The sequence below is a fragment of the Halalkalicoccus paucihalophilus genome, assembly GCF_001593955.1.
Lineage (GTDB): Archaea > Halobacteriota > Halobacteria > Halobacteriales > Halalkalicoccaceae > Halalkalicoccus > Halalkalicoccus paucihalophilus.
Map to the genome: position 1 here is coordinate 1 of NZ_LTAZ01000010.1, position 57,407 is coordinate 57,407.

The 57,407-nt window shown below is 57.6% G+C and carries 51 protein-coding genes and 5 pseudogenes (1 of these 56 running past the window's edge); 24 read left to right on the forward strand and 32 right to left on the reverse strand.

From position 1 onward, the window contains the following. The first annotated feature begins 283 nt into the window (after window positions 1-283). Entirely contained in the window at window positions 284-694 is a 411-nt protein-coding gene (locus HAPAU_RS13970) for a TRAM domain-containing protein (RefSeq protein WP_066383926.1), read from the forward strand. Between the two features lie 243 nt (window positions 695-937). On the opposite strand, the gene HAPAU_RS22325 is transcribed toward HAPAU_RS13970, so the two are convergent. Both HAPAU_RS22325 and HAPAU_RS21000 read right to left on the reverse strand, forming a co-directional pair. Beyond that, window positions 938-1,219 carry a helix-turn-helix domain-containing protein gene (locus HAPAU_RS22325; protein WP_245634126.1) on the reverse strand — a complete coding sequence of 94 codons (282 nt, stop codon included), beginning with the start codon at window positions 1,217-1,219 and terminating at the stop codon, window positions 938-940. Window positions 1,220-1,270: 51 nt separating this feature from the next. Next, on the reverse strand, window positions 1,271-2,287 hold the full coding sequence (locus tag HAPAU_RS21000) for a DUF7260 family protein (protein WP_157078477.1): 1,017 nt from the start codon (window positions 2,285-2,287) through the stop codon (window positions 1,271-1,273). 285 nt (window positions 2,288-2,572) lie between these two features. On the opposite strand from HAPAU_RS21000, the pseudogene HAPAU_RS19765 reads away from it, so the two are divergent. Further along, window positions 2,573-3,288 (forward strand): annotated as a pseudogene (locus HAPAU_RS19765) (IS6 family transposase). A gap of 388 nt (window positions 3,289-3,676) precedes the next feature. On the opposite strand, the gene HAPAU_RS13985 reads toward HAPAU_RS19765, so the two are convergent. Next, window positions 3,677-4,447: an IclR family transcriptional regulator gene (locus HAPAU_RS13985; protein ID WP_066383941.1), complete on the reverse strand. Its 771-nt coding sequence runs from the start codon at window positions 4,445-4,447 to the stop codon at window positions 3,677-3,679. 1,155 nt (window positions 4,448-5,602) lie between these two features. Between HAPAU_RS13985 and HAPAU_RS21005 the strand changes: the two genes are divergently transcribed. Next, window positions 5,603-5,740: a hypothetical protein gene (locus tag HAPAU_RS21005; RefSeq protein WP_157078478.1), complete on the forward strand. Its 138-nt coding sequence runs from the start codon at window positions 5,603-5,605 to the stop codon at window positions 5,738-5,740. 193 nt (window positions 5,741-5,933) lie between these two features. Here the strand turns inward: HAPAU_RS21005 and HAPAU_RS14000 are convergent, their stop codons facing one another. After that, on the reverse strand, window positions 5,934-7,940 hold the full coding sequence (locus HAPAU_RS14000) for a TRAP transporter permease (protein ID WP_066383948.1): 2,007 nt from the start codon (window positions 7,938-7,940) through the stop codon (window positions 5,934-5,936). Window positions 7,941-7,967: 27 nt separating this feature from the next. Next, window positions 7,968-9,116: a TAXI family TRAP transporter solute-binding subunit gene (locus HAPAU_RS14005; RefSeq protein WP_368085891.1), complete on the reverse strand. Its 1,149-nt coding sequence runs from the start codon at window positions 9,114-9,116 to the stop codon at window positions 7,968-7,970. A 227-nt stretch (window positions 9,117-9,343) separates the two neighbouring features. On the opposite strand from HAPAU_RS14005, the gene HAPAU_RS14010 reads away from it, so the two are divergent. Beyond that, a complete protein-coding gene (locus tag HAPAU_RS14010; protein ID WP_066383952.1) occupies window positions 9,344-10,525 on the forward strand; it encodes a CaiB/BaiF CoA transferase family protein in 1,182 nt (393 codons plus the stop codon). 67 nt (window positions 10,526-10,592) lie between these two features. Here the strand turns inward: HAPAU_RS14010 and HAPAU_RS14015 are convergent, their stop codons facing one another. After that, window positions 10,593-11,030 (reverse strand): universal stress protein, encoded by a 438-nt coding sequence (locus HAPAU_RS14015; RefSeq protein ID WP_066383953.1) that lies wholly within the window; start codon window positions 11,028-11,030, stop codon window positions 10,593-10,595. A 77-nt stretch (window positions 11,031-11,107) separates the two neighbouring features. Then, entirely contained in the window at window positions 11,108-12,115 is a 1,008-nt protein-coding gene (locus HAPAU_RS14020; RefSeq protein ID WP_066383955.1) for a 3-hydroxyacyl-CoA dehydrogenase family protein, read from the reverse strand. A 61-nt stretch (window positions 12,116-12,176) separates the two neighbouring features. On the opposite strand from HAPAU_RS14020, the gene HAPAU_RS14025 reads away from it, so the two are divergent. Beyond that, on the forward strand, window positions 12,177-13,022 hold the full coding sequence (locus HAPAU_RS14025) for a BKACE family enzyme (protein ID WP_066383957.1): 846 nt from the start codon (window positions 12,177-12,179) through the stop codon (window positions 13,020-13,022). 48 nt (window positions 13,023-13,070) lie between these two features. Here HAPAU_RS14025 and HAPAU_RS14030 read toward each other — a convergent pair whose 3' ends face one another. Beyond that, on the reverse strand, window positions 13,071-13,253 hold the full coding sequence (locus tag HAPAU_RS14030) for a hypothetical protein (protein WP_066383960.1): 183 nt from the start codon (window positions 13,251-13,253) through the stop codon (window positions 13,071-13,073). A gap of 89 nt (window positions 13,254-13,342) precedes the next feature. On the opposite strand from HAPAU_RS14030, the gene HAPAU_RS14035 reads away from it, so the two are divergent. Together HAPAU_RS14035 and HAPAU_RS14040 are read left to right on the forward strand one after the other, a co-directional pair. Then, window positions 13,343-14,752 carry an FAD-binding oxidoreductase gene (locus HAPAU_RS14035; RefSeq protein ID WP_066383961.1) on the forward strand — a complete coding sequence of 470 codons (1,410 nt, stop codon included), beginning with the start codon at window positions 13,343-13,345 and terminating at the stop codon, window positions 14,750-14,752. Window positions 14,753-14,827: 75 nt separating this feature from the next. Beyond that, complete coding sequence (locus HAPAU_RS14040) at window positions 14,828-16,060, forward strand: mandelate racemase/muconate lactonizing enzyme family protein (RefSeq protein WP_066383968.1); 1,233 nt, start codon at window positions 14,828-14,830, stop codon at window positions 16,058-16,060. A gap of 138 nt (window positions 16,061-16,198) precedes the next feature. Here the strand turns inward: HAPAU_RS14040 and HAPAU_RS14045 are convergent, their stop codons facing one another. Beyond that, a complete protein-coding gene (locus tag HAPAU_RS14045; protein WP_066384052.1) occupies window positions 16,199-16,924 on the reverse strand; it encodes a cyclase family protein in 726 nt (241 codons plus the stop codon). Window positions 16,925-16,965: 41 nt separating this feature from the next. Beyond that, a complete protein-coding gene (locus HAPAU_RS14050; RefSeq protein WP_066383971.1) occupies window positions 16,966-18,102 on the reverse strand; it encodes an acyl-CoA dehydrogenase family protein in 1,137 nt (378 codons plus the stop codon). 139 nt (window positions 18,103-18,241) lie between these two features. Here HAPAU_RS14050 and HAPAU_RS14055 point away from each other — a divergent pair, with 139 nt between their 5' ends. Then, window positions 18,242-19,801, forward strand: a complete 1,560-nt coding sequence (locus HAPAU_RS14055) for a class I adenylate-forming enzyme family protein (protein WP_066383974.1) — start codon at window positions 18,242-18,244, stop codon at window positions 19,799-19,801. 9 nt (window positions 19,802-19,810) lie between these two features. On the opposite strand, the gene HAPAU_RS14060 is transcribed toward HAPAU_RS14055, so the two are convergent. Both HAPAU_RS14060 and HAPAU_RS22015 read right to left on the reverse strand, forming a co-directional pair. Beyond that, window positions 19,811-20,554 carry an SDR family NAD(P)-dependent oxidoreductase gene (locus HAPAU_RS14060; protein ID WP_066383976.1) on the reverse strand — a complete coding sequence of 248 codons (744 nt, stop codon included), beginning with the start codon at window positions 20,552-20,554 and terminating at the stop codon, window positions 19,811-19,813. Between the two features lie 204 nt (window positions 20,555-20,758). Continuing rightward, entirely contained in the window at window positions 20,759-20,899 is a 141-nt protein-coding gene (locus tag HAPAU_RS22015; RefSeq protein ID WP_211263582.1) for a hypothetical protein, read from the reverse strand. Between the two features lie 348 nt (window positions 20,900-21,247). Between HAPAU_RS22015 and HAPAU_RS14065 the strand changes: the two genes are divergently transcribed. Next, window positions 21,248-22,258, forward strand: a complete 1,011-nt coding sequence (locus HAPAU_RS14065) for an ornithine cyclodeaminase family protein (protein WP_066383977.1) — start codon at window positions 21,248-21,250, stop codon at window positions 22,256-22,258. A gap of 51 nt (window positions 22,259-22,309) precedes the next feature. Here the strand turns inward: HAPAU_RS14065 and HAPAU_RS14070 are convergent, their stop codons facing one another. The 3 genes from HAPAU_RS14070 to HAPAU_RS14080 form a co-directional block, all read right to left on the reverse strand. Then, on the reverse strand, window positions 22,310-22,720 hold the full coding sequence (locus HAPAU_RS14070; RefSeq protein WP_066383982.1) for a Zn-ribbon domain-containing OB-fold protein: 411 nt from the start codon (window positions 22,718-22,720) through the stop codon (window positions 22,310-22,312). Further along, window positions 22,717-23,892, reverse strand: a complete 1,176-nt coding sequence (locus HAPAU_RS14075; protein WP_066383984.1) for a thiolase domain-containing protein — start codon at window positions 23,890-23,892, stop codon at window positions 22,717-22,719. The genes HAPAU_RS14070 and HAPAU_RS14075 overlap by 4 nt, the downstream gene beginning before the upstream one ends. 163 nt (window positions 23,893-24,055) lie before the next feature. Next, window positions 24,056-25,252 carry a 3-hydroxyacyl-CoA dehydrogenase gene (locus HAPAU_RS14080; protein ID WP_066383986.1) on the reverse strand — a complete coding sequence of 399 codons (1,197 nt, stop codon included), beginning with the start codon at window positions 25,250-25,252 and terminating at the stop codon, window positions 24,056-24,058. Window positions 25,253-25,494: 242 nt separating this feature from the next. On the opposite strand from HAPAU_RS14080, the gene HAPAU_RS14085 reads away from it, so the two are divergent. Further along, complete coding sequence (locus HAPAU_RS14085; protein ID WP_281177890.1) at window positions 25,495-26,145, forward strand: enoyl-CoA hydratase/isomerase family protein; 651 nt, start codon at window positions 25,495-25,497, stop codon at window positions 26,143-26,145. A 15-nt stretch (window positions 26,146-26,160) separates the two neighbouring features. On the opposite strand, the gene HAPAU_RS14090 is transcribed toward HAPAU_RS14085, so the two are convergent. Further along, window positions 26,161-27,297: an acyl-CoA dehydrogenase family protein gene (locus HAPAU_RS14090; RefSeq protein WP_066383987.1), complete on the reverse strand. Its 1,137-nt coding sequence runs from the start codon at window positions 27,295-27,297 to the stop codon at window positions 26,161-26,163. A 170-nt stretch (window positions 27,298-27,467) separates the two neighbouring features. Here HAPAU_RS14090 and HAPAU_RS14095 point away from each other — a divergent pair, with 170 nt between their 5' ends. Then, entirely contained in the window at window positions 27,468-28,364 is an 897-nt protein-coding gene (locus HAPAU_RS14095; protein ID WP_066384055.1) for a CoA transferase subunit A, read from the forward strand. 70 nt (window positions 28,365-28,434) lie between these two features. Then, a complete protein-coding gene (locus tag HAPAU_RS14100) occupies window positions 28,435-29,199 on the forward strand; it encodes a CoA-transferase subunit beta (RefSeq protein WP_066383989.1) in 765 nt (254 codons plus the stop codon). Window positions 29,200-29,223: 24 nt separating this feature from the next. On the opposite strand, the gene HAPAU_RS14105 is transcribed toward HAPAU_RS14100, so the two are convergent. The 3 genes from HAPAU_RS14105 to HAPAU_RS14115 all read right to left on the reverse strand — a co-directional run bounded on the left by HAPAU_RS14105 (window position 29,224) and on the right by HAPAU_RS14115 (window position 30,890). Further along, a complete protein-coding gene (locus tag HAPAU_RS14105; protein ID WP_211263584.1) occupies window positions 29,224-30,270 on the reverse strand; it encodes a zinc-dependent alcohol dehydrogenase in 1,047 nt (348 codons plus the stop codon). Window positions 30,271-30,333: 63 nt separating this feature from the next. Next, window positions 30,334-30,495, reverse strand: coding sequence for a hypothetical protein (locus tag HAPAU_RS21750; RefSeq protein WP_169802660.1), 162 nt, complete (start codon window positions 30,493-30,495; stop codon window positions 30,334-30,336). Between the two features lie 20 nt (window positions 30,496-30,515). Beyond that, the gene (locus HAPAU_RS14115) at window positions 30,516-30,890 is read right to left on the reverse strand and encodes a VOC family protein (protein WP_066383994.1); all 375 of its coding nucleotides are present in this window, start codon (window positions 30,888-30,890) and stop codon (window positions 30,516-30,518) included. A 175-nt stretch (window positions 30,891-31,065) separates the two neighbouring features. Here HAPAU_RS14115 and HAPAU_RS14120 point away from each other — a divergent pair, with 175 nt between their 5' ends. Then, window positions 31,066-32,709, forward strand: a complete 1,644-nt coding sequence (locus HAPAU_RS14120) for a thiamine pyrophosphate-binding protein (protein WP_066383996.1) — start codon at window positions 31,066-31,068, stop codon at window positions 32,707-32,709. A 152-nt stretch (window positions 32,710-32,861) separates the two neighbouring features. Here HAPAU_RS14120 and HAPAU_RS14125 read toward each other — a convergent pair whose 3' ends face one another. Further along, on the reverse strand, window positions 32,862-33,653 hold the full coding sequence (locus tag HAPAU_RS14125) for an HpcH/HpaI aldolase family protein (protein WP_066384002.1): 792 nt from the start codon (window positions 33,651-33,653) through the stop codon (window positions 32,862-32,864). A gap of 174 nt (window positions 33,654-33,827) precedes the next feature. Between HAPAU_RS14125 and HAPAU_RS14130 the strand changes: the two genes are divergently transcribed. Then, window positions 33,828-35,015 (forward strand): CaiB/BaiF CoA transferase family protein, encoded by a 1,188-nt coding sequence (locus tag HAPAU_RS14130; protein ID WP_211263585.1) that lies wholly within the window; start codon window positions 33,828-33,830, stop codon window positions 35,013-35,015. 22 nt (window positions 35,016-35,037) lie between these two features. Here HAPAU_RS14130 and HAPAU_RS22020 read toward each other — a convergent pair whose 3' ends face one another. Further along, window positions 35,038-35,277 carry a hypothetical protein gene (locus tag HAPAU_RS22020; protein WP_211263586.1) on the reverse strand — a complete coding sequence of 80 codons (240 nt, stop codon included), beginning with the start codon at window positions 35,275-35,277 and terminating at the stop codon, window positions 35,038-35,040. 466 nt (window positions 35,278-35,743) lie between these two features. Between HAPAU_RS22020 and HAPAU_RS14140 the strand changes: the two genes are divergently transcribed. Continuing rightward, the gene (locus HAPAU_RS14140; protein ID WP_066384007.1) at window positions 35,744-36,916 is read left to right on the forward strand and encodes an MFS transporter; all 1,173 of its coding nucleotides are present in this window, start codon (window positions 35,744-35,746) and stop codon (window positions 36,914-36,916) included. Window positions 36,917-38,069: 1,153 nt separating this feature from the next. Then, the gene (locus HAPAU_RS22330; RefSeq protein ID WP_066384011.1) at window positions 38,070-38,276 is read left to right on the forward strand and encodes a hypothetical protein; all 207 of its coding nucleotides are present in this window, start codon (window positions 38,070-38,072) and stop codon (window positions 38,274-38,276) included. Window positions 38,277-38,403: 127 nt separating this feature from the next. Here HAPAU_RS22330 and ggt read toward each other — a convergent pair whose 3' ends face one another. From ggt to HAPAU_RS14170, 4 genes are all read right to left on the reverse strand, one after another. Further along, window positions 38,404-40,041 carry a gamma-glutamyltransferase gene (ggt, locus tag HAPAU_RS14155; RefSeq protein ID WP_066384013.1) on the reverse strand — a complete coding sequence of 546 codons (1,638 nt, stop codon included), beginning with the start codon at window positions 40,039-40,041 and terminating at the stop codon, window positions 38,404-38,406. A 109-nt stretch (window positions 40,042-40,150) separates the two neighbouring features. Beyond that, on the reverse strand, window positions 40,151-41,587 hold the full coding sequence (locus HAPAU_RS14160; protein WP_066384014.1) for a M20/M25/M40 family metallo-hydrolase: 1,437 nt from the start codon (window positions 41,585-41,587) through the stop codon (window positions 40,151-40,153). Between the two features lie 176 nt (window positions 41,588-41,763). After that, window positions 41,764-42,171 carry a Zn-ribbon domain-containing OB-fold protein gene (locus tag HAPAU_RS14165; RefSeq protein ID WP_066384017.1) on the reverse strand — a complete coding sequence of 136 codons (408 nt, stop codon included), beginning with the start codon at window positions 42,169-42,171 and terminating at the stop codon, window positions 41,764-41,766. Between the two features lie 2 nt (window positions 42,172-42,173). Continuing rightward, on the reverse strand, window positions 42,174-43,355 hold the full coding sequence (locus tag HAPAU_RS14170) for a thiolase family protein (protein WP_066384019.1): 1,182 nt from the start codon (window positions 43,353-43,355) through the stop codon (window positions 42,174-42,176). Window positions 43,356-44,173: 818 nt separating this feature from the next. On the opposite strand from HAPAU_RS14170, the gene HAPAU_RS14175 reads away from it, so the two are divergent. Next, a complete protein-coding gene (locus HAPAU_RS14175; protein ID WP_066384022.1) occupies window positions 44,174-45,310 on the forward strand; it encodes a nitric oxide synthase oxygenase in 1,137 nt (378 codons plus the stop codon). 111 nt (window positions 45,311-45,421) lie between these two features. Here HAPAU_RS14175 and HAPAU_RS14180 read toward each other — a convergent pair whose 3' ends face one another. Next, a complete protein-coding gene (locus tag HAPAU_RS14180) occupies window positions 45,422-45,739 on the reverse strand; it encodes a hypothetical protein (RefSeq protein WP_245634128.1) in 318 nt (105 codons plus the stop codon). 111 nt (window positions 45,740-45,850) lie between these two features. Between HAPAU_RS14180 and HAPAU_RS21010 the strand changes: the two genes are divergently transcribed. Next, window positions 45,851-46,285 (forward strand): hypothetical protein, encoded by a 435-nt coding sequence (locus HAPAU_RS21010; protein ID WP_157078479.1) that lies wholly within the window; start codon window positions 45,851-45,853, stop codon window positions 46,283-46,285. A gap of 1,311 nt (window positions 46,286-47,596) precedes the next feature. Here HAPAU_RS21010 and HAPAU_RS14195 read toward each other — a convergent pair. After that, the gene (locus tag HAPAU_RS14195) at window positions 47,597-47,887 is read right to left on the reverse strand and encodes a PadR family transcriptional regulator (RefSeq protein ID WP_066384031.1); all 291 of its coding nucleotides are present in this window, start codon (window positions 47,885-47,887) and stop codon (window positions 47,597-47,599) included. Window positions 47,888-48,014: 127 nt separating this feature from the next. Here HAPAU_RS14195 and HAPAU_RS22910 point away from each other — a divergent pair. Further along, window positions 48,015-48,681 (forward strand): annotated as a pseudogene (locus HAPAU_RS22910) (RNA-guided endonuclease InsQ/TnpB family protein); the annotation flags it as partial. A 544-nt stretch (window positions 48,682-49,225) separates the two neighbouring features. Here HAPAU_RS22910 and HAPAU_RS14205 read toward each other — a convergent pair. After that, entirely contained in the window at window positions 49,226-51,046 is a 1,821-nt protein-coding gene (locus HAPAU_RS14205) for an SLC13 family permease (RefSeq protein WP_368085892.1), read from the reverse strand. A gap of 948 nt (window positions 51,047-51,994) precedes the next feature. Here HAPAU_RS14205 and HAPAU_RS23280 point away from each other — a divergent pair. From HAPAU_RS23280 to HAPAU_RS14225, 4 genes and pseudogenes are all read left to right on the forward strand, one after another. Further along, window positions 51,995-52,090: pseudogene (locus HAPAU_RS23280) on the forward strand (DUF7344 domain-containing protein); the annotation flags it as partial. A 25-nt stretch (window positions 52,091-52,115) separates the two neighbouring features. Further along, window positions 52,116-52,409, forward strand: coding sequence for a hypothetical protein (locus tag HAPAU_RS21760; RefSeq protein ID WP_169802659.1), 294 nt, complete (start codon window positions 52,116-52,118; stop codon window positions 52,407-52,409). A 721-nt stretch (window positions 52,410-53,130) separates the two neighbouring features. Then, a complete protein-coding gene (locus HAPAU_RS14220; protein ID WP_008415464.1) occupies window positions 53,131-53,364 on the forward strand; it encodes an antitoxin VapB family protein in 234 nt (77 codons plus the stop codon). Beyond that, complete coding sequence (locus tag HAPAU_RS14225; RefSeq protein WP_066384038.1) at window positions 53,354-53,743, forward strand: PIN domain-containing protein; 390 nt, start codon at window positions 53,354-53,356, stop codon at window positions 53,741-53,743. The genes HAPAU_RS14220 and HAPAU_RS14225 overlap by 11 nt, the downstream gene beginning before the upstream one ends. A 164-nt stretch (window positions 53,744-53,907) precedes the next feature. Here the strand turns inward: HAPAU_RS14225 and HAPAU_RS22915 are convergent. Together HAPAU_RS22915 and HAPAU_RS22920 are read right to left on the reverse strand one after the other, a co-directional pair. After that, a pseudogene (locus HAPAU_RS22915) lies at window positions 53,908-54,474 on the reverse strand (glycerophosphodiester phosphodiesterase). Window positions 54,475-55,493: 1,019 nt separating this feature from the next. Continuing rightward, a pseudogene (locus HAPAU_RS22920) lies at window positions 55,494-55,781 on the reverse strand (metal-dependent hydrolase); the annotation flags it as partial. Window positions 55,782-56,036: 255 nt separating this feature from the next. Between HAPAU_RS22920 and gvpJ the strand changes: the two are divergent. Next, window positions 56,037-56,249, forward strand: a complete 213-nt coding sequence (gene gvpJ / locus HAPAU_RS21020; RefSeq protein ID WP_157078482.1) for a gas vesicle protein GvpJ — start codon at window positions 56,037-56,039, stop codon at window positions 56,247-56,249. A gap of 199 nt (window positions 56,250-56,448) precedes the next feature. Here gvpJ and HAPAU_RS19805 read toward each other — a convergent pair whose 3' ends face one another. After that, window positions 56,449-56,772, reverse strand: coding sequence for a hypothetical protein (locus HAPAU_RS19805; RefSeq protein WP_084383740.1), 324 nt, complete (start codon window positions 56,770-56,772; stop codon window positions 56,449-56,451). Window positions 56,773-57,291: 519 nt separating this feature from the next. Continuing rightward, window positions 57,292-57,407: the 3' end of a hypothetical protein gene (locus tag HAPAU_RS14235; protein ID WP_066384045.1), read on the reverse strand. The gene runs 280 nt beyond the window's last position; the window shows 116 of its 396 coding nt (coding positions 281-396); the start codon falls outside the window, past its right edge; its stop codon occupies window positions 57,292-57,294.

The window sequence follows — 57,407 nt, forward strand, 5'->3', positions numbered from 1 at the left end:
GGTTCGATTGGTGGCGTTTCTGCCGGCGAGGACGGTGACACCGGGTGTAAATTCGACTGAGGTAGAGTCGATGCCGCCGATGTGTTCGACGTCGACGGCAGCAGTCGTCTCTTGGAGTGAGGGCATTAGTGGCGTTCTCTCCGAGTTTGCGTCTAATAAGTATTCAGCCGGCATTAATCACTGTAGAGTGAATTGTGAGGAGTCTGTACTAGGGTGAGGTCATCTTCTGTTACCGGTAGACTCATACTAGTGATAGTGTCTGTAGTACAAACGAGAGGCTTCAATGGAACTATCAGATGATGTATTGTGTCTATTTAGTGTAGAGATTACCCAACGAGACGGCTCATCCGTTATCGAGATTCCCGAGCGTGAACTCACGCATGGAGCTCTCGAGTCCGGCGTTCCGTACCGTGTCGCCGTTATCTCGTCTAGCACCGATTCTACTCCGAACCGGGATGGCGACCAGTCGGCTCAACCTGACGAGGCCAACCCACCGGTCGAGGAAGGTGAGCACCGGACGGTCGATATCAGTGATATCGGTGACCAAGGCGATGGCATCGCTCGCGTCGAACGTGGCTACATCGTGATCGTCCCGGACACGGAACTGAACGAGCGCGTCGAAATCGAGATCACTGACGTGACACAAACCGTCGCCTTTGGCGAGGTTATCGAGCGCGAAGAGTACTATCAGTAGCTAGTGCCTCGGTTGTTCCGGATCTTGAGTTCACCTATCGGATCATGTTCTCTATAGAGACACCAGTCAATGTTTGCACTGTCGCTATTACAGTGTGTTTAACGAGCCTACGAAAATGCGTTATTTTCGAGTTGAGCGTTCGTCCACGAGTGTATAACCCTCGTCGGTCAGCATATAGATGATTGCGGGAATACCAGTGTCGTACTCACCAACATACTCGGTGTCAAGTGGTTCGATCCACTCCTAGGACTTGGGAATTGACAGCTGGTAGTATTTGCTTCCCTTCGGAATCTTGGCACAATCACGGATCTCACCTGAGGACAGCTCATCATGTACTGCAAGACACTCGAGAATTCGATAGCGATCGTCCTCCAGGGCAGTCTGTAGTTCATCGTCCGTAGTTGGTTTCTCCATGCGTTCGTACTGAGGTACGGTCGATAAGAGAACTAATAGTATTGCGCTCCAGCCGTTGGTGATCTGCAGGAGGGCAGATTTCCTCATCACACCGATGTCTCCGTACTCCACAGTAGTTCCAAATTCCTCCGTCACCCCATTGTCAAGCAAGATACGGGCTAGTTACAGACGCAGAACGAGCTCATCTTCGACTCGACGACGCTCCGTCGTGCAGCGCTCAAGGACTGTCGTTGCATCTACCAGCACAGGATAAGTGACGCCTATGGAATAATACAAATATTCTTGTAGGTCGACGGTTTCGTTCGTATGTGGTTCAGCTGTATGGCCGTCCGTTCGCTGCGTTTGGCGTTCCTCGATGAGTTGTTCACACGTCTCAAGACACGTAGTGAGTTGCTGGTGAGTTTCGTGGAGGTCCTCAACTGATTGGTGATGGCGGGGTTGTTCAGTGGCCTGTTCATACTGCTTACCAGTGGTCGTCAGCGTCTGCTCTGCGTCGGTGAGTGTCGTCGCTTCGTCATCCAGTCGGTTACTGAATCGTACGCGGCGGACGCTGGCTGCTGTGGCTGCCTGTCCGACGGCCTGTTGTAACGAGGGGGTGAGTTGAGAGTGTGTTGTAATTGCGGTAGTGAGATCTTCTCCAAACTCGATTGCCATATTCTGTACAAGTGGCTCATTATATTCCTCACCGTAATGCGGGATACTCAGGACCGTGTCTCGATAGGCCTGCTGAATAGCATCGATCCCCTCCGTTGTCGATGGTGGCGAGGGGTGTGGATCAAGAGAACGGATAAGTTTGTGGTCAGAAGAGAGAGTCGCTGAGGATGGGGATGGTGGCTCAAGTGCACTAACCCGATTGCCAAGGTGTTTGAAGGCATCCCGCTCAGCGCGTGTGCGCTCTTGTTCTGTCTGCACGATGGCTTTGGCCCGAGGAATCCATGTAATCAGCGACGAAGCAAGGCTACTGGTTGCAACGTTCCTTGTTTGAAGTAGCTCGCCGGGCTGGAGTGGAGAGAGCGTGGTCGGTGAGCCCACAAACGCAAGGACTGCAGAAAAGTCTAATAGCGGGATCCATCCTCCCAGTGCTGGATCAGTGATAGAGATGGGCGATCCAATGGCGAGGATACCGATAGAAATAGTGCTCAGTATGGCGATTGAATACGATACGGGTGCCGTTCTCATGCAGCAGACTATGCGACACTGGGAAATAACTCTCCTGCCGGAAGACGGCAATATGTACAGACATATCGCTGATCACACGATTAATTATAGGACGTTACCCGAACTAAATATTGACTCTACTCTGAGATCGGCTGATCGACAGTGGTTGCACCATACCTCTCCAATAGCTTAATTAGTAATACTGTACTATAGTAGCACGGATCAGCGTTTAGTATAGCGTGTTACAAATTAGTTCAGACGGCCCTGTCTATATAAGGAATGAGCAGGCTGAAGAGCTAGTGATTTATGCTACTCTCGAACCTGCTCGCAGAGAGTTTAGACATTACGACGCTCGAATGTTGTCAGCGGGAGTGGACGGCGACGTTGACGAGACGTGAAGCGTCTCGTTCGCACACCAGATCACGAAGCGTTCTGGGACTGCCCGTCAAGGCGTTCGCCGTCCGACTCCACGCTGCAGGACTTTCACTTAGAGAGATAGAGTGATTCTCCGTCTTCTCGGCGTCGAATGCTCGTTTCAAGCGATTTTTCAGTGGGTACATCGGTTGACTGACAGCGTTTCGGACCCGCCGATGGCGCAACCGAGGCGGGTCGCGGTCAATGAGACCGCTACCGCTGTCAAAATCAATGGTAAGCAGTCTTGATAGTACGCTGCAATAGACCTCGACACAAAGGTGATCCTTGACGTTGTACTGTTCAAACATCATAGGACTGATCCGGCGGCTGCGTTTTTTGCAGAAATCCGAGAGAATCACGACTGTTCAGAGATTGTGTTTCTGGCCAATGCCTTCGGCTATTGGACTGCTTCCTCTCGATTAAGGTGAACAGTCGGGTCGATTATACTGAGCAAAACTTGATCGAAAAGTGGTTTCACACGTTCAAAATGAGGATTGACCATTTCCATAATTCATGGGTGGGCAGTCGGCTGAGCGTCCGCCCGTGTCTTGCAGTGTTCGTTCATTACTATAATTCTCAACGACCTCCATCAATCGCTTGACGATTGAACGCCAGCGCAAGAGGGTTAACTAGATAGGGCCCCGGATGTCAATACTTTTGATGGGCCGTCGGCTCTCGAGTTTCACTGAACGCGTCGATTACGTGAAAACAGGCGCAAAACCTCGCCCTTCAGGGCGGGGATACGCGCCGTAATTCTCGTTAATCTTCCGCCGTCAAGGCAAATCGAGCTAATCGTCGGAATACACCGGCGGTTGCGTGTTCGGATAGATCAGGTAGACGAGCGCAATTTAGTAGTTGCTGTCGCGCGTCGCCGCCATACACTGACGCTGGACGGAGTCCGGCGTGTGGCACTCGATGTCAAGTTCGAATCCTTCTGCGACGTGGACGATCTTCATCACGCCATCGAACCGCACACGAGACCGCTGAACGGCACAGTCACTGATACGTGAGGTTGAGTTCGATTTCGTTGACTGCCCCCAATAACAGATTCGGGATCTCCTCTTGGAAGTACGAGCCTGTGAATCGTTTGGCCGGTCCTGCGACTGAGACGGCACCGTGGACGCCGTCGTCGAGGACGATCGCCGTCCCAACGGCACGGATTTGTTTGTGCGACTCACGGTCGTTGAACGAGATCCCCTTCTCACGAATCGTCCCTAGTTCCCGTTTGAGATCGTCTCGAGCAGTAATCGTGTGGTCAGACGCGGCTGCGAGTTCTCGGTGGTCGAGGATGGCGTCCAGTTCGTCCTCTGGCAACTGTGCGAGAATCGCCTTCCCCGCAGCGAGCATATGTAGCGGCCGACGCTTGCCGACCCAAGAGTCGGTCGGGACGCCTCGATTACCGAAGAGTCGATCAAGGTAGACGGCCATGTCGTTCTCTTTCGTGACGAGATTGACCGTTTCATCGGTATCGTTGACCAGTTGTTCCAACACCGGCTTCGATGCGGTCAGCAATTCGTCGTAGTATCGCTTCGCCTGTGTTCCCGTATCCATGAACCGCAGTCCGAGGCGATAGCCGTTCGCTTCCTTGACGACGTATCCGTAATCCTGTAACGTCGAGAGATGTTCTGAAGCGGTGCTGTTCGCGATACCGACAAAGTCGGCGATTTCTGATAACCGGACACATTCGTGTTCGGCAAGAGTTTCGACGATGGCGAAAGTCGTATCGATCGCCTTAATGCGCCGCCCGTTACCGCTTTTGTATACCATAGCTTATAATTCGTTCAATATTTATATATACTCTTTGGTGTCAGAGATGACGCTAATTGGTTGATTTCTCACACCTCCGGAGCTGTAAAGGGTGTTTATAATATTTACATCATCGGTAAACTGCCTATTCGGTAATACCGAACGGGCATCGTGATAATTCTAGGTGGATCCACTTGCTCGTTAGGATTGATGGTATCGCTTGAGTGACCGTTAAGAGGCGAATACGGCCTCTAAGTAAGTTGTCTACGGGCGACAGAACTACACAATAACGTGCTTCCAGCACGTGTATGAAACAATCACTTATTCGTGTTCCTCTACAATTATTCTATTAGTGCTATCGTAAATGTTTGCTCGTTTGCAAACCGTTGCGATCTAGTTGACAGCAATCTGGTGGTGAAAATATACGCATCGACCATTCTACTGCGTTTACAACAATATGGATGTAAAATACAGGGCACGGCACTCTCAGTCGCAGTCGTTTCGACCGATCACCGTCGCGTAGACAGAATCTGTATTTCGGTATTATCGAAATCAAAAACAGAAATAATGATAGTGAAACATAAGATAGCAGGCTACTCAGTGCTGGCACTGTCATTACGTACCACGGGAAATTAAGGACCCTTCGAAAAGCCCGTCCACTGGTCACCGCACGTATCTTCCGCGACGAACGGCGCGATAGTCGCGCGGAGCAGCAGTTCTCAACGGCTACTGACCGATCACATTTGGAACGCGGGATCGCTTGATCTCAGTGTCGTCATATCCATATTGCTGTAAGAGGTCCTCGGCGCTCGCTCTAAGTGCTTCCGGCGGCGTCTTGAGGTAAGTCCGCAACGACAAGAATTGAACTGGGTGGTCGCTCACGGTCGCGCGGGAGCTAGATGCGTCATACCATATAAGTAACACCAGCACGTCTCGCTCGTTCAAGGTCTCGACCGACGGCATGAGCAGCAGACTGGGCTTTCACCCCGCCGTGTCGGGCATCCGTGCCGGAACAGTCGATACCGCGCTCGTCATCGCGTTCCAAGGAAACTGCAACGAGCGGTTCTTCCCGCCCAGTACGATCTGCCCACACTGCCACTCGATCGCCGTCGACTGGGCGGAGAGAACGGAACGCTCTTCTCGTTACCCGAATCCACGTCACGGCGGCGTACGACGATGTACTCGTCGTCGGCGTCGTCAAACTGGGATAAGGGTCCACAACTGCTCGCATTGATTGACGAGCCGTACGCGGCCCTCGAGATCGGCGATCAAATTGGTATCGAGCCGATTGAGTACGACACCCGCTACGACTGAGGCTAGCTTGAGGAGCACCCGTTCTTCGAGGCGAGCCTCCTCGGGGAGCGATCGACTGTCTCTCTCGGTTCGAAAGCGAATCACGGTGACCGTCGCGGCGGTCGAATCGGCTGATAGCATCCGAGAAGTCATCGTCTCGCTTGTGCTAGTCGCGCTTCTCTGTCGGCGGGCCGAACTAAAACGGTGTCTGGCGCTAGTCCTTTGTGGTCCTGATGGAATCCGTCGCAGATCGTTCGCTGACTCGCTCACGGATCGGTTTCTGGAGCTGGAGTGCCATCAGTACAAGGATGCCTGTGACACAGCCGACACGGATCGTGATGTCTGGATAGACCATCGCGAGCACACCGAGTACGAGGTAGATCATCTTAGCGGGGTATATGACGAAGGCGCTTTCGTGGAAGAACCTCCCATAGTAGTTGAGCCCGTGTGAGATCCCTAGTGCGCCGAGCAGCGCGATGATTCCCGACAAGAACGTCTGGGTTCCAAAGCCACCGACGACGAGTTCGGGGTTATAGATGAACGCGAACGGGAGGACGTAGATCGGTGTGGAGATCTTCAGGGCTTCGTGGGCCGTTCGCCAGAAGTTGCTTTCCGCGATCCCCGTCGCGACGACGACCGCGATCGCAATTGGCGGCGTCAGTCCCGACAGAATCGCGGCGTACAGCACGAAGAAGTGCGCTGCAAGGTCGGGGACGAAGAACTGCTGGATCAGCGCCGGCGCGATCAGCGCTGCGACGATGACGTACGCGGCGACCGTCGGCATTCCCATCCCCAGGACGATCGAGATAACCATCGCGAGGATGACCGCAGTCAACATGACGCCACCAGAGAGGTCGAGCAGGGCCAGCGAGAGAATCCCCGGAATGCCCGACGCGGTGAAGACGTCGACGACGCCGTTGATCGCAGCGATGATGATCGCGATCGGTGCGAGGATCATCGCGCCTTCTCTGAAGCCGGTTGCCGCATCACCGAGGAGACTGACACACTCGGCCTGGAGATCGCCGCCTTCCATTGCCGTCTGGACCAGCGGGAACCCGAAACCGGTGATGAACATCGCGATGATAGTGTACAGTGCGGCCGTGAGCACCGTGTACTGGAGGACGCCGAGAACGTAGATCAGGAGGGCGAACGGAATGCCGAACCGGAGACACTGGATAATGAACTCCTTCTGGGACATCTGCTCTTCGAACTGGCTCTCAACGTCGATCTTGGTCGTCTGTTCGCTGAGCTGTCCGATGCCCTTGTAGTGGACGGCAAAGGTGATGGATCCGTAAAAGATCATAGCGGGAATGATACCTGCGATGATCACATCAACGTACGTGATACCGAGCAGCGACGCCATGACGAACGCCGCAGCCCCCATGATCGGGGGCATGATTTGCCCGCCGGTCGAGGCAACGGATTCGATTCCGCCTGCTGTCTCCCCCTTCATTCCCGTCTCCTTCATGAGCGGAATCGTGAACGACCCAGTGATCGCCGTGTTCGCCGCCTGACTACCGGTGATCGAACCGATGATGATGCTCGAGGTCACCGCGGAGAGAGCGACACCTGACCGGACGTAGTTGGCCGACCGGAGTCCGATCCGCATGATGAGGTCGAACGCCCCGAAGCCGCGCATCAGCCCCGCGTACAACAGGAACAGAGCGACCCACGTCGCGATAATTCTAGAGATCGAACCATAGACCCCCTGGAAATCGAGCACCATGATGCTCATCATGCGGCTAACGCTGAACCCGCCGTGGCGCAAGATGCCCGGAACGTAGTTACCGTAGAGTCCGTACAGTATCACGCCGACGATCACGGCCAGGAACGAAAGCCCGTAAGCCCGGTACGACAGGTAGAGGATCACCAAGAAGAACGCGGCAGCTATGGCGTACTCGCGCGGCAGCGCCGTTCCGACGCGGACCCGCAACAGCTCGTTGTAGAACATGATCATGTACGCTGTCGTGACAGCGGTAATCACTGTCGAGAGGGAGAGTCCGACTAACCCCAGTTTGTCCTCGTCCTCGTACGCTTCGATAAGTTCGTTTCCGAGATAGACGAGCATGATCGATCCGAGAAACGTGATCGTAAAGAGAATTCGCTGAACCCCTTGGGTGAACGCGTAGTACAGAATCCAGGCCCAGGCGAGGATCGCTGCTGCCGTAACTACGTCGTTAGCGATCTGTAATCGGTCTTTGTCGGCTGTTGAATAAACCATATGTAGCAATGACGGGTTGAACGGGCGTTATTCGTCGCCGCGAGTCCAGCTGTCGTCCCAGACGTCGTTCTCTTCGTACCAGTCCGCGGCACCCGGGTGAATTGGAATCTCGTCCGTGTGCGTCAGTGCGAACGTGAAGTTCGACGGGTCGGACCAGTCAAGGATCGTCGGATTCGCTTCTTGCATCGACTCGTAGTTGTTGTGACAAATATCCATCAAGTCGTAGACGGCGTCCGGCGAGATGTCCGGGCTGAAGTAGTACGGGTAGGTCTCCGTCCATGTGTGCTTCGGGAAGTTACCGCCCTGCACGTCCTGTTCCCAGCCGCCAATCTCGTCGACCTCTTCGTACCCCGCACCGGCGAAGTCCTCTGCCGCTTGTACATACTCGTCCGTCATCTCGATCGCTCGAACGGAAACCCGCGAGTCGATCTCTGCCGCCCACGAGGGGAGCTGCGTGTAGTTTGAGGTGTACACGACGAACGCCTCGACTCGCCCTTCTTCGAGCGCGCTGGCGGCTTGAGTTGTCTCGACGTTGACAACGTTCTCCGAGAGCCCTTCCCAGAGGCCGGCTTCGCTGTACATCTCCTCCGTCATCGCGCGCAGTCCCCAGCTAGCAGGGAGCGCGTAGACATTCCTACCCGCGAGGTCGTCCGTCGTCTCGATGTCGCTGTCTTCGAGGGCCATCCAGTAGAGGTTGAGCGATAGGTGACCGAACCCTAACTGCGGAAAATCGGAGACGGGATCGCCTTCAAACGGCCCCGTCTCGGTGAGCGCCTGATTCATGATGTAGTTTCCCGCGGAGTACGAGTTGATCTCACCGTCCGCGTACAAACGGATCGACTGCGGGTCACCGCCCGCGTCCTGCGTAATAAAATTCAGGTAATCAGATTGTTGACTGACTACCCGTTGAATTGCTTGCGAGTTACCGTATGTGGACGATCCGGAGGACGACGAGCCGACGGTCATATCTACCTGTTCCTGTCCGTTACCACCCCCTCCAAGACAACCTGCGAGGGTGACAGCTCCGATCCCAGCTGTTCCCTTTAGCATAGATCTGCGTGTCTGTCTATCGTTATCAAACATCATCAACACAGAATAGCTCATACTATTTAAACATACTGTGATATCCTGAACCCGATTCGTCGTATTCAAGGCGCTCGAAGCGTAAATTATCATCCGCTTCGCCTACGGATCCACCTCGCCGAGACAACCAAGCGCGCCCTGACCAATGGCCTCCACTACGTCACCGGTCCGCGAAAGGACACGGGGCCACGATCGCGTTCTGAAACCGCTCAAGCGGCCGTTGTAGTCCCGATCGCTCGCTCCGTATTCTGTCGTGGCGCCTGTGGTCGTCGACCCCCTGCATAAACTATATCCTTCCGCTGATCCACGGCATTAGGGGTATGCAACCATTAGAGGGCGTTACCGTCATTGATGCGACGCAAGCGCTCGTCGGTCCGTTCACGGGACAGACGCTCGGCGATCTCGGTGCAGACGTAATCAAAATCGAACGGCCGGGCCACGGAGACCTGACGCGGACGTACTCGCCGCAGTACGGCAAGGAACTCTCCGCGTACTTTGTGAGTACGAACCGGAACAAGCGCAGCATTACTCTGGATCTCACAAAGACAGAGGGACAAACGATCCTTCACGATTTAGTAGCGGAGGCGGACGTGTTCGTCCAGAACTTCTCGCCCGGAAAGACGGACGCGTTTGGTGCCGAGTATGAGACTCTCTCCGCGGTGACCGACGACCTCGTCTACTGCGATATCTCAGGCTACGGCCCGGATAGTCCATACGCCGATCGCAAGTCCTTCGACATCATCCTACAGGGTGAGTCCGGGATGATGAGCATCACCGGAACCGAAGATCAGCCGGCCCGTATCGGGGTCTCGATATGTGATTTAGCAGGTGCGATGACGGCAATATACTCCATTCTCACCGCACTCTATCACCGCGAGCGGACCGGTGAGGGGCAATACATCGACATCTCGTTATTGGACGCGAGTTTCCAGTTTCTGGGGTACCACGTTTCGAACTACTTCGCGACGGGTGAGAATCCGGGACGCATGGGTACCCGTCACCCCAGTCTCATGCCCTATCAGGCGTTCGAAACCGCCGACTCACACATCGTCATCGGCGTCGTAAGCGAACACATTTGGCCGAAGCTGTGCCGAGCGATCGACCAAAAAGAGTGGATCGACGACGAGCGCTACGCGACGTTTTCTGATCGCATCGAGAACAGAGACAAACTCGACTCCGTCCTCAACGACATGTTCTCGAAACGCACGACCGATGAGTGGATGACGATCCTCCAGAAAGAGGATGTCCCCTGCACGCCGGTACAAGACGTCGAAACGTTGGTCGACGATCCGCATATCAAGACGCGCGGCATGATTGCCGAGATGGAGCACCCAGAGCTCGGGACGCTCAAGTCACCGGCCAACCCGGTCAACTTCTCTTCGCTCGAGACCGACATGAACGGTCCGCCTCCTCGTCTCGGGGAACATACTGACGAGGTACTCACGGAGCTCGGTTTCGACGAGTCCGAGCGCGAGCGGCTACGGTCGGACGGAATCGTCTAGCGTTAGTTGACGACCTCTGGTGCGAGGGAAGGAGAGACCGGCTGATCATCCCAGTCAACTGTGGCATCTAGACGATCGTGACGGACCGGTCGAAGTTGAGAATAACGTCCTGCGTGACGCTTCCGAACACCGCCTTTCCGACCGGAGACCGCTTCCGACCGGGGACGATGATGGTATCAGCGTCGATTGAGTCGGCGTATTCGACGATCTCGTCTGCAGGATCACCATGGCGACGCTCTAGGTCGACCGATACGCCGGCAGCTACGAGCAAATTTCGAGCGGTTACCATCGATTCCGGAAATTCGTCCTCGTCGTAGAGGTCTTTTGATTTGACGTTCCCACCCTCATCGATTGCTTTGAACTCCTTGAAGACGTTCACCACCGATACCGAGATATTTCCGGGATCGACGTCGAGCCCCGATTCGCTGATTAGTCCTGTTACGAACTCGGCGGCGTTCTTTGCTCGCGCCTCGTCTTCGTCAACTGGAATGACGATCTGATACATGGTTTCCTTTTGGGGTCTGGATTCCAGCTATATAACCATACTCGCAACTTCCGTACGTAATGATGGCTGAATCCACCTCACGTATCGGATTCGAACTCGTTCGGTGACTCGGGCGGTCCGCTCGCTGCTTGATAGACTTCGAGTTGATCGAGAAGCCGTTGATCCCGTTTGGACAGTATCCGCTTGAGATCAGCCTCGGACCAGTCGTAGACGCCGCGATCGGTCTTCACTCCGAGCCGCCCCTCAGCGACGAGATCGGAAAGCACCGACGGCGGCGTCGTCTGCTGGTCGATCTCTTCGAGCAGTTCCGAGAGGACCGTGCGATGGACGTCGAGACCGGAATGATCCCCCTTCTCGAAAACGCCGAGAGTCGGAAGGCGAAAACCGAACGTGCCCTTCACCGCACGATCGATGTCCTCTGCGCTTGCGACGCCCGCGCCGAGCAGCGCCCACGCCTCGCGGGCCATCGCCGACTGAATCCGATTAGCGATGAATCCGGGGATGTCCCGTTCGACGATAACGGGATCCTTTCCGATTGCCTCGAGAAACGCCGTGGCGACGTCGACGGTCTCGTCCGTGGTATGATCGCCGTAGACGACTTCCACGACCGGAACGATATGAGCCGGGTGGAACCAGTGCATGCCACAGAACCGCTCCGGGTAAGTGAGCGAGGCGGCGAGTTCGGTAATCAACAGCGAGGAGGTGTTCGTCGCCAGCGTTGCGGACGGCCATGCGTGGCGTTCGATCCGTTCGTAGACGGCCGCTTTCGTCTCGCGGTCCTCGGTGACTGCTTCGATAATCAGTGGCGCGTCCGCCACGGCCGTCTCGAAATCGGTCACATACGTCACGCGCTCGCGAATCTCGGAGACATCGGTTGCGTCCGCAACCCTGCGGTCGGTAAGGGTCCGAACAGTCGATCGCACCTCCGCCTCCGCGTCGCTCAGTGCCTCGTCGTCGATGTCAAACAGCGTCACGGATTGCCCACCGACGGCACTGGCGACAGCGATATTACGTCCCATCGTACCGGCGCCGATGATCGCAGGACGGCAGACAGACTCGCTGTCATCGAAAGAGTGTCTTTCCATGCTCAACCGTTTCGGGGGCGTCCATTAATGCTTTCGTGGTGGCCCGTCTGGAAGGTGGTAGATGAGTTACCAGAACTACCTTGAGGGCGGGAAATTGATCCTGACGGTCCCGACAACGGGCGGCGTCCAAGGAAAGGAAGCGAACCCGAATCTCCCGGAACAGCCCGAGGAGATTGCCGAAACGGCCCATGAGTGCGAGCAACTCGGCGCGGCTATCGTCCACCTCCACGGGCGTGACAAACACGGCGAGCGAGACGCCAGTCGTCTCCAGGCGGTCAACGAGGCTGTCCGAGATCGCTGCGACAATATCATCATCCAGAACACGACCGGCGGGACGGGGATTCCACTTGAGCAGCGAGCGACCGGAATCCGGACCGATCCGCTCCCCGAGATGGCGTCGCTCGATATGGGACCGATGAATCGGTATCAGCATATCACCTCCGAGAACACGCGCCACATGATTGACTCGCTGGCCGAGGAGATGCAGGAGAAGAACATAAAGCCGGAGATGGAGGTGTTCAACAACGGCCACCTCAACGAAGTACACCGGCTCATCAAGAAGGGGCTACTGGACGAACCGTACTACATCAATCTCATCTTCGGACCGGGAACGCTCACGCCGCCGACGCCGGAGAATATGGTCAATATGGTGAACAACCTCCCGGAGAACTCGATTTTCAACGTGCTCGCGATCGGCCCGCACCAGCTCCCGCTGACGACGATGGGAATCGTGATGGGCGGTCACGTCCGTATCGGGATGGAAGACAACCTCTATTACCGCCGCGGAGAACCTGCCGAAAGCAACGCGCAACTCGTCGAACGAACGGTGCGCATCGCCAGCCAACTCGATCGGGACCTCGCGACCCCTGCGGAAGCGCGCAAGCTCCTCGGGATGTCGTCACAGTAATTGTGGGTTCCGTTCGGTGAACGGCGGACGCGTCGATGGTACGGTGACTCAATTGGATTCGGTATCGCGGTAAAACTCGCAGTCGCGCTCGTGGTCCAGTTCGTGGCGGTCGTTGCACACGTCTGCTCGCATCGGCGAGACGAATTCCTCGACGACGCCGCAATAGGCGCGTTCGGTATCGAACTCCAGTTCACCGTCGGATCGTCGGTACGAAAGGTACGGACAGGTCATGATTCCACCCAGACGCCCGATCTACGAATAGCTACTGGTGGTATGAGGACCGGAGAGATTTTATGCCAGTTCCCGTACCATGCGGTATCATGCAACGGAATCCCGATTCGAGCTATGACTGCGCGTTTTTGGACGAAGCAATCACCGACGGACGGGTAGCGCACACCGAGAGTGTGCGCGAACAGTACGCGACCGACGAGAGCCCACACACCGGCCGCATGCCGGACGCTGTCGTCTGGCCGGCGTCGACCGACGAGGTCGCAGCCGTCCTCGCGGAAGCCAACGATCGCGACGTCCCCGTGACGCCGCGGTCGGGCGGCTCGGGTCTCGAAGGGAACGCGATCCCATCCGCCGGCGGTGTCGTTCTCAGCACGGCCGAGATCGGACACGTCGAGGTGTCACCGGACGATTTGCAGGCGAGCGTCGGCGCAGGCGTCGTTTACGACGAATTAAACGACAGACTAGCCTCAAACGGGTTGCGGTTCGCGCCCGGTATCTCGAGCGGCGAGGTGGCAACGATCGGGGGCATGGTCGCGACGAACGCGAGCGGCTTCAACGCGGTTCGTTACGGGGAAACGCGCGACCAGGTTCGTCGACTCGAGGTCGTCACCGCCGACGGACGCATCGTAGAGTGCGGCAGAGACGTCGTTAAGACATCCGCGGGGTACAGTCTGAAGGACCTCTTCGTCGGCAGCGAGGGAACCCTCGGCGTTGTCACCGAAGTGACGGTCGAGCTGGTCGGCATCCCCAAGTATCGACGGGCGGCGCTGGTGACATTCCCGTCGCGTGCCGCCGCATCGCGGGCCGTCGCGGACGCCATCGGATCGGCACTGGTCCCCGGGGCGATCGAGTTCATCGACACGACGGCGATGAAGATGCTGAACGCTTATCACGACGATATCTCTTTCGAGGAACAGCCGACCCTGATCATAGAATTACACGCGAACAACGACGGAATCGAGGAGGATCTCGAGTTCGCGAAAGCGATCTGTGAGGATCACGAGATGCTTTCGTGGGAGGCGGCGGCAGAGGAGAATATAGACAATATCTGGCAGGCTCGACGCGACAAGTACTCAGCGACGCAGGCCTACCGACAAGGATGGGAGGTCGCGCTCGTCGGCGATGTTGTCGTCCCGATCTCACAATATCCTGAAATCGTCGAGGAAGTCTCCCGGGCCAGCGAGGAACTCGATCTGCTGACCTCCTGCGTCGGTCACGCGGGTGACGGAAACCTTCACTTCACCTCGCTCGTCGATCCCGAGGATGAGGAGATGGTCGCACGAGCGCACGAACTGAACGAACGCGTCGTCAGAAAAGCAATCGCGCTCGGTGGCAGCGCGACCGGCGAACACGGGGTCGGCATCGGGAAGCGGAAGTTCATGGACGAAGAACACGGCTTGGCGATCGACCTCATGCGTTCGATAAAGGACACGTTCGACCCGAACGGGATCTTGAATCCCGGAAAGGTCCTCCCCGAACTGCCGACCGACGAACACTGACGTATACCGCAAATGATCCCTCGGTTAATGCCCCATAGATTAATATGATCGACCGGGAATGTGTTTTGTGGTACCATGTATGCAGACTTCGCGTCACGGTTAGCCTCGAGTATCTGGCCCGACTTCGGTCAAACGCCCAATCGCTCGACTGAGACACCCGAGATCACCGGTCTATCGACGATCGTCGTCGACGGAAACTTCCCGTGGACGATCGTTCGTCTTGAGACCGATGTCGGCGTCGTCGGCATCGGCGAATCCTATCCCTCGCCGGGCGTCCACGAAGTGATTACCGACTACTTCGAACCCGTACTCGTCGGTGAGAACCCGCTGGACGTCGAGCGATTATACTATCTCATGCGCGAGAGTCTCTCGGGCCGCGGTTCGCAGCAGGGGATTGGCACAATCGCGATCAGCGGAATCGAACTCGGACTCTGGGACGCCGCCGGGAAGATTCTCGAACAGCCAGTGTACCAACTGCTGGGCGGCAAGATGCGCGAGGAGATTCGGATGTACGCGGACTGCCACGCCGGTGAAGGAATGGTCGAGTCAGCCCTTAACGAACAGCCGAAGGAAACGTATGAGGCGAAAGCCTACGCCAGGGCGGCGCGGGCGGCGGTCGACGACGGCTACGAGATTATCAAATTCGATCTCGACGTGCCGTCGGGCCGCGATATTGACACGCTCGCGCGCCACTTTGATGGCCCTGAGATCGAACACAAGCGCGGACTGGTCGAAGCCGTGACGGACGAAGTCGGCGACGAAGCGGAAGTCGCGGTTGACCTCCACTGGAATTTCAGCATCGAGGCAACCGAAAAGATGTGTGCAGCCCTTGAGCCGTACGACCTCGCGTGGATCGAAGACCCGCTACCACCGGAAAACGCGGACGCGCTGGCGACGCTTAACCGGAGTGTCGAGCAGCCGCTGCTCACCGGAGAGAACCGCTACGGCCGCCACGGCTTTCGCGACCTCCTCCAGGAGGAAGCCATCTCATTCGTTGCACCCGACGTGCCGAAGACCGGCGGCATCGCGGAGACGAAGAAAATCGCCGAACTAGCCGACATCTACTACCTAACAATGTGCCCCCACAATATCGGCAGTCCCGTCGCGACGATGGCAGGCGTTCACGTCGGTGCGACGATCCCGAACTTCCTCGCACTCGAATTCCACGCTCGCGACGTCCCGTGGTGGGACGACCTCGTCGCCGCCGACGAACCGCTCATCCAGGACGGTCGAATCGAGGTTCCCGACGAACCGGGACTCGGTATCGAACTCGACTGGGACGTCGTCGAGAAGCACCGAAAGCAGTAGCGTCAGAATCCGGACGGAGCGGATACTTCTCCAGCGTATACGATGTCTAACAGGTGAGAATGGAATCCGGAATCGACCTACTGTTTGTTCGTGAAAATCCTGCACGACCGCCCGATACCGGTGTGTAACGCGGAATGCTCAGTTGTCGACGATGGCGAACGCACGGATCGGACTCGCCGTTGCACCGTTGAGTGGAAGGGGCGTCGCGCTGAAGACGAAGCGGTGGGATGGAATCTCGTCGATATTCCTGAGATTTTCGACGATGAGTGTGTAGGAGTCTGGGGCACCTTCTCTGAGGAGGACGCGGTGAGCCGGCATCGAGGCGTCGCCGGCGACGTCGACGTTCCCGCAGTCGGTTCCGACAACGCTCACGTCGCGCTCGTAGAACCACTCCGCGCCCGATTCTGAGAGCCCCGGGTGGTCTCCCAGATACGTCGCTTCGTCGTCCGGCAGGTAGTCGTCCCAGCCGGTGTACAACAACACCGAATCACCGCGTACGACCTCAACGCAGGCATCGGCCGCGGCATCTTCGAGCTCCTCGGGGCCGATTTCTCCCTTTGGCCCGACATCGGAGACGTCGAGCCAGACGGCCGGACCGTGACACTCCTCAAGACGGATCTCGTCGATCGTTTTTCCATTTGGATGGAGGTGAAACGGCGCGTCGATGTGCGTCCCGTTGTGCTCGGCGATGTAGACGAATCCGTTGACCAGTGACAGATCTTCGATCCCCTTTCCGCGCCACGTGTCTTCCGCCTGTTCGTGGTTCATTCGAGTGCCGGAGAGGAACAGTGGGCTTCGCCCGTGATTCGGATGGTTCGCCATCTCCTCCGTAATCTCTGCAGTCAGATCGATCAGTTGAGACACGGTCACACGTGTGACTGGTCAGCTAATAACTGTTCTCACGATCAGTTATAGAGCCCGTTCGCGACCACGATCCGGTTGATTTCGTTCGTTCCCTCGTAGATCTGCATCCCCTTTGCGACGCGCATACGCCGTTCGAGCGGGTAGTCCTTCGAGTAGCCGCGGGAGCCGTGAACCTGCACGGCTTCGGTCGTTACGTCCATCGCAACGTCCGTCGCCTTCGTCTTCGCCATCGCTGCCTCGGAAGTCACGCGCTCTCCGCAGTCCCGCTTCGCTGCGGCGGAGAGGGTGAGCAACCGCGACGCTTCGATTTCAATCGCCATGTCTGCGAGCTTGAACGAGATCCCCTGAAACTCCCGGATCGGCTGTCCGAACTGCTCGCGCTCGTCGGCGAACGCCACGCTATCCTCGAACGACCCCTGTGCCACGCCGACGCCCTGAGCGGCCGTTCCGATTCGCCCGATATCCAGCCCCTCAAGGACGTATCGGAGGCCCTTTCCCGGTTCTCCGATAACGTTCTCCACTGGGACTCGAACGTCGTCGTACTGAATTTCGGTCTCAATCGAGGCGTCGCCTTCCATACACGGGATGTCGCGAACGAACTTGAGACCGTCTCGATCGGCCGGATCCGGGATGCCGATCAGGCAGACACCCTCGTCTGTTCGAGCGCCGACGACTAGGAAATCCGCGATACTGCCGTTTGTCGTCCACACCTTCTCGCCGTCGAGGATATACTCGTCGCCGTCTCGAGTCGCCGTCGTCTCCAGGGAACCCGCGTCACTGCCGGCGTTCGGTTCGGTCAGTGAGAGCGCTGGGATCCACGCTCCTGAGCAGATGTTTCCGAGCCACTCCTCGCGCTGCCATTCCTCGCCGAACTCGTGGATCGGATAGCCGACGAGACTGCCGGCGACCGATGCGGTTCCGGCGAGGAGCTTCCAGCTTCGAGAGAGCTCCTCGATAGTGATGGCGTAGGACCGATAATCGAGACCGAGCCCGTCGTACTCCGTTCCGTACTGTACCCCGTGGAATCCGGCCTCGGCGACCCGTTCGACGACGTCCGTCGGAAACGTGCCGGACAATTCGTACTCGTCGACGTGCGGTTCGACCTCCGCTTCACAGAACTGGCGAACTGACTCTCGGTGTTCCTGATGCGACTCCGAGAGTTCGAGCGTTGCTATCATGGTATCACGTGCGACCGAGACGATCGCAGTCGTACCTTGGTGCCGTCCCACATAGTTCCGTGGGGTAGTCTGCCACCCACACGCTCCGTCTGGTTGACGGACAGCAGCGTTATAACGGTGTACTCCGATACCGTCGTGTGTGACACAGCCAATCACTGCCGACCTCCTGGGACAAGCCGCGGCCCGGTTTCCGGATAGGACCGCGCTCCGAGAGCCGGCACGCGATGAGACGATATCCTTCGCGGAACTGGACGAGCGAGCGCAGGATATCGCGGTCGGACTGCTCAAGGCTGGCTTCGAATCCGGAGATCACCTTTCAGTCCTGTTGGCCGACTCGGTCGAGTTCGTCGAACTTCTGTTCGCGTCGGCTTGGGCTGGCCTCGTGTTCAACCCGATCAGTTACCGAGTGCCGCCAAAGCGGCTGGCGTACGTCCTCAAACATGCCGAATCGTCCGGATTCATCTTCGACGAGAAATGTCTGGAGACCGTCGATGCGCTCGAGACCGAGGAATTGCCGAATACGGTCGTAGGCGTCGGTGTCGACTCCGAGCCGGCCGACATCTCGTACGATCAACTCGAGGGAAGCGAAGCGGCTGGCACGAACCCGATGCCGGCCGATACCGACATCGACGAATCCGATCCGGCACTGCTACTCTATACCTCGGGAACGACCGGACGTCCGAAAGGCGTTCTCCACTCTCACCGAACCGTCGTGAACGCCGCGCTTCTCTCGCTCCCGTACAATCGGCTCCGGCCAACGGACGTGAACGTCGCGCTCGGCCCACTCTATCATGTCGGGCCGTTGCTCTGTAACATCCTGCCAGCGCTGAACGTCGGCGCGTGCAACGTCATCCAGCACGAGTTTGATCCGGCGACGACGCTCAAGCGGATCGAATCGGAAGGGATCACGACCATGTGGGGAGTGCCGACGCACGTGCGGGCGCTGGTCAACGAGCCTTCGATCGAAGATCGTGACATCGAACACGTGCGAATGATTCATTACTCCGGCGCGGCGATGCCTGCCGCCGTCGCGAAGCGAGCTCGGGGCCACGTGTCGGACTGCGAGTTCGTGAACGCGTACGGAACGACGGAGATCGTCTTCGGGACGCTGATCTACCCGGAATTCCACGACGAGAAACTCGGCAGCATCGGCCAGGCCGCCCCGAACGCGGCCGTTCGGGTCGTCGATCCTGAGAATCCCGTTCCGGACGCCGTCGCCGGCACCGATGAGGTGGGCGAACTCCTCGTGAACGCGTCCACGCGTATGCTCGAGTACTGGCGAGATCCAGAGGCGACCGACGAGGCGATCGTCGACGGCTGGTATCGAACCGGAGACCTCGGGCGCAGAGACGAGGACGGCTTCCTCTACTTCGTCGACCGAAAGGACGACATGATCGTCAGCGGCGGCGAGAACATCTATCCGGCGGAAGTCGAGGACGTCCTCCACGGCCATCCGGACGTCGTTTCGGGTGCGGTCGTCGGTGTCCCCGACGACGAGTGGGGAGAAGTCGTGACCGCGTTCGTCGTTCCGGCAACCAAGGAGCTTTCGAGCGACGACCTCGAGGCCTTCTTCGTCGAGTCCGACGAGCTCGAGTCGTTCAAACGTCCCCGTCAATACGTGTTCGAGCGGGAGTTGCCAAAGACAAGCAGCGACAAGATCGACCGTCGGGCACTCCTTGAGTCGGTGACGACGGACTGATGGAAGCGATTACTGCATCCGTTGTCCGCCGTTGACGTTCAGCGTTTCGCCGGTGACGAACGAGGCGTCCCGAAGGTATGCGGCCGCCTGTCCGATGTCCCTGGGCTTCCCCAATCGGCCAACCGGAACCACGTCCTGTCGCTTTCGTTCCTTCTCTTCTTCCGAGGTCGTCGCGTCGGTCATATCCGTCTCGATGAACCCCGGCGCAATGGCGTTCGCGCGAATCGTCGGCCCGAACTCGAGCGCGTGGCTCTTGGTGAGTCCGATGATCCCGACCTTCGACGTCGCGTAATGCGGTTCGTAGTCCGCACCGGTGTGTGCCAGTCGCGACGAGAGGTTGATCACCGAGGGTCCCTCGGAGACGGTCGACTCCTCGAGATGAGGGAGTGCGGCCTTCGTCACTGCGAATGTACCGACGACGTTGACGTTCAGTAGCCGCTGGAAAGCTTCGGGCGAGAGGTCAGGCGTATATCGGTGCTGATTGATTCCGGCGTTGTTGACTACGTGATCGAGGGAGCCAAACGCATCGATCGTGTCGTCGAGACATGCCTCGACGGTGGCTGGATCGGCGACATCGGCCTGTACCGCGAGGGCCGACTGCTCGGTTTCGGTCTCGATCGTTTCGACGACCTCGTTCGCGCCCGATTCACTGCTCCGGTAGTTTACCGCGACATCGTAGCCGTCCGCTGCAAATCGAACCGCGATAGCGCGGCCGATACCTCGAGACGCCCCCGTAACTAGTGCTGCAGGCATACAGGTACGCTCGCAGGAATGCAATAATAGTGTTACCCCCGAACTGAGAGAACAGGGAAGGGAGTGAGGCGATGTATCGTCCGTCGGAATGAGAATTTTCCCTACCTGTGTAGCGGAGCGTTAGATTCGTCCCGATCCTCGAGGAGCAGATACTCCGCTCGATTTCGTATAGAGATGGGGCGCCCTTGAGCCGGTTACCTCGTCTTAGAGCGACTCGAGTGCCCGTTCGAACGCTATCGCTATCATCTCGATGTCCTCGTCGTCCATCGCCGTCGAGAGGTTGCCCATCCCGCGCGGTGTGAGGAGGATAACCCTCGTGCCGCATCGCGTGAGAGAGGGGGCCACTAGCACCGGACGAACGCCAGTCTCGAACCGAATTGTCCGTAAAGTGGATCTGGAATAGCGACCCCTTACCGGCAATCATGATCTGCTGGTTTGAGTCGTCGTCGATCTGCTGAAGACGCTCTCGCAGTCGGTCGCCGAGGAGATTTAGCTCGGAGATAGCGTCGCTGTCGAGTTCCTTTAGCGTCTTCACGCCGCTGATCATCGTCGTCAAGAGAACATGTCCGACGAGATGATTGGCAACATTCTCAAGGCCGAATAAGTGACACGCACGCACCAACGTGTAATTCCACGCTCGATCCCCCTCGTCGAACGGTTGTCTTTTTCTACTCTGCGCCTGATGAATCGAGTATGACAGACACGTTGTTTCTCACCAGCGACGAAGTTGACGGACTCGCAACGCCGGCCGAATACGTCGATGTCGTCCGAGAGGGCTACCGCCAACGGGGCGAGGGCGCCCCGGCCCTGCCGCGACAGACATTCCGCAACGAGAACCCGGACGGGAAGCTCACTAACTACTCAACAATCCTCCCCGAGACGGGTGCGATGGGCGGCTACGTGTACACGTCGGGCTTTAGCGGACCCAACGCCTGGTTCGTGACGCCGCTGTTCGACGCCGAAAGCGGCGAACCCATTGCACTCATCGACGGGGCGAGCATGAATCCGTTCAAGACAGGTGCGACCGGCGCGGTCGCCGTCGATGCGCTCTCGCGGGACGACGCGAGTACTCTCGCCGTTATCGGCAGCGGCGCACAGGCCCGCGGTCAACTCCATGCGACGATGACCGTCCGCGACTTCGAGTCGGTCCGTGTTTTCTCACCGACGCCGAATAATCGAAAGACCTTCGCCGCGGAGTTCGACGACCACCTCGATGTGTCCGTTGAGGCTGTCGACTCGAGCGAGGCCGCCGTGACCGATGCCGACGTCGTCATCACGGCGACGAAGGCGGCCGATCCGGTCTTCGACGGCGACAACCTCGATCCCGGGACACACGTAACCGCCATGGGTCAGTACACCCCCGGCCGCCGCGAACTCGACACGACCACCATCGAGCGCGCGACGTACGTCCCCGACCTCCGTGACCGCGTGACACAGGACGCGGGATCGTTTCTCGCGGCGCTCGAGGAAGGCGTCGTCGACGAGGATCACGTTCACGCGGAACTCGGAGAGGTAGTCGCGGGGACCGCTCCCGGTCGAACGAGCGACGATGAGATTACGGTGTTCGACAGCGGCGGAACGGGTATCGAGACGGTTGCTGCCGGCTACATGCTCTACGAAAGAGCCCTTGAGGAGGAGCTTGGAACCGAACTCTCGATTGCCCCCGCCAGCAAGGCGCTGACCGGGCGGCTTCCGTCGGAATAGCCGCGAACGCGATGCAGATCAGTACGGTTCGATTTTCTAATCGAACGAGCCTCAGTCGTCGACGGGAATAAACACCGGGATGGCCACATCGGACGCGTCCGTATCGACGAACCGGACGTCGACACGCGTTCCGATTTCGACGTCCTCGGGTTTGGCGTCGATGGTCGTCATCATCCGCGGCCCGTCGTCGAGTTCCACGTACGCGAGGACGAGCGGGAGATCCTCCTCTGGCCAGCCGCTCATCGTTCGGGCAGTCGAGTACGAGTACACCTCCCCGCGGCCCGACGCCTCGCGCCACTCGACGTCTTCACTAAAGCAGTCGGGGCAGAGCGCCCGCGGATAGTGATAAACGAGGCCGCAGCCGAGACACTCGCGAACCAGTAGCTCGCCGCTCGCGGCCGCGGCCCAGTACCGTTCGGTCTCCGGATTCGGTTCGGGAACGGGGCGGGGCTCCCAGCTCATCGGTCCTCCCTCCCCAGGACGACGGTCGCTGCGCCGTGGCGAGTTCCGATGCTCCCGCCGGTTCCGTGGGCGAGGGCGACGTCGGCGTCGACCTGCACCTCGGGATTGGCCTCATTTCTGAGTTGGCGAACTGCCTCGATGACCTTCGTCATTCCGCCACGGTTAGCGGGGTGGTTCGAACATAGTCCACCGCCATCGGTATTGAACGGTAACTCGCCGTCGGGTGCGCGGAGCGTTTCGCCTTCAACGAACGACCCGCCATCTCCTTTTTTACAGAAGCCGAGATCCTCGATCGCCTCAAGAACCGTTATCGTAAACGAGTCGTAGATTGACGCGTAGTCGACGCGTTCGGGACCCAGACCGGCTTCCTCGAAGGCGCGCGAACCGGACTGCTCTGCGGCGGTTCTCGTGAGGTCGATTCGTCCGGCGTCGTGGTGACCGATCGCCTCCCCGAAGCCGAGTACCTCGACGCACTCTCGGTCCAGTTCCGAACGGATGTCCTTTGAGACGATGATCAGTGCTCCACCCCCATCCGAAATGACACAGCAGTCGAGGAGGTGAAGCGGATCGGCGACCACCCGCGATTCGACGACATCCTCAACGGACACCGGCTCTCGGTACATCGCGTGTTCGTTGTACTGGGCGTGATGTGAGGCGGCGACACGGATCTCCGCGAGTTGCTCACCGGTTGTTCCGTGCTCGTGCATGTGACGCTGTGCAGCCATGCCGTACATACCCACGTTGGTGGCACCGTAGACCCGTTCGAAACTGTCCTGGACCGTTCGAATGTCGCGCGCACCGGAGCCCGTCGCCTGTCCGCGTGACCTGGGTCTGCCGGCGAGAGTGACGAGAGCGACGTCACACCGACCGTCGCGAATCGCGCTGGCCGCGTGTCCGACGTGACTCACGTACGACGATCCGCCGAAATCCGTCGTGTCGGCGTACGACGGGTCGAGACCGAGGTAGTCCGCCATGATGAGCGGCGATAGTCCACTTTCGTACTCCGGAATTCCCGCCGTGAAGTAGCCGTCCACGTCATTCTTCTTGAGGTCGGCATCGTCGAGTGCGCCCTTGGCAACCTCCGCGTGTAACTGCATCGTCGATTTGTCCGGTGCCTCTCTCGTGGGGTGCTCGAACGCCCCGGCTACGTATACTGGCTCGGTTATTGCCATTAGCGAACAGTTCACAAACCATACGCTAAGCGTTTGTGATTCGGCGGATCACGTTTGCAACGTTTGGCGTCAGCAACGGTCCCAAATGGGAGAATGTCTCGCCAAAGTCTTGGACCGACCGAACGATACAGCGATTCGTCGAAGAACGTGCGTCCGAAGCCGTTCAGTAGAACGTATTACCGGTCTTTGCCTTCCGGACGAGCAGATCACACGGAAGCGTCTCCGCGAGTTTGTTCTTGTTCTCGTGGTGGCTCGCTACCTCGGTCAGTTTCCGTACGACGAGATCGGTGCCGATCTCGTCGGCCTTCTCCAGTGGCCCTATTGGCCAGTTGCCGCCGAGCCGAGCGCCGGTGTCGATATCCTCGACGCTCGCAACGTCGTTTTCGACCATTTTGGCGGCTTCGTTGATGATCGGCGCCCAGACCAACAGCGTGTCGAACCCCTGTCCGGCATCGACGGGAATTCGTGGTTCGTCGCGTTCGTCGTACTCATAGTACCCGGCGTCGGCCTTCCGGCCGTATCGGCCTTTCTCGTAGAGCTGGTGGAGAAGCGGACAGACTTCCGTGTCGTAGGACATCGGGCGGTCGTCCCCGAGGTGATCTTGTTCGCCCTCGACACGAATCTGGATACCACCCGTGAAATCGGCGAGTTCGAACGGGCCCATCGGGAACCCTTCCTTGTACTTCATCGCGGAGTCGATCTCCTGAAGAGAGTGTTCGCCTCGATAGACCATCCACGCCGGTCCTTCGCCGTACGGACGCATGAGCCGGTTGACGATGAACGAGGGGATGTCTACCTTACAGCGGATCGGCGTTTTCCCAAATGACTCGACGAGCGACTCAGCGGTGTCGGCCACGCCGTCCGGCGTGTGTTCGGTCATGATGACCTCCACGAGCTCCATCAGCATCGGCGGGTTGAACCAGTGTGTTCCGATGACTCGCTCAGGATCCTCGGTCGTCTCGGCGAGTTCGGTAATGTTGAGTCCGGACGTGTTCGTCGCGAGGATGGCGTCTTCGGGTGTCGCCGCGTCAAGGTCCGCGAAGATATCCTGCTTGACCTCCTGCTGTTCGACCGCCGCTTCAATGACGAAGTCTGCGTCGCCAACAGCGTCATCGAACTCGGTAGTGAACGTGAGCCGGTCAAGCGCGGCGTTCGTCTCCGCCCCGGTGGCGCTGTCCTTCTCAACGCTCTTCTCGTAGGACCACTCGATCCGTTTCGCCGCCTCCTCGAGTTGCGACTCGTCGATGTCGGTGATCGTAGTCTGGTACCCGGCCAACGCGGCGACGGCGCCAATTCCGCGCCCCATCTCTCCCGCACCAACCACTGCCACGGTCTCGATATCGTCGATATTCGCGACCATACCCGCATGATTTCCGGGATACTCTATAAGGGTATGCGAAAGCGAGATCGGCCTCTGATTCGGAGCCGCGAGAGCACGTCGTCCGAGTAGAAAGCTCGTCAGATCACCCTCTCGTCGAGCGGTCGGACGGTTGGACGACGACCGGTCCGACGGCCGAACCGCCGCAGGAGGGCAGGACGATCCGTTCGATCCCCGTAACTTACCTCGTAGCGATACCTGATTGCGAGCGATGACGACATCCGATATTCGAGAGATCACCACCAAGTCCGGCCGGCGCTGAAGACGGGTTCTGTGCGGGGGCCGATATCACGGAGATGCCGAACTGGCGCGATGAGATGACCGAAGAGGAGTACGCAGGCTACCTCTGGTCGGTCCAGAACGTCGCTCGGCAGCTCCGACGAATGGAGAAGCCGTCGATAGCAGCGGTCGGCGGGCCCGTGGTCGGTGCGGGCTGTGACTTTGCGCTGGCCTGTGATCTGCGCATCGTCGGTCCGGACGCGATACTCCGGGAAGGATTCGTCCGCGTCGGTCTCGTCCCCGGCGATGGCGGCGGGTGGCTGTTACCGCGTCTCATTGGGGAGGCGAAAGCGAAAGAGTACCTCCTCACCGGCAAGGACATCACCGCCGCGGACGCCGTCGACCTCGGTCTCGCGGTCGACAGCGCGGACGAACCCGTGGAACATGCATACGAACTGGCGGAAGAACTGCTCGAACTTCCCGCGCTGGCGGTTCGACGGACGAACCGGCTCGTCGATCCGGAGCGATCGTTCGAGGAATACTGCGAACGGGCCATCGCGTACCAGTGGGAGTGCGTTACCGATCCCGAACACCGAGAAGCGATCGAAGCCTTCGGTGAGAATCGCGATCCGGAATTCGGCCGCGACTACTCGTAACAGGGGTACCACGGATCATGTGGGGTTCGGCAGCCCGTTTTGCTTGAGTGCGGCCGCGATCTGATTCTTCTGTATCTCGTCGGTACCGGCCGCGAGCCGGCGTCCTCGAGCCAGCCGGTACAGGTACTCGAGGGGATGGCCCTGCTGATACCCGTTCGCTCCGTGGATTTGGAGAGCTTCGCTGACCACGTGCTCGACCATCTCGCTCGCACGGAGTTTGGCCATCGACGCGTCGAGACGGGCGGGAATGCGCCCCTGCTCGTGTGCACGGACCGCCGTTCGATGGGTGAGCGCCCGCGAGGCCTCGAGTTCTGTCGCCGCGTCCGCGAGTTTCCACTCGATCCCCTGGAACTCGTCGATCGGCTGATCGAACTGCGTTCGCTGCTCGGCGTACTCAAGCGCCTTCTCCAGCGCACAGCTCGCGAGCGTGTTCGCCAGCGTGGCGCTTCCCACGCGCTCCCAGTTGAGCGCCCGTAGCTGGTTTTTGAACCCCTCAGGACCGCTCGTAACGACGTTTTCCTCCGGAACGACGACGTCCTCCATGAGGAAATGCGTCTGGTGGTGGCCAGCCATGTTGGCATAGTGTTGCTCAATCTCGACGCCGTCCCAGTCGAACTCGACGATAACCGATCCAAGTCCGTCGGGAAACTGCGTCCAAACGAGCGCCGCACTCGACTGCTCGACATTGCTCACCCACGTTTTCTCGCCGTCGAGCACCAGGTCGTCCCCGTCCTCCTTGATTCGTGTTCGCATTGCGCCGACGTCCGATCCCGCTTCTGGTTCCGAGATACCGATCGCGATGCTGTCTTCTGCGTCGAGGACAGGCGGCAGATATCGTTCCTTGGCATCCTCGGTTCCGAACAGCTCGATCGCTCGCGGCGCGACCAGCTGCTGATTGTAGAGGAACTCCGCGGTGTCGGGACAGATGCGGCCGACGGCCTCGATGGTGAGGATCGCGTCGAGTTCGGTCATTCCGCCGCCGCCGTACTCCTCGGAGAAATTGACGCCCAGGAACCCTCGATCGGCCAACAATTGCGCATTCTCCCACGGCGGCTCGCCATTCCACTCGAACGCTCGATCGGCGAACTCGCGCTCCGCGATGTCCGTGACCGACGAGACCAGTAACTTCTGCTCGGGACTGAGCGAGATCATGTGAAGTGGTATCTTATCTACCGGTATCAATGTACTGTAATCGGATCCCTGACTGTGGGTGAGAGGTGCGCGTGCCGGTACCACCTCGAAGTGCCTCCAAAGGCAATTCTTATGTGCGAAATGCGCCATTCGTTCTGTAGTCCAACATAGCTATGAGCAAGGTCACGTCCATGCATGACGCCATCAGCGACGGCGTCTCCGACGGTGATAGTATCTATCTCGCAGGGTTTACGCACCTCATCCCGTTTGCCACGGGACACGAGATCATCAGGCAGGAAAAGCGAGACCTCGAGCTGATCCGAGCCACGCCAGACCTGATCTACGACCAGCTGATCGCAGCCGGTTGCGCGCGGAAGGCGACATTCTCGTGGGCGGGTAACCCGGGTGTCGGAAGTCTAGCGGCGTTTCGCCGCGCGGCCGAGGACGGGATTCCGACCGATCTGGAACTCGAGGAGTACACGCACTTCGGGTTAATCGCCGCGCTCGACGCCGGAGCGTCGAACCTCCCCTTCGCCCCGCTTCGCGGATTCATCGGTTCGGACCTGCCCGAGCACAACGACAACATCGCTCGCGTCGAGAGCCCGTTCGACGACGACTACGTTTACGCCGTCGCGCCGATCCAGCCGGACGTCGCGGTCATCCGTGCTCAACGAGCCGACGAGGCGGGGAACGCTCACCTCTGGGGAATCCAGGGTGAGGTGAAGATCGCGGGTCTGGCCGCCGACACGGTCGTACTCTCGGTGGAGGATCTCTGTTCTGAGGAGACGATCCGCAGCGATCCGAACCGGACCGTCATTACGAGCGACGACGTCGATCACGTCGTCCACGACCCCTACGGCTCCCACCCGTCGTACGCCCAGGGCTACTACGGTCGGGACAACGAGGCCTACATCGAGTGGGCCGAGATCGCGAGCGACGTCGACCGGGTCGAGGCCTGGCTCGATGAGTGGGTCTACGGCGTCGAAAACCGTCGGGAATACATCGAGAAACTCGGCGCCGGCCGACTACTCGACCTGCAGCCGGAGCACTCGTACGCGACGCCGATCGACATGGGGGCGTACCGATGACCGACTCTCGTCCGAGTGCTCGTGGAAATGGCGGAACCGATCGGTCGACCGAATCTACGGAGGCTACCCAATGAACTATACGAAGAGCGAACTGATGGTGGTGGCGGCCGCGAGGGAACTCGAGAACGACGACTCGGTGCTCGTCGGAATCGGCAAGCCGAATCTGGCGTGTAACGTCGCCAAGCGAACGCACGCCCCGGATTTGAAAATGGTCTACGAGTCGGGAACGATCGGATCGAATCCGTCCTCGCCACCGCTTTCGATCGGCGATCCAGTACTCGCGTCGGGGGCCGTCTCTATCGAACCGATGCGGAACGGGTTCAACTACTACCTTCAGGCCGGCCGCCTCAACGTGGGCTTTCTCGGCGGCGCGCAGATAGACAAGTACGGCAACATCAACTCGACGGTCATCGGCGACTACGACGATCCCGACGTCCGACTACCGGGGAGTGGCGGCGCCTGCGAGATCGCGGGCCACGTCGACCGGACGCTGATGGTCACGCCCCACTCGGAGCGACGGTTTCCCGAATCGGTCGATTTTATCACGAGCCCCGGTTTCGTCGACGGCCGCGAGGGTCGGAAAGAGCTCGGACTCGACGGTGGGCCGGAAGCTGTCATCACCGACCTCGCCGTCTGCCGATTCGACGAGCACGGGGAGATGTACGTCGACACCCTTCACCCGAACGCCTCGCGGGAAGAGGTGCGTGCCGAGACCGGCTGGGAAATCGAGTTCGCCGACGACCTAGGGACGACGCCGGAGCCGAACGAGGAAGAGCTTCGGCTGATCCGCGAGAATCTCGACCCTGACGAGATGTACACCGATCAGGGCGAGTGAGAACCATCGAGTGCTTCTTTCGCGCTACGGATGCAGCGTGATTTTGATTCCTTCTCGTCGACGGGTCGCGTCGAACGCGCGCTCATACTCAGCGAGCGGAAACGACGGACCGAGTGCCGGCGAGAGGTCGGTGTTCTCCGCGATCGCGATCGCCCGTCGCCAGCTCGAGTCGCGCCGGCCGTAGACCGTCGTGATCGAGACGCCCCGCCGAACGAGCCGAGTGAGATCGACGGGAACCGTCTCCGATCCGTGAAAGATGCCGATCTGGACGATTTCGCCGGAGCGACGCGTCGCCGACGACGCGAGCGATACCGCGTCGGGATGACCGGAGGCCTCGACGAAAACGTCGGCCTCCTCGTCGAGTTCCACCTCACTGTTCTCGGCCGTGACCGTACGCGTTGCACCGAGTTCTCGCGCGAGCGGCAGTCGGTCTTGGCGATCGTCCTCCGTGCCGATCACGGTTACCGAACTCGCCCCACCGGCAACCGTCGCGACGAGCGCAGCGATCCCAACTGATCCGGGACCAGAGATCGCGACGCTATCACCGGGTTCGAACTCGGAGCGTTCGATGCCGTGGACAGCCAGTCCAAGCAACTCGAGAAAGACCCCCTCGTCCGCGCTCAGTGAGCCGATTGGATAGAGCCTTTCTTGAGGAACTACGGCGTACTCCGCGAGTGCACCGTCGAGATCCGGATGGAGACCGACGATTCGCCGATCGGGACAGATACCGAACGACCCCGAACGGCAGAATCGACAGTGGCCGCAGCCAAGTACGGGTTCTACCGCGACGCGCGCACCCGCCTCGAGCCCGTCGACATCGGGACCGATCGCATTGATCATGCCGGCGAACTCGTGGCCGAACAGTTGCGGTAGCCGATCGGCGTAGTGTCGTTTGCTCTCGTGCCAGTCATAGATCAGCGCCTCCGCACCGCCGTCGATGCCGACCGACTCGACGCGAATTCGAACCTCGCCGGGTCCCGGCTCAGGGATGGGAACAGACTCGAGTTCCATTCCTGATTCGGGTTGCGTCTTCAGTAGCGCAGTCATTCGATCCGCTGTGTTCAACGTCACATCTGCGGAGACGAGGAGGGAGACCATATAATTCGGGTCAGAGACGCTCGACTCGTCGCCCGTTCATAGACCGGTGACGACTGTATAGAGCACACTGAAGAGGGCGAACCAGAAGAGCGAGCGAAAGAAGAGTTTACTATAGCCGTCTCTGACCGGCATCAGCTCGTGAAACTGGGATTCGGCTTCGCGCAGCGATTCGATAAGACTCTGTTTCTCGTTGCTCATGCGGAGGATTCCACTTTCAGTCACGCCTCGAGGGTTTCGATGAGTTCGACGACGTATCCTTCCGGATCGGTGACGAACGCGATCCGAATCCCCATTTCCTCGATGGTTCGTGGATCTTCGACGACGACGCTATCGTTCCGTTCGACGACCGTCTCGATTGTCTCGGCCATATCGGCGACTTCGACGGCAAGGTGGTCAATGCCGGTTGGTTCGGGATTCCGCTCGGTGTCGTCATGTTTGAACTGGATCTCCGTGTCGCTCTCTCCAGCGACATAGGTGTTCGTTATGCCGTCGAGGTCGAACTCGCGCGTTTGCTCGAGTCCGAGTCCGTCGCAGTAGAAGTCCAGCTGTGCATCGATGTCGTCTACCCAGATGGCCGTATGTAGAACGTCCATGCCATCACTCACCAAAACCTAGTATAAAAGCATATCGTCAGTGACGCCACTTTCGCGCCAGTGTGGTGCGGCGACTGCTGCGCTACGAACGACACGGCGGTTACCGGTGGAAATTACACTGTCTTTCACGAGAGATACCCTATACCTTTACACTGTATTCGGTCTCAATACCGTTATGAAGATCAACGAGGCAATTATCGATTGTCTGACCGAGAATGACGTCGACACGCTGTTCGGTATTCCGGGCAAACAGTCGCTCCCGCTGAACGAGAGCATCAGCGAGCGCGACGATATCCGGTTCATCATGGCTCGCCACGAAACTGCCGTCTCGCATCAGGCATGGGGGTACGCGGAGACCAGCGGCGGAATGGCCGCCACCGTGGTCATCCCCGGACCAGGCGATATGAACGCGATGAACGGGCTAAAAAACGCACTGAATGACTGTACGCCGCTCCTTCACATCGCCGTCGAGACCGAACCGGAGATTCGCGGCGGCGACGGGATCCACGAGACGCCCCCGGACACCTACGACAACGTCGTTAAGGAAAACATCACCGTCGAAACGCCACAGAGTACTGTCGCCGAACTCAAGCGGGCGATCGACGCCGCACAGACGGCTCCGAAAGGCCCCGTCCGGATCGGAATTCCGAAAAACTTCCTCAAGATGGACGTTCCGCTCGCCGAGAGGGGCGAGCTCGAGCGCCAGTCGTTCAACGGCGTCCCCGACGCGGAGGTTGATGTCGCGGCTGACCTCCTCGCTGAGGCCTCGAACCCGGTCATCATTGCCGGCGGCGGGATCAGAGCGTCCGAGGCGAGCGACGAGTTGACGGCAGTTGCCGAGCGTCTTGAAGCGCCGGTCGTTCTCACGTACAAGGGGAAAGCGGTCTTTCCCGACGAACACGAACTCATGGGCGGAATACTGTGCGGTGGGACCGGAACCGCTGTGAAGGAACTCATCGCCGACGCGGACGCGGCGCTCGCTGTCGGAACCGACTTCGACGCGGTTACCATGCAGAACTGGTCAATCGAAGTACCGGACGATCTGGTCCATGTGACGCTCGGCGCCGACGACATCGGAACCGGCTACGACCCTACGATCGCGATCGTTGCCGACGCCGCCAGAACGCTCGACGAACTTGACGGCGCGCTTTCGGAACGGTCGATCGCTGAGGTAACCGGAGCGAAACGCGCGCAGGCGACCAAGGAGGCGATCGACGAGCGCCTCGAGGAGTTACGAGCGGTGTCGGACGCGCCGCTAACGTCGGTCAAGGCGCTGGACGCTATCCGAGGAGGGACACCCCGCGATGCGATCGTCGCCGTCGACGCGGGCGGATTCCGACTGTGGACGCTGCTGATGTTTTCGACGTACGAACCCCGCGATTACGTCAATCCGGGCTCGTGGGCGACGATGGGGTCAGGGCTTCCCTCCGCGATCGGGGCGAAGGTAGCTAACCCCGAACAGGACGTTGTGGCGCTCACCGGAGACGGGGGACTGCTGATGTGCCTTCACGAACTGCACACGTTGGCCGACGAGGAAATCGACGTGACCGTCGTCGTGCTCAACAACAGTGACTACGCCATCATCAGCGAGGAAGCCGGGCGGAGCTACCGGATGGACGAGGGTGAGTACGGCTGGGAAGAGAATCCAGTGTCGTACACGACCGTAGCCGACGGACTCGGAATCGATGCCAAACGGGCGGAGACGCCGGACGAAATCGAAGCGACCGTCGCCGGTGCGATCGCGAGCGACGGTCCAACGCTCGTAGAGATTCCGACCGACCCCTACGAACCGCAGTCCGGCGTCTGGATGAACAAATAAGGGAACAGTATAGCCGTCTCGAGCCCCCAGATTTAACCACCGCACTCTGGTTCCGGGCTCCGCAACAGTTCCCGAACGACTCTCACACCGTGCCAAACTGGCAACTGAGACCAGAACGACCCGGTCGCCCGCGTATCACCGAACAGCCGCGGTTACTCGTGTCGGGAGACGCTCTCCTCGTACGCTTCGCGGATCCGTTCGCCGGTTTCAATGAGCGTCGTCATGTCCTTCCCCGCGATTTGAAAGTCGAACCCTCGTTCGACACGATCCTTGACGTCGGCTTCGCGAACCGTGAGCGTGCCGACAGGCGTGTCGGAGTCCGCTCCGGCTTCGATAGTGCGAGCCATCGCGTCGGTGAGCTCGGGTGAGTCCCACTCGGCGAAGACGCCGAGCGACGCCGAGAGATCGGCTGGTCCGATAAAGAGTGCGTCGATCCCGTCCAGTGCCGCGATGTCGGCGGCGTGTTCGACGCCGGTGGGCGTTTCAATCTGTGCGATCGTGAGCAACGATCGGTGCTCCTCCGCGACGTAGTTGACGAAATTCTGGCCGTAGCCGGCCGCCCGACCCGACGCGATTCCGCGATGACCGTCGGGCGGATACCGCATCGCCCGTACGAGTTCGGTGGCAGCGTCTGGCGTGTCGATCATCGGAACCATGATCCCGTCGATCCCGATATCGAGGATTCGTTTGATCCGGACCGAGTCGTTCCAGGCAGGCCGGACGATTACCCCGAGTTCTCCGGGTGAGGCAGCGGCCGCACGGACGAGTTGGGCAACGGTCTCGAGACTCATCGCGGTGTGTTCCGTGTCGATGAGAACGAAGTCGAACCCTGCTCTCGCGGCCGCTTCGACTATCGCCGGGTGGCCGATCGATACCCATGTTCCGAGAACGTTGCTGTCGGTAAATCGAGACACGAAGCTCTCCCCGTTCGCGTCAGTTGTCATCGTGCCCGCGCTTTCGATGCGAGTAGCAAAAGCATGTGGGTTGAAATGACACACATCATTTAAGGATGATTCTTCCCGACGGCGGTCGATTTCGAGGGTGTGGGACCGGTTTGTGTATATATGTGTGTTATTTCTTCCCAAAGAACTTTCTCGGACGGTATTATCGAAGGTAGTGTGAAGCCCTTAGACGATCTGACCGTCGTTGATTTTACACAATCGATAGCGGGTCCCGTCTGTACGCAATTGCTCGCTGAGATGGGGGCGACCGTTCTGAAGGTCGAACCGCCGTCGGGCGATTCGTTTCGAAACTTGATGAACGGGAATATGTTCGCCTCCTTCAACCACGGCAAGCAGAGCCTGTGTGTCAATATCAAAACCGATGCGGGGCTCTCGATCGTCACAAAACTCGTCGACGAAGCCGACGTGATTGTGGAGAGTTTTCGGCCCGGCGTCCTCGAGAAGTACGATCTCGACTACGAGTCGGTCACCACGCGAAACGAAGACGTCGTCTACTGCTCGTTATCGGGTTTCGGCCATACCGGTCCGTATCAGTCGTATCCCGGCTACGATCCCAGTATTCAGGCCGTATCGGGACTCATGGCAACCACCGGCTACAGTGATCGGCCGCCGGTCCGTATCCGCGCGAGTCTGATCGACTGCGGAACGGGTGCGAACGCGGCGTTCGCAATCCTCGCCGCCGTGCGCCACCGTGACCGCAGCGGAGACGGGACTCACATCGACATCTCGCTGTTCGATGTCGCGATCTCCTGGATGTCCTACTGGATCACGAACTACGACCAGACGGGAGAGCTACCCGAGCGCGCGGGAGGCAAGGGCATCGGCAGCGCGCCGAACGGTGTCTTCCCGACGGCCGACGGACACATCTATGTCGCGACGCTCTCGGAGATGATGTACGAGCGGCTCTGTACGGTCCTCGATCGAACGGACCTGCTCGAGGAGGATCGGTTCCAAACGATCGACGACCGCATGGACCACCGAGAAGCGCTTCGGGACGAACTCATCCCGGAGTTCACGGGGTTCACGTCGACGGAACTCGAGCAAAAACTACTCGAGGCACAGATTCCGGCGGGAGCAGTCCGGACCGTCCGCGATCTCGTGGAGAACGATGAGCACGTCGAGGCACGGTCGATGATCGTCGACAGCTACAATCCGGAGGTCGACGAACAGGTCCTAACGGCGTCGCTCCCGTTTCATTTCAATTCGGGGATTCACGACGGGCAGTTCTCCTCGCGACCGCCGAAGAAGGGCGAACACACTGATCACATCCTTGAGGCCTTGTTGTACTCGAAAAACGAGATCGAGCAATTTTACGAGAACGATGCGGTCATCTCGAGTTCTTAACACAGCCCCGACTCGGAAGCCGTCAGCTCTCGGGGATTCGAAACGCTAAGAGAAACATTCCGGCGGCAAACACGGCCAGAACGGTGAACATCTCGTCGAAAAAACCTCGGTCGGCCACGACACCGAATAGGACCGGGCTCGCCGCACCAGTTGTGAAGCCGACGGATTGGAGGATTCCGAATCCCGTTCCGCGGATCTCCTCGGGCAGAGAGTAAAGCAACGACGGTTCGACGACCGTCGCGAATCCGAGCAGGGTGCTCACGAGGGCCGTGATCGTGATACGTATCCAGAGAGGTCGTCGACGTATGGGAGCGCGATGAGGCCGATCATCGGGCCGCTCGCGACGATTGTGAGCGAGCGGCGGATGCCAAATCGATCGTACGAACTCCCGGCGAGCGGCTTGATGAGAAGGCCCCGAATAGGAAACTGGCGACGGTCGTCGAGAACCTCTTTACCTCTACCAGATATGTCGGATAGAAGCTCGTGAACGCCTGCCAGACGAAGAGCCCGAGAATCAACACTGTCGTCGCGTACACGACCGACGGCTGGCGAAACACCGACCTAAGAGCTGGGGATCGTCGCGGCCGAACACGTCCTCGGTCTCCCGAAATCCTACTGAGACCGCGTCGCTCGGTCGTCGCCGAGAGCGGTGTGGTTTGCCGGAAAATCCACACTAATTGGATCGCATTGTGAGTACAGACCATGACTGCGTCAATACGAGAGGAACGATGACATGGCAGTATAAGCACACGGTACTCACGCTCTGTACGTTCGCGTTCTTCGCGACGATGGTCGCGCGTCTCGCTATCAGCCCCGTTGTGCCCGCTATCACCGACGATTTTCAGATCGGAAATACCGTTATCGGCATCGCACTAACCGGGATGTGGTTGTCCTACGCGATCATGCAATTTCCCAGCGGTATTCTTGCCGATCGGTTCGGGGAGCGATCAATTATTCTGGTGTCGGTAGGCGGAACAACCGTAATGAGCATTCTCCTGGCACTCTCTCCGGTTTACGCCGTCTTCGTGCTCGCCATGGTCGTACTCGGGGCCGTCGCCGGACTCCACTATAGTGCAGCGACGACGCTTCTCAGCCGGACGTACGATAACCTGGGATTCGCTATCGGCGTCCATACGATCGGCTCGTCGGCGGCGGGACTGGTTGCACCTATCGCCGCGGCGTGGATCAGCATACAGTACGGGTGGCGGCCGGCCGTCGCGTTCGGATCTATCGTCGCCGCCCCGATATTCGCGCTGTTCGTCTGGCGAATCCACCCTGTTGATCCCCATCGGCCCGAGCAACCGCTCAGACAGCGATTTCAACTTGAGGAGGTTACGAACATTCTCAGCAAGCCAGAGATCGCTTTTACCGTTGCCATTGCATCTGTCGGCGCGTTCGTCTGGCAAGGAACGGCATCGTTCCTGCCGACGTTTCTCGTCGAGCATCGCGGTCAGTCGGCGACGCTTTCCGGTATCGTCTTCTCCGCGTACTTCGTCATTCAGTCGATCGTCAAACCCGGAATCGGTGCGGTGTCAGACCGCTTCGGTCGCGACGTGACGACCTTCGGTTGCATGGTCACCAGTGCAGCGGGGTTAGGCCTGTTCGTCACGGTTCGCGGGGTCCTCGGTATCGCTGGTGGCCTCGTATTGATCGGCAACGGATTGAGCTGGGCGGTCGCTGTAGAGCCGCGGTTTATGGACAACATGACCAACGAAGAGCGCGGCGCCGGCTTCGGACTCGTCAGGACAGTGTATCTCGTCGTCGGCTCGTTTGGCTCCGTTGTAGTCGGGCTCTTTGCCGACATCTACGGATGGGGAACATCGTTCGGTATGCTCATAGTTCTCTTGCTCCTTGTCGCTATTGCGCTGACCGTCAACTGGCTCCTGGATCTCGGTTACTGACCGACTGCGGCGTTGATTCCGGCCCGTCCAACAGCAGTCCTCGTCGATCGACGTCTCAACAGGCGTGATACCCGATAAGAACACGTGCCTGTATCCCATCCGAAGTCGACGTCGACGCCCCTCTAATAGGCGGTTTCGCTGACTACGTTCAAATCCTCCACTAGCTCGTTTCCTGCAGTCGGATTAATGATAGTCTTTCGCATACCGACTCTCAGTTGGCCGATCGAGCATACAATACTGATCATGCCCGCATTCGTCTCAAGACGGATGCGACGCTGTGATCGACTACAGAAGTCGCCACGATCAGTGACGTCGATGTTACGATCAACCACCTCGACGGACCGTTTACTCGCGTCGGATTTGACGTGTTGCGAACGAACGGGCCAATGGTCGTCTGCGGACGGACGGTGGGCCAATTTCCCGAATTCGACGCTCGAAATCTGTTTTTCGGTCATAAGTGTCTCTTCGGAAGCACACTCGGAACACAGGTCGACCTCGAGCGACTCGTCGATTTCGCCGAAAGCGGGCGATTGAACTTGGTCATCGCTAGAGAGTACTCGTTTGCCGGACACGGCACAGATGATGGGCGACATGCAATCTCGGGATCTGGTCAGAAAGCTCGTCGTGTGTCCACAGCGGTGAGTTCGAAACTATCGATTCTGACAGCGGAGCGTATGGACCCGTAATCTCCTTCACGAACGTCAGCAGGTCGTCAAGTACCTCGACTGAACGTACGGCGACGGAGGCGCAAACGAGAGGACAGCGTCGGACGGATTCGATCTGGTCGAGTTCACTCCATCAGATCACCCGACCGAAGGGAGGAGGCACCTGATTTCACCTGTCCGCTCGTGTCCAAGGAGTACTGAGAGAATACATCGTTGTTCGACCTGATCACGAAGAACACGTGTTGCTAGTGTTTTATCCGTTGAACTGGGGCGGAAAGTCGGTATACTGGTGGAAAGAGATTCGCGAACGCGGGTGGGGAGACGAACAGACGGTGGTCGGCGTCGGAATCTCACCTAAATTGCGAGGCAGAGGCCCCTTCCTCAACGGAGTGAGCGAAGCGAACGGAGTAGGGAGGGGAGGAGCCGACAATTCCGCACGAACAACGTTCGATCACCAGTGATTCATCGAGCACCAGAGTCTCCAACACTTGCTCTACTCCGATCCCGAAAACGACGTCGTTGAACGCTACGGTGTCATCCATGACCTCGACGGAATGACGGGGCTGTCGGAATCTCGCCCTGCGATGTTTCTGATCAGAAACGAACTGTCCATCGACTACACGTGGGTCGCCGACGAGTGGCCACAGTCACCGCCGTACGACGAAATCGAGGCAGATTGGTCGGAGCAGGCCTGAATCAGTTGTCCTTTTCTTCCAGCGACAGCGGCGATATCTAATAGCGAATTCGAGGAACCATCAACGGATCTGGTGGCGCGTAGAACGCGTAGAAATGCGCTGCCTCCGTCAAACTAATACCGGTCGGTCAGAACCCGACGACGGACCCGTCTTTGCGCGGATCGGTGGCACCCGAGAGCGTCCCGTCGGCATTGCGAGTGATCTGACTGCCGCCGAAGTATCCCGGCGGTCGTATCCGTACCTCATGGCCGCGTCGAGCGAGTTTCGTCAGCACATTCCCGTCGTAGCGCCCTTCGACGGCGAGCTGACCGTCGACTTGATAGCGCCATCGAGGGTAATCCATCGCCTCCTGAAGCGACATCCCGTCTTCGAGGAGATTCAGGAGGACCTGGAGATGCCCCTGAGGTTGCATGTAGCCACCCATGACGCCGAACGCGGCCCAGTCGGAATCGTCGAGCCGCGCCAATCCGGGGATGAGCGTGTGGAACGGTCGCTTCCCGGGCTCGATCCGGTTCGGATGGTCCGGATCCAGCGAGAACGAACTTCCGCGGTTCTGGAGGGCGACACCGGTATCGCCCGCGACGACGCCGCTGCCGAAGTCCTTGAAGCGGGAGTTGATGTACGAGACGATGTTCCCCTGCTCGTCGGCGACGGTCAGGAGCACGGTGTCAGCGTCCTCGGCGCTCCCGTTCACGCTCGGGTGTCCGATATCGACGTCCTGAGTCGCTTCGGCCCTGATTTCGTCGGCACGCTCGGCCGCGTACGCCTTGGAGGCGAGATCCGGGACGTCCTCGTAGTCGGAATCGGTGACGTGAAAGAGACCGTCGGTCAGAGCCCGTTTCGCCGCCTCGATGGCAAGGTGGATCCGTTCCGGTGAGTCCGGCGGGTGGTCGCCCGCCCCGAGCGCCTCGGCGATATTTAGGGCCTCAAGCGCGACGATCCCCTGATTGTTCGGCGGCAATTGGAAGATCTCGGCTCCGTCGTAGGTCGTACTAATCGGGTCGACATACTCCGGTTCGAAGGTCGACAGATCCTCGAGTGTCAGAAAGCCGCCGCGCGATTGGACCGCCGAGACGATCGTTTCGGCGATCTCGCCCTCGTAGAAGACATCCGCTCCTTCCTCAGCGATCCGCCGCATCGTCTCGCCGAGCGCGGGCAGACGGACGTGTTCGCCGACATCGGGGGCATGACCGTTAAGTAGGTACGCGTCGCGAGCGTTGTCGTCTCGGAGCACTGACGCCGCCTCTGACCACTGATTTGCGATGATCTCCGAAACCGGGAACCCCTCGGTCGCGTACTCGATTGCCGGCTCGAGCACCCGCTCGAAGGACAGCGTGCCGAGATCCTCGACAGTGCGTTCCCAGCCGCGAGCGGTACCCGGAACGGTGATCGTGTACGGACCGTAAATGGGCATCTTCGCTGCGTCGGGTTCGACGCCCTGATCGGTGGCGATCCGGTCGCGAACGCGCTCGAGAGTCGCGTCGCCGGGTGCACCGCCGCAGCTTCGAAACGCACCGACCTTGCCGTCGGCAGTCCGGTAGAGTGCGAAGACGTCGCCGCCAAGTCCGGTACTGGTCGGTTCGACGACGTTCAGAGCCGCAGCGGTCGTCACAGCCGCGTCGAACGCATTACCGCCCTCGCGAAGGATCGTTGCCCCGGCTTCGGCGGCGAGCGGTTGGCTGGTCGCAATGATTCCGTTCGGTGCGTACACAGTTGATCGTCGCGAGATGAACTGATCGAGATCTGGCACTTGCTGTCCATCCATACGAAAGGAGTGGATAGATAGAGCAAAAATATTATTGTTCAAAAACCCAAGAGTAGTGTGGAATTAAATCCAAAAAACCACCATTGTTAGCGAACAGAATCCTTTCAGTTTAGGAATTCGTCGATACCAACTCAAGGTTCGCGTCTGCGAGTTCCGAGAGGAGCGCCACTGTCGTTCGCGCGCCGGCGCGGACGCAGGAGAGCTTGATGTTTTCGTCCGGTGCGTGGTTGTTCTCATCCTCGTTCGCGTACGGGATGACGAGACATGGGACGTCAAGGGCGTCGGCGAAGACGTACGTCGGCACCGAACCGCCCAGTGCGGGTTTCAGGATCGGTTCGGTGTCCCAACCGTCGCGGACCGCCCGCATTGCTGGCTCGACGACGGGGCTGTCCGCCGACGTCCGCTGTGGCGCCATCGCCGCGGTACGGCTGAGTTCGACGTCGATCCCAGCCGGCGTGTGTTCTCGGACGTGTCGTTCGAGCGCATCGTAAACGGCTGCAGGATCTTGATCGGCGACCAGTCGGTAATCGATTTTCGCGCGGGCTTGATCCGGAAGAACGGTCTTCATTCCCTCGCCCCGATATCCCGCGTCGAGCCCCGCCACGTTCAGGTTCGGGCGTGTGAGCAACCGCTCGACGTATCCCTCGCCGGGATTGGTCGCGAGGGCATCGAGGCCGAGATCAGACAGAATGTCCTCCTCGTCGACTGGGATCGCGCCGAGGACGTCCCAGTCCCGCTCGGTCAGGGGCCGTACGTCGTCGTAGAATCCATCGAGCGTGCTGCGTCCGTACTCGTCCGTTAGTGACGCTAGGAGGCTCGCGATCGCAGTCGCTGGGTTGGGTACGGGGCCGCCGAAATTACCGGAGTGCAGGTCTCGGTTCGCACCTTGAGCCTCGATGTCGACGTACAGCAATCCGCGCGCACCAAGAAGGACGTGCGGCCGGCCCGACGAGTCGATCGGCCCGTCGGCAACAATCGCAACGTCCGAGTCGAACTCGTCGCTGTGCTCGCGGACGAGCCACTCGAGGTTCTCGCTTCCGCTCTCCTCCTCCCCTTCGATCAAGAGGACGACGTCGGCCGGTAATCCGGTCGTTTCGCGCAGCGCCCGAATCGCACATAGGTGTGCGAACCACTGTCCCTTATTGTCGCCCGCGCCGCGGGCGTAGAGTCGCTGCTTGCCGTCGGGACCGTCCCGGACGGTCGGTTCGAACGGCGGCGAGGTCCACTCAGCCGCTGTCGCTGGCTGGACGTCGTAGTGACCGTAGAGTAGAACGGTCGGGCAACTCTCACCGTTGCTGGTGTTTCCGTCAATTTTACTATCACGATCTGCTCTCGCGTGAGCGACGATGGCTGGCTGACCCGCAGTCTCGACGATTTCCGCCTCGTCACAGCCGTACTCGATACACAAGTCCCTGACCATCAACGAACACTCGGGTATCCCTTCACCGGTCGCGCTGATCGAGGGCTGGGCCAGCAGTGCCTCGAGATCAGCAAAAAACGTCTCATCGTGGTGTTCGAGGGCATTTTCGAGATCCGACTCGCTCACGGTCGGTGCACCTCGTCGGACTGCCGGCTGGCTTTGTGTGACATAGTGGTGAGATTTTCCTACCAAGAACAAAGCTTTACTGCTAGTGACAACGGCGCCTCGCGAATATTCCTTCGTTCTCCCGATAAAGAGGGACGGATGGTTGGTTTCAGCGGACTTGCGAGGGCGAGCGGGCGTCACTCGTCGCCATCGATCGTCGTCGCCGCGAAGAACGGATACTCCGAGCGGCAACCTCGATCGTAGTTGTGCGGATACTCGCGCGGTTCGACTCTTACGCGATCACCGAGTACGAGATCAGCGTACGCCTCGTCGATCGCGGTCAGTAGTCGCGGCCCTTCGTCTAGTTCGACGACGCCCGCGACGATCTCATCGGGAAACCCGTCGGCCGTGGCGTGCTGTCGGGTGAACGAGTAGAGTTCTCCGGTCCCGTTTGACTCGATCCAATCGACGGACCACGAGTGACAACTCGGGCAGACCGGTGCAGGCGGAAAGAACCGTTCCTCGCAATCATTGCAGGTGTGAATCAGAAATCGACCGTCGGAGAGCGCCTCCCAGAACCGCTCGGTATAGGACGTCTCGCACATTGTTACTCACCCTTCGCGAAGACCGTAGCGGTCGCTCCGTTGACGTGGCCGTGTTCCGAGGTCGTTAGGACATAGTTCGCGTCCAAAACCTGTGTCGATGCAGTCCCTCTGAGCTGGCGAACCGCTTCCACGTAGTTGTACAGCGGCGTCACCATCGGCGGGTGACCTCGCCCGAGACAGCCGCCCGACGGACTGATTGGAAACTCGCCGTCGGCTGCAGTTCGCCCGTCAAGGCAGGCCTCGAGGCCCGCACCTCGGTCGACCAGCCCCAACTCTTCGGTGATGATCGCCTCGATATGAGGAAAGGGGGCGTACGGCTCGTAAACGTCGATTTCGTCACGAGCGCGGCCCCCGTCTCGGCTCGCCTCCCGCGCCGCCTTTCGGACGGCGGGGAGTTCGGTGATCGACTCGTCGCGGGTCATCAGTAGGTGACTCGCGGCATGGTGGCTCCCCAACCCCGCCACTTCAACCGTTCCCTCGGTTTCGCTACTCGTATCACTGCCATCGCCGTCGTCGCTCGTCACTACTAGTGCCGCGCCGCCGTCACAGGGCGCTGGGCATTCGTACAATCTGATGGGGTCGGCGATCGGACGCGAACCGAGGACTGCCTCCCGGTCGACGGGCTTGTCGAAGAGTGTGTCGGGATCGGCGGCCGCGTTGTCACGGTTCTTGACGACGATCTCGGCGAGATCCTCGCGCTTGACGTCGTACTCGTGACAGTACCGCTGCATACTCTGGGCGTAGACACCCGGGATTGACATCCCGATCGGGGACTCGAAGTTGGCGTCGAAGGTACTGAGAATGTAATCGAAGTACGGACCGGTCGTTTCGATCACCGAGTTGCGTTCGACTGCGAATACGAGAGCCGTGTCGACCGCGCCGCTCCGGACGTCCGAAACGGCCGTCTGAAACGCTTTCCCGCCGCTGGTTCCGCCCGTCGAGACCTCGATTGTCCGATCGACCTCGAGTCCGAGCAGGTGTAACAGGTTCGTAGAAAAGAACTTCTGCTTTGTCCATGGCCGCGGCGAGGGCATGTAGAGTCCGTCGACGTCCGCCATCGACACGGCGGCGTCCTCAAGCGCCTCGTGGATGACGTCTATTGCCAGTTCCCGCTCCGGAATCGAATATGTCCCGTTCGGGAGCAGTCCGATGCCGGCGACGGATGCAGTGCGAGTTACTGTCATGCGGTAACGCACCGTACAGTCCAGTCCGTCTTACGTCTAGGTGTTCGGGATAGATATCGATGGAGAACAGGCAAAGCTGTGTGATTACAATCAATTCCGATGAATCGGCCAGGGAGGCCGATAACCATCTCAATCGAGGTAGGTCTCCGCCAGCAATTATGCTATAGTGAGGTGTGAGATAAACGTAGCGTGGAGATCCGTGCTTCTGGTCTCTCGCCGACCGGTGAGTGGTTCGCGGAATCGGATGCGCCGGAGCCTTGTGCGACATCGACGGCTAGCAAATCGTAATCGTTGCACAAGGTCGTCGGCGATACTTGGATCCGATTGTTCGCCTGTGGAGACTGCGCTTCCTACGGACACCCATTTGGTGTCTGCAAAGCGCGTTCATCAGATTCCGGAGGAATCTGATTGGCTGTCAGACTCTCCAGTCTGACAACGTCATGGAAGCAGGAAGCCCTGCCCTCAAGGAGCGAACGGCGTCAGCCGTGAGCGAATAGGGCAGGGTAGTTCACTATCACCATCACCGGGTGGGTAAAGTAGAAAGCCTCAATGTCGCTATCTTAGATTATCGCGACATCGACAGAGATGATCCGTCGGTGCTTCTGGGCGTTGGCAGAGGTGTCCGCTTGTGAGCAGACGACACGCAGCGGTGACCGTACTCTTTGACGACGCCGACGTCAACCCCGAATTTGTCTGCGACCGTTTCTGGACCCGCGTTGAAGACAGAGAGATATCGTCCGTGGAAAATTCCTGTCATATGACTACTACTTGTCTGTCGCAGTCGCCAAACGTAAATTCGGGTCGGGTTAAATGGACACATGCCTGGATCCTTTTTCGAGTACTCTCAGGAAGAGCTCTACGCTGAGGCTGACGCGTTCATTCGGGACTGTTATGCAGAACTCGGTCGCGAATCGGAAATCGAGGACCGGCTTGACGAGATAGCGGATGCAATCGAGCAGCGTGGCCACTACGATCACACATCGTTCGAACTTGAACACGGTGCGAAAATGGCCTGGCGGAACAGCAACCGCTGTATCGGGCGCTTGTTCTGGCACCACCTGAACGTCGCCGACGCGCGTGACTGCGAAACTGCCCGCGAGGTACATGAAGCCTGCTGTACCCATCTCGAACGTGCGCGCAACGGTGGCGACATCAAACCGTTGTTAACGGTCTTCAAACCGATAATCAAGGGGGAACAGCAGGTCAGACTCTGGAATTACGAACTACTGCGCTATGCTGGCTACCAAACCGAGGATGGCATTGTTGGGGATCCCGACGAAATCGAGCTGACCGCGTATTGCCAATCGCGTGGGTGGGAGGGTGAGGGAACTCGATTCGACATCCTGCCCCACATCGTGCAGATCCAGGATCAAGAGCCGGAGCTATTCGAGGTCCCCGAGTCGGCCATCGGTGAGGTACGACTTCGTCACCCCGAATACGAGTGGTTAGAGGACCTCGGGCTGAGGTGGTATGACGTTCCTGTCGTCTCGAACATGCGCTTAGAGATTGGTGGACTTCACTACCCGGCTGCCCCGTTTAATGGTTGGTACGTGTCGACGGAGATCGGGGCCCGAAACCTCGCGGATCAAGACCGCTACGATATGCTGCCGGTCGTCGCTGAGAAACTCGGGCTCGATACGCGGAACGACCGATCCCTCTGGAAAGACGAGGCACTACTCGTGTTGAACCGCGCGGTGCTGCGTTCTTTTGACGAGGACGATGTCCAGATCGTCGATCACCACACTGTGACCGACCAGTTCAAACAATTCGAGCGAAACGAAGCGGAGGCCGGGCGAGACGTGACGGGTGAGCGTTCCTGGTTGTTGCCACCGATGAGTTCAGCGACGACACACGTATTCGAGAATGACTATGACAACACCATCAAGAAACCAAATGTCTTCTATCAGGAAGCGCCAGCGGAGTTGAGTGAACGGCGCGAATCGCTTAGTCGGTGATCCTGAGTGACTGAGTCGTTAGCCTAACCTTTCTTCGCGCTTGCACCCTGTGGCTCACAAACGACATCAATACTAGCATCCTATCTATAAATTAGTTGATGTACTTCCTCATTAACGGCCGACATCGCAGGTATCCCGATACTGTTGATAGTACGCCGTCTCGACAGTCCAGAGATCGAACCCACCTGGGTTTTGGTCACGGAGTTCAGTGAGAAGTCGCGGGTAGTCAGAGAGCTGCAGTGTCCGGTCCTCGCCGAGGAGGGCTGCAACCCTATATCGATCACCGATTGCATAGTTCGTCGGATCGTGAACTGCGAGAACGCCCGTGGCGGTCGCAGGTCCGATCCCAGGAATTGACGTGAGGGTTTCTAGCTGGAGTTTCGGATCATAAACTGAGAAGGCCGCTTCACAGATTCGCTGGACGAACACTGCAGTCTTACTTTTTATATTTTCGGCTCAACACTACGCGAGCATCCCCTTAGGTACTCATCATTCAGTTTGAGAAGCACTCTTTAATAGAGTTTACCAATAACTACGTCTATGACTGAACCCGTCTATTCCAGCGTCGATGAGTTTGATGATACAACTCGCTCATTACTTGAGGACCACCTCTCTGAAGACGAGACAATACTCCTCGGAATTGGATGTACGAAACGGCAAAGGTGGACTCCGGGGTATTGGGGAGTACCTCTTCGGAAACTCATTTTGACCAATCAACGGATCATCGACTTCAAGAACAGCAGGTTCAGCACGCAGTTTATGGCGTTCAGCCTTGAAGAAATGAATGCTCCCGTGTGTGAATTTCTTCTCCGAGGCAATTATCTCACCGTTCAGGGGAACGATATCGAACGACGATACCGAGTCAAAGGAGATACTGGACGCGAATTTGCGTTTGCGGTCCGTGATCAACTCAAACAACAGCGTCAGCCATCGGAGTCTTTCTGGCGTGATACACTGGGGTTTGGCCGTAAATGAGTCACGTCTCACTAGGGAGTCAGCCAACTAAGGGTTATTCTGCGCTAGATCTGGCCGGTACTGATACCCGAGCATGGCTCTTCGGTCCTCTGAGCTACAAGGACCGCAAGATCAGCGAATCGCTTGCGCAAGTAAACTCCAACCACTGTGTTGGGGGGTGAACAAACGGAGTTATTCCATGTGGCACCAGTTGTATAGCGATGACCGATGAGGACGACTCTCTCAATGAGGAGACGATCCGTAAAGCGATTGATCACGCACAAAGCGGGGCGCCCGCGGCTGGATCAGCGGTCCGTGAGCGATTCGCTGTTCGAATTCATCTTGGAACTGACCCATCGTCTCAACACCCCATTTGACGAGTTGCTCCCGTTCAGCAAGTATGACCTCTTGTTCGGTATGTACGACGTTCCGAGCACTGGGGATCGATGTGACAAGCGATGAGGCGAGTCCACTCGTTGTGATACACTGTGAGAGAATATCGGTTGGCGGGATTGGAGGACTATTGACTACTGGGCTCACACAAGCGAGGATCGCAGAGCGATTCGATAGGAAATCCCATCCAGTTGTACGGGGCCGCCACTATCGCTCAGTGAACTACTCACCAAAACGACAATGAAACTGGCACTCAGATTGGCAATATGGCGCGATACAGTGAATGTCTTTATCCAGACAGAGCTATGCGATCCTCGAAACTAATGTTCATGTCGAACGATATATCACTTGGAATCATCTGTGTTCACATTTATATTGGTATTCAGATTATACTTCTTGAATGTGTTTTATCACCGAATATTCCGTCCTTGAATGTTTATTTAGTAACACTTACTTCGATGAAAATGTATGACGCACACGATGGTAGATCCAGTTTGCCGACCGCCGGATGGAGCATGCCCAGCGTGTGGAATGCCACTTTCTTTCCGGCCATGCCTGAACTGCATGGAGCGGCGGACACTTACCGAGGACAACAGCCAATGAGGTACTCCGGGAGTCCTCTCATAACCATCTCTCCATGGTGATTCCTAGAATGGCGCTATCGCGTCCTGAGTCAGTCTTGTCCCCGACTGACACTGACACAGTAGCCCACTGCTTTAGCACTCCATCTTATCATTCCCTCTGACTTTCGACATTACCTTGGAACGGTTTGTACAGTAGGATTCTACACGTGTTATGCTAGCGTGAGCTCTCAATGCCTATGAGTGGGTAAAGTGACGAACGTCTCTATCGAGTCGAAAACCAGTTCGCACAAGTATTCACCGACGAAACAGAATCTACGACTAATTGGTGCCCCTCGGACCGATACCCCTCTCGTGACTAGGCTGCGCTCAGCGTCTCACGGAGGTACTGCTGTTCCCATTCTTGACGAGCATCGAGTTCTCGCTGGCCACGTGCCGTGAGTTTATACAGGTTCGTCCGCCGGTCCATCTGTGACTTCTCGACGAATCCTTTGTTGACGAGGGTGTCGAGATTTGGATACAGTCGGCCATGATGAATCTCCGTCTCGTAGTACTCCTCAAGTTCGTCTTTGAGTGCGAGGCCGTGTGGATCGTCTAATCCGCCGATGACGTAGAGCAAATCTCGTTGGAAGCCGGTGAGATCGTACATATCTATAGAGTGTCTTCTATCCTTGTCAACTTACTGCATGGTATCCACTATGAGCGTGTCTGATTTAACTAATTGAGGCGCTAAGTTCCCTTCCTCAAGGAGCGCCGAAAGCGCGAGTAGGGAGGGGATACAGCGTTCACGAGAGCTTCGCTATCATATCGACGTGTGTCGGCAACTGTACAACCACTGCCTCTACGAACTTAACGAATCCGACGGCGGTATTCCGGCACGCTACGACCTTCAGGGACAACTCCCCGATCTCAAGAAATGGTGGACCGATCTGACGGGCGTTCACTCGAAGGTGCTCCAGATGGTCGTCAAGCGCGTCTACGACAACCTTTCGACGCTCAAAGTACAGAAGGACAACGGGCGTACTGTCGGGATGTTGAAGTGGAAGCGTCCTCGGGACTACCGTTCCCTCACCTACAGTCAGACCGGCTTCAAACTCAAGAACACGAGCGGACGGTCCCAATTGTGGTTGAGTAAGATTGGAGACATACCGATCCGACTCCACCGCTAACTCCCCGACGGTTCGACGGTCAAACAAGTCACGGTCAAACGCGAACCCACGGGCGAGTGGTTCGCCGTCCTCGGGATAAAAACTGAGAATGATGCGCCACCGAAACCCGAGAACCCTGAGAAGTGCGCGAGATCGACGTAGGATTCTCTCGTATGTCCACGATTCGGACGGCTTCTCAGTCGGGTTACTCGACCTCTCGGACGAACGCGAGCGGTTGGAACGCGCACAACGGCCGAGCAGGAGATCATACCCTTCCTCAGGGAGTTCGTACTGGTTCGTGCGCTTATCAAATCGTATCAAAGATCGCCGCAGTCTATTGATTTATTAGAGCCCACTACCGTGGACAGCGATAAATTTACAGGCAAAACTGCCCAGACTAGTTTGTCTACACAACGATTTCAATCGTCTCCTGCTCCTATTAAGCAGTATGACTGATCGCAACTCAGCTCGGAAGCACACGTTTCAAACCATCGATGGAGTTGAGGCGATCTTCAATTTCGACCTTGGTGAACTCTTTTTATACATACCACCGAATAAGCTGTGCTATATTCGTGTTCAAGAAGATGATTAGATCCAGGGAGGAAACATACGGACACAGAGACGCCAGACAATGGATTCACAAACTCTCCGAGCTATTTTTGACTAAACCGGTGAAAACTACGCGCTCTATGAAATCGCAAGATGTGAAGAGGGTTTCAACAGAGCCAGATAAACAAAAATGATTTCGAAAACGGACATTCTGACGTCAGCAGAACAAAATTCCCGAATCGTTCTGCCGTAGACCGTCGATACCTGGGTACAGTGGGCTTTGAGTCGTCTCACACTCCCCAAAAGAGGACGATGCCACCGACCGTGGCTATCGACAACAGCAACTGGAGTGGTGCACCGACCCGGAAGTAGTCCGTGAACCGGTAGCCGCCCGGCCCGTAGACGAGTAGGTTCGTCTGATACCCGATGGGCGTCATGAAGTCCGCGCTGGCCGCGAACGTGACAGCGAGGACGAACGCATACGGGTCCAGCCCCATTTCGGCCGCCGCGTTGGCGGCGACAGGGATCATGAGGATGACGCTTGCACTGTTGCTGACAACCGCCGTCACGAGCGTCGTGATGACGTAGACCACCCAGAGGACGCCGACGGCGGGGAGGAAACCGGCACTCGTAGCGACCAGCGACCCGACGGAGGCCGCTGCACCCGTTCCCTCAAACGCGATTCCTAGGGGTATGAGGCCGGCGAGGAGAAAGATCACGTCCCACTCGACGGCCTCGTAGAGTTCGTTTGGCCGTACGACACCCGTCAGGATCATCGCGACGACGCCCGAGAGCGCCGTCGTGAGGATATCGAAGCGTCCCGTCGCAGCCAGACCGACGACGCCGGCGACGATGGCAATCGCGACCGGGATCTTCGACTCCCGGTAATTGGGGTCGGCGGGCATAGCCGTGACGATGAAGTCGCGCTCCGTCGCAAGGCGATCGACGATCTCCTCGCTCGCCTGGATGACAAGCGTATCCCCCCGACGGAGGGGCGTCCGGTCCATCCATTCGTGGAGCAGTTCCGACCCCCGTCTGACGGCGAGGACGTTCGTGTCGTAGGTCTGTCGGAAGGCCGCACTCTCCAACGTCTCCCCGGTCAACGACGACCACGACGGCAGGACAAGTTCGATGAGTGTCTCCCCTTCCCGGTCAGGTGCGAGCGCCGCCTCGGTCACGTTATCGGTGCTGAACGACAGCCCTTGAGAGGTCATCAACCTCCGGAGCGTCGGAAAATCGGCACGAACGACGAGCACGTCGCCGGGCCGAACCGTGTTCCCCGCCAGCGGTTCCAGAAACGTTCCCTCGCCGCGAACGAGGGAGACGATGTCTGCGTCGAGTTCGATCCCTTCCATCGTGTCACCGACGGTCCGACCGACGAACGAGGAGTCCTCGTCCACGAGGACCTCCGCCAGGTACGGCTCAAGGTCGTACTCCTCTAGGATGGTCTCGGTCGGGAGGACTCGCTCGGGGATAAGTCGCTGCCCGACAGTCATGAGGTACACAGTCCCAACCACAAAGACGATGATGCCGAGCTTCGTGAACTCGAACATCGAGTACGCGTGGAGGGAGGGGTACTGCCCCCCGAGCCGTCCCGCAACGTTGCTGGCGATGAGGTTCGTTGAGGTGCCGATGAGCGTCAGCATACCGCCGACCATGGCCCCATAGGAGAGGGGAATCAGGAGCTTCGAGGGAGAGGTCCGCCCTCGGTCGGCGACGTCCGAGACGACGGGGATGAGCATGGCAACGATGGGCGTGTTGTTGAGGACAGCCGACGGGAGCCCCGCGAACGCGAGCGTGGCACCGAGTTGCTTTCGCTGATCGGTGCCTGCGAACGAGGCCATTCGCTCGCCGAGCTTCTGGACGGCTCCCGTCTGGCTGACGCCGTAACTCAACACGAGCATCGCCAGCACGGTGATCGTCGCGTCGTTCGAGAACCCTGAGATCCCCTCTGAGGGCGATATTCCGGTCCACGGCCCGAGGACGATGAGGGACGTCATGACGATGAACGCGGTAACGTGGGGTGGAAACACTTCCACGACGAACATGAAGAAGGCAGCCGCTGCGATGGCGAAGACGACCACCATTTCCGTCGTGAGAGGAGGAATCATTGGTTACGTTTGCTGCGAGGGCCAATGGCAGCACTTCCCTCTATCAACGATAGCAAACCATTAAATGATTAGTTCGGTTCGCATCACTTGACTCTCGACGCACGCGATTCGAACAGACGACCTCGACTACCACGCTCACTGCTGCTGGCCGGGGCGACAGTCCGCGCCCACCCCTGAGATAATCGATTCGTTCAACGAGGTTAAGAGCTACATCCGATTTTGCGTTCATGCGACGTAATCGACTCTTACTAACATCGATTCAATACTAATACTGAAGAGTAATGTCCGAGAAGGCCCTCGTCATAGATCGCTGTCCAGTATGCAATGAACACTTCCTCGCGACATCCTGTGATGAACTGTATCGACTCACTAACTCGCACGATCTTGATCAGCACGGTGAGATCCAACCAGCGAGCACACAGGAGATTCCGGACTTTCGATGAGATATGAGTACTCACAACTCCCCAAACGATAGTGATGAGTTCAAATTTATGAATACCCCAGTGCACCACTTACGAATCAACGGTGTTGTCGACGACGGCATTTTAAGTATTCATGATACACAGAACGCCTTCGGGTGGATCGAACTTGAGCTACCGAGTAAGTACGCTGTCTTCAACCTCCGAACGATGCGCTAACTCCGATCAAACCATAATACATAGCCGAAACTACTTAATCTCTTTCAGAAAACGCTTAGAGTCACTCACATCGGGTCTATTTCCGAGTAGAATAAGGAAAGACACAATGGTGGTGGTTGGTCTCGTAGAGAGCGTCTCGGATAAGGTTTCGAAATAGCCATTTATTACTTTGTTTCATTTTCTGCGAATAGAGCTCAAATATTCAACAAGGAGAACTGACACTCAGTCTTTATTCACCCATCGGTCAACGATAGATTGCCTAGGTACGACAGCAATATGGGAGCCTACTTCGCATGCAGGGGTTGTTAGATTGAGTGATCTCGCAGACGCGCTTGCAGAGTGGGAACTGGAAACTGAGGGTGCGTATGTCACTCATAGGGATCGACAACGCGCGTATGTCTCGCTCTACCAGACACATCTGCCAAAACTCGATGACGCAAACATCACTGAGCAACGGGCTCGTGACGGGTCGTTCCGGGAAGGACTACTCGGAGTGTCTGATTTCGCTTCAGGATCATCAGGGTTGGATCCCGATGCGGGTCGAAGCCTCGCCATTCGAGAATATGTTGCTCAATTACGACCCGAACGGCGGTCTTGAGTTTGCACAGTACGTTGCCGATGAACACGGCGGCGAGGAGTTCGAGCAACTGGCCGCCGAGTCCGTGGCCGACCAACAGGACGAGAACCCAGACACAATCACGAAACCCGCACTCGCTGACGACTAACGAACCACCGTTCTAATGGGGCCGCCATCTCAAACGTGGCGGTGTGACACATATTTTGAGCGAGCACTCGTCCGGAGCCGTCTCCGTAAGCTCCCTCTAACAATACTGATATGACGGTATAGAGGAGATGGGACACCCTTGGCATACTTCGTCTGGTAGGAGGTTGTTGGTGACTCATGGGGTGTCCTGCTATGATTCGTTTAACTCTCCCCGCTACTCGGCTCTCCACTATCTGGCAGGCGGTTCTCTCGTGCGTGTGGTATGATGACTGTCCCGAGCGAGCGAGGGTTCCAGGAGTCAGCTGTGGCACGTATCAGAGGTCAGTTCGTATCTGGAGGACGGATAGATACAGCTAGCCGATTTATCATCATGTGTAACTTTTTCGGCTGATTTTTGTCGCGCGAGCCGTCGTTTCGGGTTGGATTTTTCGCGCGCTTCTGCGAAGGTGGCTGTGGTATTTTGAATTTAAGTCCTTAGGCACGCCTCCTAAGGGGAAACTGACATTCCGTGTCGAAAACGGGCTAACCCTTCACTGTGAGGCGGTGCGGTTCATCCCGCTGCGGTGGAGGAAGCAGGGCTATTATCTCGCACTTTTCTACTTTTCCAAACTGAGTAGAAGCATTTCTGATTAGCCGTCATGCGTCTGAGGACCATCCGCCGATTACCGCTCTTTTTCTGAAGGAGACAGCTTTATGGTGCACGTGAACGTACATGTACGTGTATGGCTACAAAGACACTCACGATTACCGAGGACGCCTATGAGCGCCTGAAAGCGCACAAGCGCGGTGACGAGAGCTTCAGCGATGTGGTAAACCGACTCTCGAAGTCACGAGACAACCCGAAAAAGGCGCGAGGGCTTTGGGATGACATCGACGCAGGGCAGGACCACAAAGAGAAACACCAACAACTTGGCGAGGAGATTGACGACCACTACGATGAGATGTTTGGACAATAGCGTCCTAAGCGACTATCTTCGCTCCGACAACCCCCGCCACGAACAGGCGGCCACAGTAATCGAGTCCTACGATGGAGCGTGGTATCTCCCGATACCGGTGTTGTGGGAGGCTCTGCGATACGGGGCACAGGCCTCCCGAAAACCAGGTGTTACCGAAACTGAGGCAGCGCTAAATTGGGCCGATCCCCTTCCGGTGACGGCAGGTGCAGTCACTGAGGCGGCCATGATCGAGGCTGAACTCCTCGACCAGGGCACGCCGATCAATGCAGTGGACATGCTAATAGCAGGGATTGTCCGTGAAGCAGGCGCGACGATCGTTACTCGCGATAGTGACTTCAACCGTATTGAGGGCCTCCAAGTCACCAATATTGACGAGTAGGGTCTATCGCTGGCTACTCGTCGACGTCGTCGCTCTCCTTACTCTCCTCGTCCGCCGATTCAATTCACCAGCCTGCCGTGCTTCCTGCCAGGTATCAATTGTATAGACGTTCACCTCTCGTTTTTCCTTGTGAGCTGTCTCTACAAGATCCGCATCAAGAACACTCAAGGACGGATTAATCGCCTCTGCATCGAGTTCCCGAGCAATCTGGAGGTTCCTCTCTGTGTTTGAGCCAAATAGCTTTGCGACCGGGACAGATGAATTAGTATCTCGAACGAAGAGACGTACCACTTCCCAGGGTAGTTAGACGCGATCTCTATCGTTCGTTCAGTGACTTCTTTCCAAGAATACTCGCCGGCTGCCTTAAATTCGATATTTAGTGTGACACTTGGTCGGGCCGCATCGAGAATTTCCTTCAATATTGGGATCGTCTCCCCACTCTCGAGGACTTCTGCTTCAAGGATTGTCTCGGCGGGCATCTCGGCTACTGGTCCCTCTTTATCCGTCAAATCGTCAAGGTACTCGTCATGAAAGACAACGATTTATCCATCATTAGATGTCTGAATATTAATCTCAATTCGATCTGCTTTGAGTTGTGATGATCCCGCAACCGCTGCAACGGTGTTTTCCGGATAGATATCCGCATAGCCTCGGTGTGCGGTGATACACGGTGATTGATTCGTTCCCTTTCGCTGGGTTTTCTGTGCGACAGCGTGTTGCTTAACACTGATGTTCCAATCACTGAACTCGTGAGTGCCCCGATTGCACCCATGAACGTTCGCCGGTTAGTTGTCGCATCTACATTCGACTCGGTGCTATCAGTTTCGCTTTGTTTACCGAACATCGCCGAATAAATTCTTGTTTTACATAATAAATTTATAGCTAGAGAAGACAAATAAAGATATATTATTGTAGGAAACATAGCGTCGCACTCATCTAAGGGCCTAGTTCAGCGACCAACCCTAGAATCTCTAAGGAGATTCTGATCAGATCGTTGATTGATCACACGTAGCGTTACCATTCCACACCACTACCGCTGACAGGCAGGGATCGAATTTCTGGATGGTCAATTGGCGAAATACGTTTTTGGCTCGTGCCCGTAGCACAGGTATGTCTACGACCGTCAAACTCCCCGTTGACGACGAGGTCTCTTGGCATTTGGCGATCTCTGCCAGCCATGGCACGACTGCGCCGGCGACTGATATCCCCATGAGCATCGCGCCAGGAATGTACGCGAAGCGGGGCTGGGTGATCACAACGGCCGTAATGGTGAACCACGCCCGTCGTAGAAACAGGAAACCCCGTCCTCAGCGATGCCGTTAGGACGAGCAGGGTGGGGTAATTCGTTAGACTAGTACAGTAGAATTATGCACCTCTTTCGCAAACAGGTAATTCAGAGGGAACTACCGCATGGAAGGATTTCAAATCGAACCTGTGGATAGTTCACCCGAGGGTTATCGGATACATATTACAACAGCAGACACGGATCTCTCATTTCAGTGTGATAGAGACCAACTCGAGATGCTCCAGACCTGTATCGAACGAACTCTCGCAGAGACTACTCTCACTAGTTGTTGTCTGAATGATGAGACGGGGTTTGCTCTGTCGCCGTGGATAGATAGTAATGAAGGCACTCACAAGCTCGTCATTAATGTTGCAGGAGAGATTGCTTCGCTTCCGCTTGATCAACAGCAATTAGAGTTCTTTGCTCATTCTGAAATCGATGCTATGTGTGAGTAATTGCGTTCAGTCACTCATTGCTCGGGTGGCTCTTACAGGCCATTGGTGATTCTGAATCAATCACCAAGTGCGAGACAACAGCGAGGCCACTTGCCAGTTCAAGTCGCTTGGGGAAGCGAACAAGGGTAGCCACGGCGACGACCACACCGACGAACAACAACGTATGCGTTATCCCCCGGTGAACGAATGGTGTTCCCCAAGCCGCTGGGAAGAAGAAATCGACGTCGGGAAGAATTCCAACGATAACACCGACGGTTGGGTTGACGTCTGTAAACGCCTGGACGAGCGCATAGCCAACGAGAGCATGCGTGTACTCGCGACCGTTTCGGACTACTCACTCTTGTCTTTGATATCGAATTATGAGTTTAACCCTATTTCCAGTAATATTGTTAGACCACATGAGTGGCTGGTGAACAATATAATAATTACTTACTGTTTTAGCTCTCGTTCCAAGGTTAATTGCTATTGTAATTGATATTTTATACAGTTAAGGTAGAGATTATCTACGAAACACTAAGTGGATACAGATACGGTACCTATTCATAATGAGATTATGAGTTCAGCTCGACCAAGCACGTCAAGTCTAGCAGCGATACTGGACCGAATTGTCGATAAAGGTATTATCATTGACCTCTGGGATCGTATTTCCGTACTGGGACTCAAGATTATCACTGTTGAAGCTCATCTCGTGATTAGCTCTATCGAGACGTTCCTTCACTACGTGAGAAAAATGTCACAGCCCTCCTCTTCGTCAAGAACGCCATAGATATTAATTTTAAATAATACTTCTGCATGGAATTGAGCGCCTGCAAGAACGTCCGATACAGATCGACAGCTCTCTCGAAGAGCTGTACAGCGTTTCGCCGAAGCCATGTATCCGATAGACATTTGGACTCTTGATACGGGGAAGATATCAGCTATAACTACACTAGCAGAGAATTACGACCACGACCGTTCACAGAAGATCATGCATCAAGCACTTTGGAAACAGCGATCTCGAGTGCTTCTGTTGCCGTATTTTTGGTTGTGCAGCCAGTAATAACCATCTTTTCACTTGCAAATAGCATCACAACCACACTTGGCTTTTCGAGCCAATAGATAAGTGCTGAAAATTGCTCTGGTTCATACTCGATTTGTTCGACTCCCACTGTAAGAGCAACCATAGCAAGGTCCACTGACTGACCACGATCAGCACTAGTTACGATATTGTCAATGGATATGTACGGCGGATCCAGTAGATCAATGTGTAGTTCTCCACTATCTGGGGGTTCGTTCGTATCGGGCAGCATTCGGAGTAAGCTGGACTGGATATTACCGGTGCTGGTGGGGACATCATGTATGTTGCACGTGGCACAGAGATCGTGCCGGCGAGAAGCAACATTGTCACGCTCGCTTGCGTCCTCTACTGGCGATCAGAACAAACGTGTCGGTGTGTTTGAGCCTGAGTCATTGTCTGCGTTGTCCGGTCCAATTTCGCTGGCAACGTGTGTTCCGTATGGGCTGCGGTAAACGGACCTGGAGTCGTTCCGGACAGCCGAGACTACGGGTGAGGTTCTGTGAGCTGGCCGTTCTTTCGTTGAGCGAGTTGGGTTGTTCAGGGCCATACGACGATTTAGCATTGTTGGAATCTCTCAAACGGTGATGTTTTTCCCAGAAGTTGTGCTGAATACACAGCGCGTATCTTGCACATCACCTGTGTGAAAACGGCGTTACCTCCAGCCGTCCTGTGTTCGCACCATTGATGACGTCAACTGTCCAGACTCTTAGTCGATCGCGCTCGGAATCGTAGCTTCCTGGCTACAGATCGTTCAGGGATTCGTCGGAGTGCGCGTATAGCGGATGAACTGTATCACAGCGGCGAGAAGGACGAGACAGATGACTATCATCGTGCCCTGTGAGATGGTCGCGATAGTCGATTCGACTG

Excerpts from the sequence above, each read along its gene's own strand:
- HAPAU_RS13970 (WP_066383926.1), top strand. The coding sequence starts at position 284 with ATGGAACTATCAGATGATGTATTGTGTCTATTTAGTGTAGAGATTACC.
- HAPAU_RS21000 (WP_157078477.1), bottom strand. The coding sequence starts at position 2,287 with ATGAGAACGGCACCCGTATCGTATTCAATCGCCATACTGAGCACTATT.
- HAPAU_RS13985 (WP_066383941.1), bottom strand. The coding sequence starts at position 4,447 with ATGGTATACAAAAGCGGTAACGGGCGGCGCATTAAGGCGATCGATACG.
- HAPAU_RS21005 (WP_157078478.1), top strand. The coding sequence starts at position 5,603 with ATGTACTCGTCGTCGGCGTCGTCAAACTGGGATAAGGGTCCACAACTG.
- HAPAU_RS14000 (WP_066383948.1), bottom strand. The coding sequence starts at position 7,940 with ATGGTTTATTCAACAGCCGACAAAGACCGATTACAGATCGCTAACGAC.
- HAPAU_RS14005 (WP_368085891.1), bottom strand. The coding sequence starts at position 9,116 with ATGATAATTTACGCTTCGAGCGCCTTGAATACGACGAATCGGGTTCAG.
- HAPAU_RS14010 (WP_066383952.1), top strand. The coding sequence starts at position 9,344 with ATGCAACCATTAGAGGGCGTTACCGTCATTGATGCGACGCAAGCGCTC.
- HAPAU_RS14015 (WP_066383953.1), bottom strand. The coding sequence starts at position 11,030 with ATGTATCAGATCGTCATTCCAGTTGACGAAGACGAGGCGCGAGCAAAG.
- HAPAU_RS14020 (WP_066383955.1), bottom strand. The coding sequence starts at position 12,115 with ATGGAAAGACACTCTTTCGATGACAGCGAGTCTGTCTGCCGTCCTGCG.
- HAPAU_RS14025 (WP_066383957.1), top strand. The coding sequence starts at position 12,177 with ATGAGTTACCAGAACTACCTTGAGGGCGGGAAATTGATCCTGACGGTC.
- HAPAU_RS14030 (WP_066383960.1), bottom strand. The coding sequence starts at position 13,253 with ATGACCTGTCCGTACCTTTCGTACCGACGATCCGACGGTGAACTGGAG.
- HAPAU_RS14035 (WP_066383961.1), top strand. The coding sequence starts at position 13,343 with ATGCAACGGAATCCCGATTCGAGCTATGACTGCGCGTTTTTGGACGAA.
- HAPAU_RS14040 (WP_066383968.1), top strand. The coding sequence starts at position 14,828 with ATGTATGCAGACTTCGCGTCACGGTTAGCCTCGAGTATCTGGCCCGAC.
- HAPAU_RS14050 (WP_066383971.1), bottom strand. The coding sequence starts at position 18,102 with ATGATAGCAACGCTCGAACTCTCGGAGTCGCATCAGGAACACCGAGAG.
- HAPAU_RS14060 (WP_066383976.1), bottom strand. The coding sequence starts at position 20,554 with ATGCCTGCAGCACTAGTTACGGGGGCGTCTCGAGGTATCGGCCGCGCT.
- HAPAU_RS14065 (WP_066383977.1), top strand. The coding sequence starts at position 21,248 with ATGACAGACACGTTGTTTCTCACCAGCGACGAAGTTGACGGACTCGCA.
- HAPAU_RS14070 (WP_066383982.1), bottom strand. The coding sequence starts at position 22,720 with ATGAGCTGGGAGCCCCGCCCCGTTCCCGAACCGAATCCGGAGACCGAA.
- HAPAU_RS14075 (WP_066383984.1), bottom strand. The coding sequence starts at position 23,892 with ATGGCAATAACCGAGCCAGTATACGTAGCCGGGGCGTTCGAGCACCCC.
- HAPAU_RS14080 (WP_066383986.1), bottom strand. The coding sequence starts at position 25,252 with ATGGTCGCGAATATCGACGATATCGAGACCGTGGCAGTGGTTGGTGCG.
- HAPAU_RS14090 (WP_066383987.1), bottom strand. The coding sequence starts at position 27,297 with ATGATCTCGCTCAGTCCCGAGCAGAAGTTACTGGTCTCGTCGGTCACG.
- HAPAU_RS14095 (WP_066384055.1), top strand. The coding sequence starts at position 27,468 with ATGCATGACGCCATCAGCGACGGCGTCTCCGACGGTGATAGTATCTAT.
- HAPAU_RS14100 (WP_066383989.1), top strand. The coding sequence starts at position 28,435 with ATGAACTATACGAAGAGCGAACTGATGGTGGTGGCGGCCGCGAGGGAA.
- HAPAU_RS21750 (WP_169802660.1), bottom strand. The coding sequence starts at position 30,495 with ATGAGCAACGAGAAACAGAGTCTTATCGAATCGCTGCGCGAAGCCGAA.
- HAPAU_RS14115 (WP_066383994.1), bottom strand. The coding sequence starts at position 30,890 with ATGGACGTTCTACATACGGCCATCTGGGTAGACGACATCGATGCACAG.
- HAPAU_RS14120 (WP_066383996.1), top strand. The coding sequence starts at position 31,066 with ATGAAGATCAACGAGGCAATTATCGATTGTCTGACCGAGAATGACGTC.
- HAPAU_RS14125 (WP_066384002.1), bottom strand. The coding sequence starts at position 33,653 with ATGACAACTGACGCGAACGGGGAGAGCTTCGTGTCTCGATTTACCGAC.
- HAPAU_RS14140 (WP_066384007.1), top strand. The coding sequence starts at position 35,744 with ATGACATGGCAGTATAAGCACACGGTACTCACGCTCTGTACGTTCGCG.
- ggt (WP_066384013.1), bottom strand. The coding sequence starts at position 40,041 with ATGGATGGACAGCAAGTGCCAGATCTCGATCAGTTCATCTCGCGACGA.
- HAPAU_RS14165 (WP_066384017.1), bottom strand. The coding sequence starts at position 42,171 with ATGTGCGAGACGTCCTATACCGAGCGGTTCTGGGAGGCGCTCTCCGAC.
- HAPAU_RS14170 (WP_066384019.1), bottom strand. The coding sequence starts at position 43,355 with ATGACAGTAACTCGCACTGCATCCGTCGCCGGCATCGGACTGCTCCCG.
- HAPAU_RS14175 (WP_066384022.1), top strand. The coding sequence starts at position 44,174 with ATGCCTGGATCCTTTTTCGAGTACTCTCAGGAAGAGCTCTACGCTGAG.
- HAPAU_RS21010 (WP_157078479.1), top strand. The coding sequence starts at position 45,851 with ATGACTGAACCCGTCTATTCCAGCGTCGATGAGTTTGATGATACAACT.
- HAPAU_RS14195 (WP_066384031.1), bottom strand. The coding sequence starts at position 47,887 with ATGTACGATCTCACCGGCTTCCAACGAGATTTGCTCTACGTCATCGGC.
- HAPAU_RS14205 (WP_368085892.1), bottom strand. The coding sequence starts at position 51,046 with ATGATTCCTCCTCTCACGACGGAAATGGTGGTCGTCTTCGCCATCGCA.
- HAPAU_RS21760 (WP_169802659.1), top strand. The coding sequence starts at position 52,116 with ATGACGCAAACATCACTGAGCAACGGGCTCGTGACGGGTCGTTCCGGG.
- HAPAU_RS14220 (WP_008415464.1), top strand. The coding sequence starts at position 53,131 with ATGGCTACAAAGACACTCACGATTACCGAGGACGCCTATGAGCGCCTG.
- gvpJ (WP_157078482.1), top strand. The coding sequence starts at position 56,037 with ATGAGTTCAGCTCGACCAAGCACGTCAAGTCTAGCAGCGATACTGGAC.
- HAPAU_RS19805 (WP_084383740.1), bottom strand. The coding sequence starts at position 56,772 with ATGCTGCCCGATACGAACGAACCCCCAGATAGTGGAGAACTACACATT.